This is a genomic window from Curtobacterium sp. MCPF17_018 (assembly GCF_003234135.1).
In the GTDB taxonomy this organism is placed as follows: Bacteria; Actinomycetota; Actinomycetes; order Actinomycetales; family Microbacteriaceae; genus Curtobacterium; species Curtobacterium flaccumfaciens.
In genome coordinates this window covers 113,795-168,588 of the sequence record NZ_QKSJ01000001.1, presented here as the reverse complement: position 1 = coordinate 168,588, position 54,794 = coordinate 113,795, and the positions used below count along the sequence as shown (strand labels likewise).

The window sequence follows — 54,794 nt, the reverse complement described above, 5'->3', positions numbered from 1 at the left end:
GACAGGTCGTCCCCCGTGATCGCGACGCGTTCTGCAGCCGTGTAGGGCGGCAGGTACTTGCTCGAGTTCATCCTCGGAGCCCCCTTCGTCCCGGCGAACGTAACAGCCGATGGCCGATCGTGGCCAGCGGTGCCGATACTGTCCCCCGCGCAGGCTCCGGACGGGGGACGGATGTTCGCCAGCGGCTGACCCCATGCGCACGCATGTGGCCCTGAAGGCGAAGCGCGCGTCAGGTCTCCCGCACGACGTCGTCCGGGTCCTTGTCCACCCGCCACCCCCGCCAGGACGGCTGCCGGAGCCGTCCGTCGCCGGTCCACTCGGCGAACTCGACCTCGCCGACGCGCTTCGGCGTGACCCAGTGCGCAGCCCGAGCGTCAGGTCGTGGGACGTCGACGAACGGCGGGGTCTTCCGTTCCAGCGGTGCGAGGACAGCGGCGATCTCGTCGAGGTCGCGGTCACGGAACCCGGTGCCGACCTTGCCGACGTACTCCAGCCCGTCGGGGCCGGGCACCCCGAGCAACAGCGACCCGATCCCGCCGGCGCGCCGCCCGCTGCCCGGCTTCCAGCCACCGACGACGACCTCCTGCGTGGCGTGGTGCTTGAGCTTGAGCCAGGCCTCGGACCGCCGGCCCTCGGCGTACTTCGACGACCGCTTCTTCGCGACGACGCCCTCGAGGCCCTGCTCGCGCGACGCAGCCAGCACCGCGTCGAGGTCGCCCTGCGCCGCCGGCGGCACGTCGATCGCACCGCCGGGTTCCACGACCGTCTCGAGTGCCTGCCGCCGGGCGTCGTAGCCGAGCCGCGTGAGCTCGTGCCCGTCCGCCTCGAGCACGTCGAACAGCAGGAACCGCACGGGCGTCGTCTCCTGCGCGCTCCGGACCTCGCGCGCCTTCGTCAGGCCCATGCGGTTCTGGAGCAGCTGGAACGAGGGTCGGCCACGATCGTCGACGGCCACGATCTCACCGTCGAACACGCCGTCCACGCCGGCCCGCTCGCCCAGTTCCTGCAGCTCGGGGTACTGGGCCGTCAGGTCGTTGTCGTTGCGGCTGCGCAGGGTCACCGACCCGTCGCGGACCGTCGCCAGCGCCCGCACCCCGTCCCACTTCATCTCGAAGGCCCAGTCCGTCGGGTCCAGCCGGGGCTCGCCCTTGGCCAGGGTCGCCTGCATCGTCCGACGTTCCGACGGCGGGGTCTCGGCGTCCGCGGCCCCGCTGATCCGTCGCTGCCCGGCGCGGTGTGCATCGCCGTGCCCGTCCGACGGCCGGTCCGCCCGTCGCGCCACCGCCGGCCCCGCAGAGCCGCCGGCGTCCGCCAGCCGTTCGGGTTGCTCCTTCGTGCGGTGGATGAGCCAGTTCTTCTCGTCCCCACCGCCACGGCCGCGGGTGTGCAACAGCGCGAGGCGGCGAGCGCCACCCGCCCGGCCGTGCAGCGTGACGATGACCTCCTGCCCCTCGCGCCACTTCTCGAGCTCGTAGGTACCGTCGTCCCAGATGGTGACCGTGCCGCCGCCGTACTCGTCCTTCGGGATCGTGCCCTCGAACGACCCGTACTCGAGCGGGTGGTCCTCGGTCTGCACGGCCAGGTGGTTCTTGCCCGGGTCGGTGGGCTCGCCCTTCGGCAGGGCCCAGCTCACCAGCACCCCGTCGTGCTCGAGCCGGAAGTCGTAGTGGTCGCGGGTGGCGTGGTGCTCCTGGATGACGAAGGTCGGTGTGCCGTCCTTCCGCACGGTGGGTGCGCCCTCGGGCACGGGCTCCGGAGTCTTCGAGGCGTCACGCTTCGCCCGGTAGGCGGCGAGGCGGTCCCGTGCGGGCTGCTCGGCGTCGTTCGCGCGCTCGGTCCGGTCGCTGTCCCAGTGACCGTGGTCGTCGCGCCCGACGGCCAGCGAGGCGGAGGCGACCGGGTGCAGGAAGTCCCCACGGGCCTCCAGGCGTTCGAGGACCTCGTCCAACGTGAGCTGCGCGAGCCCGCGTTCCTCGAGCTCCTTCCAGGTGCGGGGCGCTGCGACCGTCGGCCGCTCGCGGCCGCGCAGCGAGTACGGGGCGATGGTCGTCTTGTTGCCGTTGTTCTGCGACCAGTCGACGAAGACCTTGCCCTTCCGCTCGGCACGGCTCATCGACGACAGCACCAGGTCCGGCAGGTCCGTCTCGAGGGCCTTGGCCAGTTCGTGGGCGACGTCGGAGACCTGCGCCGTCGTCGCTTTACCGTCGAGGGCCGCGTACAGGTGGATGCCCTTGGAGCCGGAGGTCACCGGGTACGGGTCGAGTCCCATGCCGTGCAGGATCTCGCGCGCGGCCACGGCGACCTCGACGCACTCGGGCAGCCCCACACCCTCGCCCGGGTCGAGGTCGAGGACGAGCCGGTCCGGGTTCTGCTGCGCGCCGCGCGGGCCGAACCGCCACTGCGGGACGTGCAGTTCGAGCGCGGCCTGCTGCGCCATCCACACCAGAGTCGGCAGGTCGTCGACGATCGGGTACTCGTTGTCGTGCTCCGAGTGGTGGATGGTGTGGTGCCGCACCCAGTCGGGGGCCGAGTCGGGCAGGTTCTTCTCGAAGAAGACCTTGCCCTCGACACCGTTGGCCCAGCGCTTCCGGGTCACGGGGCGGTCCTTGACGTGCGGGATCATCCACGGCGCGACCCGCTCGTAGTACTCGATCACCCGACCCTTCGTGGTGCCGGTCTCGGGGTAGAGCACCTTGTCGGTGTTGGTGAGCGCGAGCCGCCGGTCCCCGACGAGGACGACGGTCTTGCGCGAGGCGGGACTCACAGCGCCACCCCGGTCGCTCCCGCCACCGTCAGGGTCGTGCCGGACGTGTACGACGACTCGGGCCCGGCCAGGTAGACGTAGGCGCTGCCGAGCTCGACGGGTTGGGCGGGACGGCCGAACGGGGTGTCCTGGCCGTACGCCGCGATCTCGTCGCCCGGGTAGCTGATCGGCTGCAGGGGCGTCCACACCGGCCCGGGCACCACCGTGTTGGCCCGGATGCCCTTGCTCGCGAGCTGCCGCGCGAGCCCGTTCGTGTAGGTGATGATCGCGGCCTTCGTCGCGGCGTAGTCGATCATGCGGTCCTGCGGCTGGTACGCGGACACCGAGCTGGTCGTGACGATCGAGCTCCCCGGCGCCATGTGCGGGACGGCAGCGCGGACGAGCCAGAACAGCGAGTACAGGTTGACCTTCATCGTGCGGTCGAAGTCCTCGGTGCTCTGCACGGTGATGTCCTCGTGCACCTGCTGGTGGCCCGCGACCAGCACGAGCGCGTCCAGGCCGCCGAGCTCGCTGACGGCGTCCTGCACCAGGACGTCGCAGAAGGCCTCGTCCGTCAGGTCGCCGGGCAGCAGCACCGTCTTGCGCCCGAGGTCACCGATGACGTCGCGGACCTGTTCGAGGTCCTCGCGTTCCTCGGGCAGGGCGTTCAGGGCGACGTCGGCGCCCTCCTTCGCCATCGCGATCGCCGCCGCACGTCCGATGCCGGAGTCCGCGCCGGTGACGAGCACCCGGTACCCGCGCATCCGCCCGGTGCCCAGGTAGCTCGTCTCGCCGTGGTCGGGGGCGGGGTCCATCGCACTCGCCAGCCCGGACCCCTGCTGGGTCTGCGCGGGGAACGGCGGACGGGGGAACTGGTCGCGCGGGTCCTGCTTGTCGAGCTGGCTCATGGGCCCATCGTGCTCGCGCCGGCCTCGCGGCGGCCCAGCGAACCGGACATCCGTGGAACGATCCCCCGGACGACGCACCTGTGGAGGAACCGTCGGCTCCGGGCACGCACGCGTGCGGGCGGGCATCATGTGCGCATGAGGTCGATCTGGAAGGGCTCCATCGCGTTCGGGCTCGTCAACGTGCCCGTCAAGGTCTACGCGGCCACCGAGACGCACGACGTGTCCCTGCACCAGGTCCACGACGAGGACAAGGGCCGCATCCGGTACAAACGTGTGTGCGAGTTCGGCCACGAGGTCGAGTACGCCGACATCCAGCGCGCCTACGACGACGGCGACAAGACCGTGGTGCTCACAGCGGACGACTTCAAACAGCTCCCCGAGGAGCAGTCGCACGAGGTCGAGGTGCTCGAGTTCGTGCCCGTCGAGCAGGTCGACCCGATGATGTTCGAGAAGACCTACTACCTCGAGCCCGACTCGCGCTCGCCGAAGGCGTACGTGTTGTTGCGCGAGACCCTGGCGAAGACCGACCGCCTGGCGATCGTGCAGTTCACCCTGCGCCAGAAGACCCGGCTCGGGGTGCTCCGGGTGCACGACGAGGTCATCCTGCTGCAGGGGCTGCTCTGGGGCGACGAGGTCCGCGCGGCCGACTTCAAGACGCTCGACACGTCGGTGAAGGTCAGCGCCAACGAGCTGAAGATGTCGTCATCGCTCGTCGAGAGCATGTCCACCGACTTCGACCCCGATCGCTACACCGACTCCTACCAGGAGGAACTGCAGCAGCTGATCGACGCCAAGCTCGAGGCGGGCGACGACATCGACACCGAGAAGACCTTCGGCGCACAGGCCGACGAGGACGACGACGACGAGGGCGGTGACGTGCTCGACCTGATGGCCGCCCTGCGTGCGTCCGTCGACAAGAAGCGGACGGGAGGCTCGGGGTCGCGTTCGTCGTCGACCTCGCGGTCGTCGTCGGGTTCCGGCTCGGGCACGTCCGGCTCGGGCTCCTCCGGCTCCGGCAGGAAGGCGCCGGCGAAGAAGGCGCCGACCAAGAAGGCCGCGGAGAGCACGGCCGAGAAGGCCCCCGCGAAGTCGGCGCCGAAGAAGGCCCCGGCCAAGAAGGCGCCGGCCAAGAAGCCCGCCGCCAAGAAGCAGGCGAGCTGACCGCTCCGGGGGGTGCCCCGTTCCTCGCCTCGGAGGACCCGTTCAGCCGGACGACGAACGCTCGTGCTCCTGGTCGACGTTCCGCTCGCTCCGGCGCAACCCGAACGGCAGGGCCGTCCACAGCGCCGCCGTCGCCACGAACACCGCGACCCCGCCGATCACACCGCCCGGACCACCGAGCACCACGTCGAAGACGAAGTAGACCGTTCCCGAGAAGAGCAGCGCACTCGCGATGAGTGCGGCGAGCAGGATGACGTTGCCGGCGCGGACCAGGTCGTGCTTCTGACGCTGCCGGAACACCAGCCGGTGCGTCGCCACGGCGGACAGCGCCACCACGGTGACGACGACCGCCAGGACGACCAGGACGAGGTAGACCGTCTCCTGCCGGTCGGACAGGTCCGTGAACCGCTGCTGGAACGGCAGCGTCAGCAGGAACCCGGCGAGGATCTGCGTCCCGGTCTGCACGATCCGGAGCTCCTGCTGGATGTCGGCCCAGTTCCGGTCCCACCGTTCCGTCGGCGTCTCGTGCCGGCCGCGTTCGGTCTCGCTCATACCGCGAACCTACCCAACGGGGCGTCGACGACTGACGAGCTGCGACACGAGCCGGTAACACCGATCGGGGACACTGGTCGGATGACTCCACAAGAGCCTGGGAGCCTGCAGTCGTCATCCGAGACCGCAGGCCCACCCGTCACCGTGTCCATCACCCGCCTGGTCGAACCGGACCGGATCCCCGAGGTCACCCGCTGGGTGCAGTCCGGGGTGAACCTGGCGAACCGCTACCCCGGCTTCCTCGGCTCCGGGTGGGTGCGTTCCCGGGCGCAGTCCCGCGAGTGGCACATGCTCTACCGGTTCGCCGACCACGACTCCCTGGCCACGTGGGAGAACTCCGACGACCGGCTGCGCTGGCTCGACCTGGGCCGTGACCTGGTGGTGGAGTCCCGCGTCGAGAAGCGCACCGGCATCGAGGGGTGGTTCGACGTCCCGCAGGACGCCCCGGCCTCGAGCGCTCCCCCACGGTGGAAGCAGTCCGTGAGCATCTGGCTCGGCTTCTTCCCGGTGAACCTCGCGTTCACGTACCTGACGGCCTGGCTCGTCCCCGCGTTCGCGCACGTCGCGATCCTGCCCCGGGTGCTCATCACGACCGTCGTGCTCACGCCGATCATGACGTTCTGGGTACTGCCGTTCGTGACGAAGCTGATCCGTCCGTGGCTGCTCGCACCGCCGAGGCAGCGCGGCTAGATCGACGGGCCGCTACGGGGTCCCGAGGACCGACAGCTGGTCGAGCCGCTCGAGGATGACGCCCTCGCGCAGTGCCCACGGGCAGATCTCGAGGCCCGGCAGGTCGAAGATGTCCAGGCACGCCTCGGCGACGAGCGCCCCGGGCACCACCTGGTGTGCGCGGCTCGCCGAGACGCCCGGCAGCGCAGCGAGTTCGTCGACCGACATCGTGAGCAGCTCCGGCAGGCGCTGCCGCAGCACTGCGCCGTCGAGGGCACGGGGCACGAGCGGTCCGGCGGCGGACGGCGCGGCTCCGCAGATCCGGGCGATCGACCGGAACGTCTTCGAGGTCGCCACGGCCCGGTCCGGGCGGCCCGAGCGGAGCAGCCGTCCGGCGTCCCGGGCGATCTCGACGCGGATCTCGTGTCGGATGCGGCGGACGTCGTCCTCGGTCGGGGTGCCGGCGGCGAAGTAGGAGCGCGCCAGGCGTGCGGCGCCGATCGGCATCGACCACGCGACGTCCGGTGCCTCGTCGGCACCACCGGCGATCTCGAGCGAGCCACCGCCGATGTCGAAGACCGCCAGGCGCCCGGCGGACCAGCCGAACCAGCGGCGCACGGCCAGGAAGGTCAGTCGTGCCTCGTCCGAGCCGGACAGGACGGCCAGCTCGACCCCGGTGGACGACTCGACGTGGGCGAGCACGGCCTCGGAGTTGCCGGCGTCGCGCACCGCCGAGGTGGCGAACGCGAGCATGTCCTCGCAGCCGCGCTCCTCGGCGACGCGGACGGCGTCGGCGACGAACGTGGTCAGTGCGTCGATCCCCTGCTGGGTCACCGCGCCCGAGGCGTCCAGGTGCTCGGCCAGCCGCAGCGGCTGCTTGAACGAGGACGCCGGCAGCGGCGCGGCGCCGCCGTGGGCGTCCACCACGAGCAGGTGGCCGGTGTTGGACCCGATGTCGAGGACTCCGACGCGCATGGGCACAACGCTAGTGGGCCGCGCAGTCAACACACGGCCGGGAGGCAGGGGTCACGCCCGCAGGAACGCCTCCAGCTCGGCGGTGGTCGGGTACGAGGCCTGAGCGCCCGGCTTGGTCGCGGCGTACGCCCCGACCCCCACCGCGAACCGAGCGGCGTCGACGAGGGTGTCCCCCGCGGCCAGACGCAGCGCCACCGCACCCATGAAGGCGTCGCCGCAACCCGTGGTGTCCACCGGCTCGACCCGCACGGCGTCGATCGACACCGGCTCGGCATCCCCGTCGTGCACGACGCAGCCGGCACCGCCGCGGGTGACGATCGACCGTGCGACGCCGTGGTCTCCGAGCGCCGCGGCCTCGTGCTCGTTCACCAGCAGCACGTCGGTCAGCTCGAGGAGCTCGGCCGGCACGGCGCCGAACGGTGACAGGTTCGTGAGCACCGTGACCCCGGCGGCGTGCGCGGCACGGGCGGCGGCGAGGACGACGTCGATCGAGACCTCGAGGCAGAGCCCCAGCACCGTGGCGCCGGCGAAGACGTCGGCCGGCACGTCGTCCGGCGTCAGCGTGCCGTTCGCCCCGGCGGAGATCACGATGGTGTTCTCGCCTGCGGCGTCGACAGTGATGACGGCGGTGCCGGTCGCGACGCCCTCCCGGATCGCGACGTGCGTCGTGTCGACCCCCGCAGCCGCGACGGAGTCGCGGAGCAGCGCACCGTTCCCGTCGTCGCCGACCGCACCGATCATGCGCACCGTGCCCCCGAGCCTCCCGGCAGCCACCGCCTGGTTGGCGGACTTGCCGCCGGGCAGGATCGCGAGGTCGGAGCCCTGCAGGGTCTCACCGGGCTGGGGGAAGCGCTCGGTGCGGACCACCAGGTCCGCGTTGAGCGACCCGACGACGACGATGCTCTCGGTCAACGGACGGTCTCCTTCTGCGGGGCGACGGACGTGGTCTCGGCGCCTTCCGGACGGGGGATGAGGAACGAGATCGCGAGCGCGACGGTCGTGATCGCGGCCCCGAGCAGCATGCCACCGGAGTACCCGGCGGTGCCCGCGGAACCGCCGACGCCGAGCGCGATCTGCAGCGCGGGCAGGACCGCGAAGCTGACCCCGGCGCCGAGGTTGAAGGCACCGGCGTTCAGGCCGGGCAGGAACCCGGGGTTCGACTCCGGCGACAGCACGATGCCCAGGCCGTTCAGGATGATGTTCGCGATGCCGGCGTAGGTGATGCCGATCAGCACGGTCGCGGTGACCAGCACGGGCAGCGAGTGCACGCCGACGAGCGCCATCAGGATGGTCGAGACGATGCTGCCGATGAGGCCGACGCGCAGGACGGCGCGGTACCCGATGGTCGGGGCGAGTCGGCCGGCGAAGGGTCCGACGATCCAGCCGACCAGCGCGTACGGGGTGAGGAACACGAGCGACGCCAGGTCGGGCTCCATCCCGAAGCCCGCGTCACCGTTCTGCGCGAGCGAGGTGACCAGGCCGTTGACGACCGCGAAGACGCCCGTCATGGTGAGGAACGTCGTCGCCAGGAGTGCCCAGGTCGCACGGCGCTTCAGGAACCGGGTCTCGACCAGGGGTTCCCGCACCCGCGACTCGACGGCCCAGAACACGGCGAAGGCGACGAGCGCGACGACGACGCCACCGACCACGAGCACGGGGTTCGCGGCGCCGAGCTTGCCGGCCTCGTTGAACGCCGTGAGCAGCGCACCGACGCTCACCACGAGGGGGACGACACCGATCCAGTCCATCCGGGTACCGGCGGAGGGCTTCGACTCGACCCCCCAGACGGCGACCAGGAGCAGGGCGAGGACGGTGACGACGGCGATGACCCAGAAGATCCCGCGGAACCCGAAGTTCGTCGCGATCCACCCGCCCGCCAGGGCGTCGACGCCCGCGATGCCGCCGTTCACCGCGGTCAGCAGCCCGAGGGCGGCGCCGTAGCGCTTCGGGTCGCTGATCTCGTTGCGCAGGACGAGCAGGCAGATCGGGACGACCGGACCGGTGACGCCCTGGATGATGCGACCGGCGAACAGCATCGGCACGTTCACCGCGAGCGCGGCGACGATGCTGCCGACGAGCATCACGGCGAGCATGCCGATCAGCACGCGCTTGCGGCCCACGATGTCGGACAGCCGCGGCAGGAACAGCGAGAACAGCGCCGCGAGGGTGAAGTACAGGGTCTGCGACAGGCCGATGGTGGCGTCGTCGGTGTTGAGCTCCCGCGCCATCGTGACGAGGGCGGGGCTGAGCATGCTCGCGTTCAGCTGGAACGCGATGCACGCGGCGAGGAGCGCGGCGGTGAGGGCGCCGATCGACTTCTTCGTCGAGGTGGTGGTCATGGGGGTTTCAGCGCTCCGGGGTCGTGGTGATGCCGGCTTCGACGGCGTCGGCGGCGGCACGTGGGGTCCAGCCGGTGTCGGCCGTCTCGCCGATGCGCTCGAGGGCGTCGACGACGAGGTCCCAGAACCGGCCGTGGTCGAGCTCCATCGCGGCGCTCGTGCGGCAGTCCTCGGGTGCGGGGGCGCGGAAGTCGGCGACGGTCATGCCCAGGGTCAGCGCGCCCTGCGTCTCGACGTGGATCGGGACCTTCACGGCGCGGACGATCGTGGGGTCGATGACGTACGCGACGGCGCAGGGGTCGTGGACCGGCGGGGCGTCGAAGCCCTGGGCGTCCTTGTAGGTCTGGCCGAAGAAGTCGAGCAGCTCGCCGACGAACGCGGCGGGGGCGGTGCCGACGCCGGCGATGCGCGCGGCGACCTCGGGGGTGGCGAGGGCCTGGTGCGTCAGGTCGAGGCCGACCATCACGACGTCCCAGCCGGCCTCGAACACGATGGCCGCGGCCTCGGGGTCGATGACGATGTTGAACTCGGCGACCGGGCTCCAGTTGCCGACGTGCACGCCGCCGCCCATGAGCACGACCTGCTTGACGCGCTCGACGATGCGGGGCTCCTTGCGGGCGGCGAGGGCGATGTTCGTCAGGCCGCCGGTCGGCACGAGGGTGACCGTGCCGGGCTCGTGGGCCATCACGGTGTCGATGATCAGGTCGACGGCGTGGCGCTCGTCGAGGTCGAACGACGGCTCGGGGAGCATCGGGCCGTCCAGGCCGCTCTCGCCGTGGATGTCCGGTGCGACCTCGATCTGGCGCAGCAGCGGGCGGGCGGCTCCGGCGGCGAACGGCACCCCGGTGATGCCGGCGATGCGGGCGACGGCCAGGGCGTTGCGGGTGACCTTCGGCAGGGTCTGGTTGCCGACGACGGTGGTCACGGCGAGCAGCTCGATGGCCGGGCTGCCGTGGGCGAGCAGGAGCGCCACGGCGTCGTCGTGGCCGGGGTCGCAGTCGAGGATGATCTTCGCGGCGGGCTGGGTCGCATCGGGCACGCTGGGCGCTCCACTTCTTCGGGGAATCGAGGTGAGTGCTCGACGTGGTGGGGATCCACGGGCCGGCAGAGCGCTGGCGTCGTGGCGCGTCAAGCGTTTGACATCGAAACACGTCAAACGCTTGACGTCAAGTTCGACCACCACGCTCGCTAGCATCGACGAGTGCCCTCCCCCGCCGCCCCGAGCCGTCGTGTGACCGCTGCGATGGTGGCCGAGCGTGCGGGCACGAGCATCGCCACGGTCTCCCTCGTCGTGAACGGCAAGGACCGCGGGCGGGTCTCCGCCCCCATCGCCGCGCGGGTCCGCGACGCCGTGGACGACCTCGGCTACGTCGTCGACCACGCCGCCAGTTCACTCGCGCGCGGCAGCGGCGACCTCGTCGTGTTCATCGCCCCCGACCTGTCGAACCCGTTCTTCGCCGAGGTCATCCGTGGCGTCCGCGACACCCTGGGCGACCGGTTCCAGCTCGTGCTCTCCGTCACCGAGCGGGGTGCACAGCCCGTCGCGGCCGACGTCCGGCGGTTCGAACGGCTCCGGCCGGCCGGCATCCTGGTCGACGCCCCGGCGGCCGACGAGCCGATGTCGGCGAGCGTCCCCGTGGTGCTGCTCGACGCCCCCGGTGGGCCCGAGGCAGTCAACTACGACCTCTCCACGGGCGTGCACGACCTCGTCGCCCACCTGCACGACCAGGGACACCGGCACGTGGGCTACCTCGACGGCACCTCACGGGCGGCGACGTTCGGCGTGCGCCGTGGACTGTTCGAGCAGGCCTGTGCGGACGCCGGCATCACGGTCTCCGAGGTCACCGCCCGCGCCGACCTGACCGTGGAGGCCGCGGCCTCGGCCACCGAGCACGTCATCGAGGCTTGGCAGGACGACGACGTCACCGCCGTCGTCGCGGCCGCGGACACCCTGGCCTACGGAGTCCTGCGGGTCGCCGGCGCGCTCGGCATCGCCGTGCCCGGCGCACTCGCGGTCGCGGGCTTCGACGACCTGCCGTCGTCGTCGGTCACCGCGCCGGCCCTGACGAGCGTGGCGCTGCCCGGTGCCGACCTCGGTCGCGCTGCGGCACTGCGACTCCTCGCGACGCTCGACGGCACGGCCGCCGAGCCCGCGGCCCTGCCGACGCGGCTCGTGCCGCGCGCGAGCACCGGCGCGTAGCGCCCCGTGCCGACGCGGCGTTTCGCGTCAGGCGACACTCCACGGGGTCCCGACGGCGAAAGGTGTCGCTGGGCCCGAAATGACGGCGCGCGGTGGCCGCAACCAGACGACGGACGGGAGGCCCGGTGCCAGCTGGCACCGGGCCTCCCGTCCGTCGGTCGGTGGCGTCTACCGGTCGGAGTCCCGCCCCGGTGTGGAACCTTCCGGTGCCGCCGCGTGCTCCGCACGGGCCGCACGCTGCGCACGCTCGAGCTCGTCGGCCTCGTCGCCGCCGACGGCCTCGCCACGGGCGACCATGCCGGCCGTGTCGGACAGCGTGATCTGCGGCAGGAACAGTGCGAGCAGGAACGCCACCGCGATGAAGGGCAGCAGGTACCAGAACACCGGTGCCAGGGAGTCGGCGTAGGCGTTCACGATGCCGTTCTGCACCGCCTCGGGCAGCTTCGCAACCGTCGCGGGGTCGATGCTCCCCGCCGACGACGCCGCATCGGTCGCCGACCCGCCTGCACCGCGGAACACGTCGGTCAGCGACGTCGTGAGCCGCGCGGTGAAGAGCGCACCGAAGACGGCGGTCCCGAGCGAGGCACCGACCTCGCGGAAGTAGTTGTTCGTCGAGGTGGCGGTACCGACCTGCTCGGCGGGCACGGCGTTCTGCGCGACGAGGACGACCACCTGCATGATCAGGCCGAGCCCCGCACCGAAGACGAACAGGTACGCGCAGATCAGCCAGATCGGGGTGTCCGCCGCCAGCTGGGTCATCGCGAGCATCGCGATGGCCACCAGGACCGTGCCGACGATCGGGAACATCCGGTAGCGCCCGGTCTTGGTGATCAGGACACCCGAGGCGATCGAGGTGCCGATCAGGCCGGCCATCATCGGCAGCATCAGCAGGCCGGAGACCGCGGCCGAGGTGCCAGAAGCCATCTGCAGGAAGGTCGGGACGAAGCCGATCGCGGCGAACATGCCGATGCCGAGCACGAGGCCGATACCGGTCGCCAGCAGGAAGGTGCGGTTGCGGAAGAACGACAGCGGGAGCACCGGGTCCTGCGCACGGGACTCGACGAACACCAGGAGCGCTGCCGAGACGACGAGACCGGCGAACCAGGCCCAGGTCTCGGGGGCGTCCCAGCCGTGGTCCTTGCTGCCGCCGAACTCCGAGAAGAACACCAGGCACGTGGTCGCGGCGGACATGAACAGCACGCCGAGGACGTCGATGCGCTTCGTCGCCTTCTTGTTCGGCAGGGTCAGCGCGAACCACGCCACGAAGAACGCCGCGATGCCGACCGGGATGTTGATGTAGAACGCCCAGTTCCAGGTGAGGTGGTCCACGAAGAAGCCACCGAGCAGCGGGCCACCGATGGCGGACAGGCCGAAGATCGCACCGAGCGGGCCGAGGTACTTGCCGCGCTGCGAGGCCGGGACGATGTCCGCGATGATCGCCTGCGACAGGATCATCAGACCGCCGCCGCCGAGCCCCTGCATGGCGCGGAACACCACGAGCTGCGTGAAGTCCGTGGCGAACGCACACCCGGCCGACGCGATGGTGAACAGCGCGATCGCGATGAGGAACAGGTTGCGGCGGCCGAGGACGTCGCCGAACTTGCCGTAGACGGGCATCACGATGGTGGAGGCGAGCAGGTACCCGGTCGTCAGCCAGGCCTGGTGCGCGACGCCGCCGAGCTCGCCGACGATGGTCGGCATCGCGGTGGAGACGATGGTCTGGTCGAGGCTGGAGAGCAGCATCCCCGCGATCAGGGCGGAGAAGATGATCCAGATGCGACGCTGCGTCAGGAGCAGCGGGCCGTCGGAGCCTGGGCGGGCACGCTTGGTGGTGCCCGGCGCGGTGGCGCTCATGTGGTGTGTTCCCGTTCGGTCGTGGTGACCGCCCTGAGCAGGCGGAGGTTCTCGGTGAGCAGCGCGTCGAACGTCGGCCCCGTGGCCTCGTCGAAGGCGTCGTCGAAGTACTCGGTCGCGGTGGCCTTCATCAAGGCGGCCGCGGCCTCGGTGACCAGGCGCGGTCGGCGGTCGGCGGGGTCGTCCCACCCGAACCGTCGCCGCAGGGCCACGGTGATCCGGGCGAGCTGCACGTCGGTCGCCGACAGGAACCGTGCGACGAGTGCCGGCTCTCGCTCGAACACCCGGCGGACCAGGGCCTCGTCGGCGCGGGCGATGCCGACCCGGTGGAACTGGTCGATCGCCAGCGCGACGATCGACCCGAGGGGATCGAGCTCGCCGGGGACGACCCCGCCCGCGGCGTAGGCGTCGATCGCCTCGACGTCGGCGTTGAGCTCGATGCCGAGCACGGCGTCGTCCTTCGACCCGAAGTGGTTGAAGAACGTGCGGCGCGACACCCCGACGGTCTCGCAGAGCTGCTCGATGGTGAAGCCGTGCAGCCCGTGTTCGACCGTCGCCCGACGTGCCTCGACGATCATGCGTCGGCGCAGCGCGCGGGTGCGTTCGGTGGTGCTCACCGAGCAAGAATTGCACTCTCCTGCTGAAAGTGCAATACGGGATGGGGCCGGGCTACAGGGCCTTCTCGAAGCAGAACGACCACGGCATGGTCGCGACGTAGGGTTCGTAGACCGCGATCTGGTCCCACCCGGTCTTGCGGTAGAGCGCGACGGCGTCGGGCTGCTTGTCGCCGGTCTGCAGGATGAGCCGCGGGGCGCCGAGTTCGCGGCCGACGCGCTCGCACTCGTCGAGCAGCGCGGTGGCCGCACCCTTGCCGCGCGCCGAGGCGAGCACGATGAGCCGCTTCAGCTCGACCTCGTCACCCAGACGCCGGACGGCGATGTGCCCGACCGGCTCACCGGACTCGTCGACGGCCAGGATCGACGTGACGACGGTCGACGGGTCGACGCTCAGCGCACGGCCCCGCTCGGCGGTGACCGCCGGGTCCTCGCCGGCGTTCGCCGACCCGTAGCGCTCGTGCATCTCGTCGTCCATGCGGGCGCGGAGCACCACGCTGCGGGGGTCGTCCCAGGACACGCGTTCGATCGTGATCACGAACGTCGATCCTGGCACGGGCGACCGACGACGCGGAAACCGACGGCGCCCGTCAGGCGCGCTGGCCGAGGGCCGCGATCGGGCCCTCGCCGGCGCGGAACGCGGCGAGCACTGCGGCCGCGTCGTCGTACACCTCGGCCGCCCCGGCACCGCGGAGCTCGTCACCGCCGATGCCGCCGGTCATCACACCGACGCACCGGACCCCCACCTTGCCGGCGGACTCGACGTCCCACATGGCGTCCCCGACCATCACGGCGTCGTCGGCGGAGACCCCGGCCTTGCCGAGCGCGACCCGGATGATGCCGGGGTCCGGCTTCGCCTGCTCGACGTCCTCGGAGCTGGTCTCGGCGGTGACCCACTCACCCGCGTCGAGCAGTTCGCGCAGGCGGGCGAGTTCGTGCTCGGGCGCACTGGTCGCCAGGACCACGGCGTGCCCCGCTTCGGCGACGGCCTGCAGGAGCTCGCGCGCACCCGGCAGCAGCCGGAGCCGCGGCGTCTGCTCGGCGTAGTAGGCGGTGTGGAACTGCTTCGCGGTGTCGCGGGTCTCCTGGGACGCGTCCGGCAGCAGCGTCTCGAGCAGCTTCGCCGAGTCCATCCCGATCGCGCGGTGGATCCGCCAGGCGTCGACGGACTCCCCCGCCGCCAGGAACGCCCGCCACCACGCGTCGATGTGCGCGTAGTTCGAGTCGGCGAGGGTGCCGTCGATGTCGAAGAGGACTGCTGTCGTGGGTGCGTCGGCCATCCCACCATGCTGCTCGGGAGGCCCGGATCGGCTCCCAGGGGCGGCCCGCGTCCGTCAGACGGTGATCGTCTCCCCCGCCGGCAGGATCAGGACGGGTACCGGCCCGAGACCGTCCGGTCCGAGGAAGCGCGCGGCGGACTGCTGGCCGAGTTCGCTCAACATCGCCTCGTGGATCTGCACGGCCCGCTCCGGCGCCACGGCTCGCACGTAGTCGACGGCATGGGCGGTGTTCGTCCACGGCCCGCTCGTCGGCAGGAGCAGGGTCGGCACCGGGACACCGGGCTCGAGGTACGCGTCGCCCGGGTGGAACACCGCGTCGTCCACCAGGTAGCCGACGTTCGCGGTGGACGGGATGTCGGGGTGGATGACCGCGTGCTGCTCGCCGAAGACCCGGACGGAGAACGGTCCGACGGTGATCGTGTCGCCGTCGCGCACCGCTGCGACCCGGCCGTGGTGTTCACCGAGCTGCTCGACGACGGTCTCCGGACCGCGGACGACGAGGTCCGGGTTCCCGGCGAGCCCCGCACGCAGGGCGTCGATGTCGAAGTGGTCGGGGTGGTCGTGCGTGACGAGGACGCCCGCGGCCCCGCGGACGAGGTCGACGGCCTCGGGCGTGAACACCCCGGGGTCGATGACGAGGGTGACGCCGTCCTGCTCGAGGACGACGGTGGCGTGGTTGTACTTCGTCAACTCCATGCGCACAACTGTACAGCGGTGTTGTACTTCTGCGGCTGCCGGGAAGGTGAAGGGTCGTTCAGTCGGCCCGGCGGGCGACCCGCTCGAACAGCTCGGGCAGGCGGCGCAGCAGCGCACGCTCCTCGGCGTCGGTCTCCTCGCGGATCGCGGCGGCCAGCCAGTCCGTGCGGGCGTCCGTGTCCCGCTGCAGTGCGGCCCGACCGGCGTCCGTGATCCGGATGACCGACGCTCGGCGGTCGGTGTCCGACGCCGTCCGGTCGACGTAGCCGAGCTCGGCCAGTTCGCCGACCGTGCGGGACTGCCCCTGGTGCTTCACCCCGCGGCGGCGCGCGAGTTCCGCGATCGTCATCGGGCCCTCGCGGTGCAGGAACCCGAGGGTGGTGGTGTGCGTGGCCGGCAGCGCGTCCGCCTCGCGTCGTGCGGCACGCACGACCCGGCCGATGGACTGTCGGAGCTCCGCAGCGAGCTCGTCGATCGGGTCCATGCCCGGAACGCTACCGCTTCACGGACGGGAGGCACGGTGCCAGCTGGCACCGTGCCTCCCGTCCGTCATCGGGTTCCGCTCAGCTGCTGCGGACGTCGTCCGCCGCACCCTGCGCGTTGTCCTTGACGTCGGACGCGGCCCCCTGCGCCTCGCCCTTGACCGTCTGCGCGGCTTCCTGCGCGGTGCCCGCGAGGTCCTGCGCGTGCCCCTTCGCCACGTCGCCGAGCTGCGAACCGGCGTCCTTCGCCTGCTCCTTGACCTCGTCGACGAGCGGTGCAGCCTTGTCCTTCAGCTCACCGGCGAGTTCTTCTTCCTTCTCGGTGGTCGGCAGGAGCGACGACACGAGCCAACCGGCGCCGAACGCGATGAGGCCGACGGCCAAGGGATTGCCCTTCGCCTTCTCGACGCCCTTCTGGGCGACGTCCTTCGCCTGGCCGGTCGCGCCCGAGGCGGAACCGGAGGCGCTCGAGCGGGCTGACTGGGCCGCGCCCATCACGGACTCGCGGACGTCCTGGAACCGGCCCTTCACCTTCTCGCTCTGGCGGTGGGCGATGGACGACGGGCTGACCTTGTCGGCGAGGGCGTCGACGTCGGAGCCGAGTTCGCCGCGGGTGCGCTCGATGTCGGCGCGGATCTCGTCTGGGGTGCTCATGGCTTCCTCCCGGTGTTGGGCTTGAGTGTCTCGGGGACTTCCTTGGCGGTCTCGACCGTCTGCGGGGCGCCCTTGATCTCCTTGATCTCCTTGCGCCCGCGGACGGCCAGGATCGCGGCGACGATCGCGTAGACGACGGCGATGATCAGGGCGGACCAGGCGTTGCCGATCAGGTAACCGAGGCCCCACCACGCGGCGATCGACAGGAACAGCAGGGCGAACACGGCGGTGAGTCCGGCGCCGCCGAACATCCCGCCCGCCTTGCCGGCCTTCTTCGCAGAGTCGGTCAGCTCGGCCTTCGCGAGGGCGACCTCCTGCCGGAACAGGCTGGAGAGGTCGCGCGACACGTCGGACAGCAGCTCACCGAGCGGTGTGGTCGCAGCGCGCTCCTCGGGAGTCGGTTCGCCCAGGGGTGTCGCGCCGGGGACGGACTGGCTCATACGCCACTCCCCGATCCGGTGGTGCCGTCGCCGGCCTCCTTCTCGTGCTTGACCTCGGTCGCGAGCGCCTTGGTCAGGCGGCCGGCCAGCAGGCCCGCGCCCGCGGCGATCGCGATGAAGGTGCCGGGGCGCTTCGCGGCGAAGGTCTTCACCTCGTCGAGCAGCGAGCCCGGGTCGCGGTTCTCGAGGAACCCGGCGGCCGAGGTCGCGCGGCCCGACAGGTCGCGGACGACCTTCGAGGCGACGCCCTGCTCGTCGTCGTTCTCGGCCATGCGCCCGAGCTGCTCGCCGAGGGAGCGGAGTCCGCCGGCAGCGCGCTGCTGCTGCTCGCCGGCCTGCTGCTTGAGGTTCTCGGACGCCTGGCCGTAGAGCTGCTTGGCGTGGTCGGTCGCCTCGGAGGCGACCTTCGACGCCTGCTCCTTGGCGGTGCCCGCGACGTTCGCGGCCTTCTCCTTGGCGTCGCCGGCGACGTCCTGCGCGGCGCCCTTCGCCGCGTCGGCCTTGCCGGAGCCGCTGCCCGAGTCACTGCCGGAGCCGCTGGCGCTGCCAGCGCCGCCGGCGGAAGCGGCGGACGGGACGGCGGGGAGCTGCTCGTCGGCCGGGACGGCGTCGAGGGGTGCGTCGAACGGCACCTCGGCGGCGCTGTCGCCGTACGGGTCGTAGGTCTGGGGCGCACCGGGGTCGGTGGGTCGCGCGGCGGGGGTGCCGCTGGCGTACGACGGCACCGTCACGCCGGGGGCGACCTCGTGCCCCTCGGAGGCTGCGGTGCGGTCGTGGATGGGCGTCCCGGAGTCGTTCCCGGGTGGGTTCGTGGTCATGGTCGGCCTTCCGGTTGTCGTCGTCCCCGGCGTGCACCGGGGGCGTTTCGCCATCGAACGTGCGCGCTGCCCTCTGGGTCAGGACCCAGGAATGCCGGGAAACGCGGTCCGGCAATCCGCACAGGCGACAGCCGGTTGGATCGACGGATGCCCCGTGTCTCGGTCGTGATTCCCGTGCGGGACGATGCCGTGCACCTGCGCCGGTGCCTCGCCGCCCTCGCGGCCCAGACCCGGCCGGCCGACGAGGTCGTCGTGGTCGACAACGGCAGCACCGACGACAGCGCGGCGATCGCCCGGGACGCCGGTGCGGTCGTGCTGACGGAGCCGGTGCGCGGGATCGCCCGGGCCTCGGCGCGCGGCTACGACCGGGCGACCGGCGACGTCGTCGTGCGGCTCGACGCCGACTCCGTCCCACCGCCGTCCTGGATCGCCGACGCCGTCCGCCTGCTCGCCGACCCCGAGGTCGTCGCGGTCACCGGTCCGGGCCGGCCCCGGGGCGGTGGCCCCGTGGTGCGCCGACTGTGGGACGCCGTGTACATGGGCCCGTACTTCGTGCTGATGCGGGGTGCGCTCGGACACCCACCGTTGTTCGGGTCCGCCATGGCGATGCGCCGGTCGACCTGGGCCGCGGTCGGCGGGCGAGCGCACCGGGACGACGCCGAGGTGCACGACGACGTCGACCTGAGTATGCAGCTCGACCCGGCCTGGCGGGTGGTGGCCGACCCCGTGCTCACGGTGCAGGTGTCCGCGCGACCGTTGTCGGGCCTCCCGTCCGTCTGGGTGCGGACGCGACGCGCCTTCCACACGTTCCGCGTGAACGGCCGGCGGGCGAACCCGGTGCGCCGGTGGGCACGACGGCTGCGGTCGCGGTCGCGGCGGTGGTGGCGCGGCCGCTGACGACGCCCTCGGTCAGCCGCTCACCGAGCGGCGGGTCGGGACCGCACGTGCGCCCGCTCGCCCTGCGGCCCGTACAGGCACAGCACCTCGGTGACCGAGTCGGTCACGTTGCCCATCCAGTGCGGTGTGTGGGTGTCGAACTCGGCGACCTCACCGGGACCCAGGTCGAGGTCGTGCTCCCCCAGCACCAGCCGGAGCCGCCCGGACAGCACGTAGAGCCACTCGTAGCCCTCGTGCGTCTTGAGCGACGGGTCCCCGCCCGGGGTGTTCGGCGGGAACAGCTGCTTGAACGAGCGCACCCCGCCGGTCCGCTTGGTCAGCGGCACGACCACGTGGCCGCCGTGCACCTCGGGCTTCATGTGCACGCGCGGGTCGCCGGTCTGCGGTGCGCCGACCAGGTCGTCGAGGGGCACCTGGTACGCCCGGGCGAGGGGCAGCAGCAGTTCCAGCGTGGGCTTCCGCTGCCCGGACTCGAGCCGCGACAGGGTGCTCACCGAGATCCCCGTCTGCTCGGACAGTGCCGCGAGTGTGACGTCGCGGTGGGCGCGCAGCGCGCGCAGTCGGGGGCCGACCCCGTCGACGACGTCGGCCGTCGTGCGCGTGGCGGCCGCATCCCGGGTGCTGTGTCCCATGCCGGCCATGTTGCCACACCGGCAAAGTTCGTTGCTGTCCGCTCATGACCGGCCGCATGATCAGCGCATGCCTGAACACTTCGACGTCATCGTCATCGGCGGCTCGGCCGCCGGCCTCTCCGCCGCCCTCATCCTCGGCCGTTCGCGGCGCTCGGTGCTCGTCGTCGACTCCGGCGAGCCGCGCAACGCTCCGGCGGCCGGTGCGCACAACTACCTCGGGCACGAGGGTGTCGCGCCCGCCGAGTTGATCCGCATCGGTCGCGACGAGGTCGCCGCCTACGGCGTCCAGGTCACGGCCGGGAGGATCGTGGCCACGTCCGCCACGACCGGTGACGGCCACGACCCGGTCGGTTTCTCGGTCACGCTGGACTCCGGCTCGGTCGTCACCGCACGCAGACTGGTCGTCGCCTCCGGCGCCGTGGACGTCCTGCCCGAGGTCCCGGGCCTGGCCGAACAGTGGGGGCGCGGGGTCGTGCACTGCCCGTTCTGCCACGGGTGGGAGATCCGCGACCAGCGGATCGGGGTGCTCGTCACGACGCCGAACGCCGCACACCACGCGCTCATGTTCCGGGCGCTGAGTGATCGGGTCACCGCGTTCCTGACGGACCCGGCACTGATGGACAACACGACCCTGGCCGGTTTGGCCGCACGCGGCATCGCAGTCGTCGAGGGACCGGTCGCCGCCGTGGTCTCCGAGGGTGACCGGCTGACCGGGGTCCGGCTCGGCGACGGTTCCTTCGTCGAGCTCGATGCCCTGGCTACGGCGAGCCGGCCCGAGGCGCGGGTGGACTTCCTGTCCGGGCTCGGCCTCGCCGCCACCGACCAGTTCATGGGCGACCACCGCTTCGCGACCGCGCTGACCGTGGACGCCGCCGGGCAGACCGCGGTGCGCGGGGTCTACGCGGCCGGCAACGTGACGGCCCCGATGGCGACGGTCATCGCGTCGGCGGCTGCCGGCACCCAGACGGGCGCTGCGGTGCACGGCGACCTGGTGCAGGCCGACCTGGCCGCGGCGCTGGCCGGGGTCGGCGCTGTTTCAGGCACTGTTTCGGGCTGAGCGACAGTTCGCGGGGCCGGTCGCGCGTGCAGTGTCGGTGAGCGCGAACTCGGCGTGGGTCAGTCGACGCGGTAGCCGGCCTGTGCAGCCAGCAGCGGCGCGAGCGTGTACAGCTGGTCGGCGCCGATCGTGGCCCCGCGGAACCCCTCGAGCCGCTCGACCCGATCGAGGTCCGCTCCACGCAGGTCCACGTGGTCGATGCGGGTGTTCGACCCCTCGGCGGCGCGGATGCTGCTGCCGTCGAACGACACCCGCAGCAGCTTCGCGTCGGCGATGTCGAGCTCGTCGATGACGCAGTCGCGGAACACCACGTCGGTGATCGTCGAGCCGCGCAGGTTCACGAACCCGAACTTCATGCCGACGAACTCGACGCCGTTCAACCCGGAGTCGTACAGTTCGGCCGAGCCGACCCGACCGCCGGAGACCCGGACCTCGCGCCACGCGCTGCTCGACGCCCGCAGGATCGGGGCGTCGAGCGAGTCGATGACCGAGTCACGGACCCGGAGCCCACGGAAGTCCGCGTCGTCGCCCCGGAACGTGTCGATGACGCACTCCTCGATCTCCAGGTCGGGAAGTCGCTCGTCGGCCAGATCGAGGACGTCGATGCGCTTGCCCTCGATGCGGTCACCCGTCAGGACGTCACCGGGAGCTGGCGCCCAGTCCTCGAGGTTCGTCGGTTCGGTCAGGGTGATGCGCGGGGCGTCGGTGCCGGTGCCGGAGGAGCGTGCCATGCCCCCAGTCTGGCGGTGACCGCCGACCCCGCGGGTCACGGCCGGGGTCGGGTGAGGACGCTGTCCAGCCGGTAGTCCTTCGCGGGGCCCCGCGCTTCCCACCGCACCGTCCAGCGGTCTTCGTCGCCGTCGAAGGCACCCGTGTAGTCGTCCGGAGCGCAGGCGTGGGCGACGCTCGTGCCCCAGACCCAGTCGTGGAAGACCCGACCGTCGGAGAAGTGCATGGTCCAGCCACCGTCGGGACCGCGCCGGAGGAGGAGAGTCCGGGACACCGGGGTGGACCGGCCGTCGAAGGTCATCACGCCGGACTCGTCCCAGCGAACCTCGTCGTCGCCGACCAGAGTCAAGGTGGTGGTCCCGGTGACGGTCCCCGCGGCCCCGGCACGGTGGTCGTGCACGGTGCGGTCGAGGTCCCACACCCCGAGCAGGTCCGTCGGCAGCAGCACCCGCCCACTCTACGTCCGGGTCAGCGAACCCCGCGGGGTGGCGGGTTCACGTCGTCCTCGTGCTGGACACTCCTGGGGATCAGGGCCCGGAGCCCCACGACGGCGGCACCGCCGACCGACGCTGCGAGGATGCCGAGCGCGATGCCGCCGGTCGAACCCTGGCCGTAGTTGGACCACGGCAGACCGGCTGCCCACTGCACCGCCGGTCCGACCACCAGCAGGGTGCCCGTCGGCGCCACCACGACGACGAACTTCCGCGCGCTGCTCCACTGGGGTCGCAACAGGGTGATCGCTCCCGTCAACGCCGCGATCGACGCCGCCCCGTAGACCCAGGACGAGCCGGACAGGCGCCAACCGTCGAACGCGAGCCAGTCCTGGACACCCTGCACGGTTCGCTCCCACGCGTGCGCCCGCTCCGTGCGCCCGGAGACGATGGGCAGCGGCCACCCGATGACGGCGAGTACCCCGGTCACCGCAGAGACGACGCCCAGGACCCGCGGCCAGAAGCGCGGTCCGACAGCGGGCTCGACGTCGAAGTCGGGGATGCTCAACCGCGCAGGGCCTCGGCCCGCGCGGCTCTGCGCTCGTCGTCGGTGATGACACCGCGGGCGTGCAGCTCGTCGAGTTCGAGGAGCCGCTGCTCCGGCGAGGTCCGCCGGGCACCGTGGGGGCGCCGACTGCGGACCACCGCGATGCACACGGCGGCGATGACCGCGACGACGACGAGCGCCATCAGCAGGGTCCAGACGAGGTCGTAGACCGGCGGGATCAGGGGGTTGTGCACTTCTTCGGAGGTGATCATCGTCCGCGCAGGGCCTCGGCTCGGGCGCTGCGGTGCTCCTCGTCGGAGATCACGCCGCGCGCGTGCAGGTCGTCGAGTTCGGCGAGGCGCTGTTCGAGCGGCTTGTCCGGTGCGAACGTACGGCTCTGCATCGCCTGGTACGCGATGTCCTCCTGCATGGTGAGGGGGTTCTGACCACGGTCGGCCATCCGCTTGCCCCGGTAGAGCGTCAGGATGACGATCGACAGGGTCGTGAGGATCGTCAGCGCCGCGACGACCCCGAACGCGATGCCGAACCAGCCGTCGAACAGGTCGGGCATCCCCGACTCCCCCGGCCCCTCGAGCTCACTGAACGCGGACCAATTGAGCACCATCGCACTCCCCCTTCTCACAACGACGAGCGAAGCGTAGCGCGAGACGGGGAACACGAGCGGGCGTTCCTTCCCAGAACGCCCGCAATGGAATGTGGAACCGGGCGTACCTGGTCAGAACTTCCGACCCGCTACGCCCGGAACCACCCGGTACGCCCGAAACCACCCGGTACGCCCGAAAGCACCCTGTACGCCCGGAACCACCCGGTACGCCCGAAAGCACCCGGTACACCCGGGACGACCAGGCAGCGCCCCCCGCCCCCGGCCAGCCCGAGCCCGCTCAACCGCGGAGCGGCCCCGACCCCGGAACGTTCGCACCGTCCGCGAACCCGGCCACGAGTGCACGCAACGCTTCTTCGGAGGTGTGTCGGGCCTCCCATCCGAGCACCGACCGGGCACGGTCGGTCCGCATGATCGGCACGCCGGCGGCGATGTCGATCCACCCGGCGTCCGTCGGCTGCAACCGCAGCCGCCACGTCACCGTCACGATCCCGCGCAGCAACCGCAGCGGGATCCGCACGGCACCGAGCATGCCGAAGGCCCGGGCCAGTCTCGGCGGGTTGAGCACGGGCGAGGCCGCGATGTTGAACGCCCCCGCTGCCCGTCGGTCGACCGCGCGCCAGTAGGCGTCGGCGACGTCGTCGGCGTGCACGGCCTGGAACACGAACGGGTACGGCAGCGGCAGCACGAGCCAGCGGATCCACCGCACGATCGACATGGGCACGAGGTGTCCGAGGAACAGCCCCCGGATCTCGGCGGCGGCGTCCCGCTGGAAGATCAGCCCCGGACGCAGCCGCGTGAGGGTCACGGAGGGGTGGTCGGCCTCGAACGCGTCCATCGCCGCTTCGTTGGCTGCCTTGTGGATCGAGTACGTCGCCGTCGGGATCCCGTCGGCGGGCCAGCTCTCGTCCACGGGGGTGTGCTTGCCGTCGACGTCCACCCCGCGGTACGCGCCGACCGAGGACGCCACGACGACCTGGGGCACCTCGGCGCGCGCGACGGCTGCCAGGACGTTCGCCGTCCCGGTCACGTTCGTGCGGTGCTGCGCCGGGATGTCGTGCGTCGGTTGGAGGGCCCACGCCAGGTGGACGACGGCATCGGCGCCCTGGAACACGGCCGTGAGCTGGTCCACGGCGTCCGCGGCCCCGACGTCGACGGCGTGCCAGACGGCAGCGGCGTACGGCTCGGCGCGCAGGTCCGGCAGCCGCCGGGCGACGCCGACGATCCGGACGCCAGCGGCGTCACCGTCGCCGTCGGCGCGCACGGCTGCGAGCCGACGGAGCACCGCCGTCCCGACGTTGCCGGTCGCGCCGACGACGACGATCCGCATCAGGCCGCGGCCATCGCGGGGTCGAGCACGACCTTGACGCAGTCGTCCTGCTTCTTCTGGAAGACCTCGTACATGTGCGGGGCCTCCTCGAGCGAGACGCGGTGGGTGGTCAGGTCGAGCGTGCCGAGCGGGTCCGACGGGTCGGAGACGAGCGGCATGATGTCGTCGATCCAGCGCTTCACGTTGCACTGGCCCTCGCGGATGGTGATCTGCTTGTCGAACAGCGTCATCATCGGCATCGGGTCGGCCATGCCGCCGTAGACACCGCTCAGCGAGACGGTGCCACCGCGGCGGACCAGGTCGATCGCCGCGTGCACGGCGGCCAGCCGGTCGACGCCGGCGGTCTCGATCGCCTTCTGCGCGAGCTTGTCGGGCAGCAGGCCGGCGGCGCGCTGTGCGAAGCCCGCCATCGGGTTGCCGTGGGCCTCCATGCCGACGGCGTCGACGACCCCGTCCGGGCCGCGGCCGTCGGTCAGGTCGACGAGCTCGGGCACCAGGTCCTTCGTCAGGTCGAACACCTCGGCGCCGTGCTTCGCCCCCAGGTCACGGCGGACCTGCTCGGGGTCGACGGCGAGCACGCGGTAGCCGAGGTGCTTGCCGATGCGGGCGGCGAACTGGCCGACCGGGCCGAGGCCGAGCACGGCGAGCGTGCCGCCCTCGGGGACCTGGGCGTACTGCACGGCCTGCCACGCGGTCGGCAGGATGTCGCTCAGGAACAGCCAGCGGTCGTCGGGGGTGCCGTCGTCCGGCACGACGATGGGGCCGTAGTCGGCGTGCGGCACACGCAGGTACTCGGCCTGGCCACCGGGGACCTGGCCGTACATCTTCGTGTAGCCGAACAGCGACGCACCGGTGCCGTACTCGGTGACCTGGGTGGTCTCGCACTGCGACTGCAGGCCGTGCTGGCACATCCAGCAGTGGCCGCAGGAGATGTTGAAGGGGATGACGACGCGGTCACCGACCTTCAGGTTCGTGACGCCGGACCCGACCTCTTCCACGATGCCCATCGGCTCGTGGCCGAGGACGTCGCCGCGGTCGATGTACGGGCCGAGCACGCGGTACAGGTGCAGGTCGGACCCGCAGATCGCCGTGGAGGTGATCCGCACGATCGCGTCGGTCGGCTCCTGGATGGTCGGGTCGGGGACGGTCTCGACGGACACCTTCTCGGTGCCCTGCCAGGTCAGTGCGCGCACGTCGCGTTCCTCTCGTGGTCGCTTCGAGCCGGCCTGGAGGCACGACTCGCGTTCCCCTCCTCGGTACGCGCCCGCCCCGTGGACGCTCCCAGCCCCGCGTCCCCCTCGCGCACGTCGGCGCGGGCGGGCGGCGGTGCGCTCGACGTCAGCCGAGGACGGCTGCGAGGACCCGCTCGTGCTCGTCGCGGTCACCAGGTCCGGCACTGCCCGCGAGCATGATGAGTGCCTTCCACAGCGCCCATCCCCGTGCGCGCGCCCACGTGTCGTCGTCCAGGTCGACCGACTGCCGGAACACCCGTCGCGCCGGGCCGTCCAGCATCGTCCACGCGAGCACGAGGTCGCACGCCGGGTCCCCCACGCCGCACGTGCCGAAGTCGATCACCGCGCACAGCCGCCCGGTGTCGTCGACCAGCAGGTTGCCCGGGGCGACGTCACCGTGGAACCAGACGGCCGGCGCGTCCCACCGGCTGGCGAGGGCCTCGGCCCAGACCGCTTCGCACGCGCCGCGGTCGACGACGGAGCGGCCGGCCCTGCCGCTGCCGAGCGTGTCGAGCGCCGCCCGCACCTCGGCGTCGTACACGGACGGGTGCTCCCCGCGGTGGAACGAGTGCGCACCGGCGGTGGGGCCGCCCGTCGCCGGGACGCTCCGGAGCTGCCGGAGCACGGCACCGACCTCGGCCGCGAAGCGCTCGTGGTCGAGGTCGTCGACCTGCACGGCCGGCACCCCGTCGAGCCACCGCCGCACCGACCACGGGAACGGGTACCCCTGGCCCGGTTCCCCGAGCGCCACGGGTTCCGGCACGGCGACGTCGAGCCGCCGGGCGAGGTACGGCAGGACGTCCTGCTCCTTCTCGACCGCGGGCACGTAGCCGGCCGCGCTCGGAAGTCGCACCGACAGGGCGTCTCCGAGCCGGTAGGTGCGGTTGTCCCAGCCCTGGTGGTCGACCTCGCGCACGGGCAGGTCGGCCCAGTCGGGGAACTGCTCCGCGACGAGTCGTTCGACGAGTCCGGCGTCGATCCGGGGCACCTCGGTGTGCATGCCCGCAGCATAGGCGTCGGACCCGACACGGCGGTGGGGCCGGTACACGACGGCGGCCTCCGGCGGGGCGGACCCGCACCGGGCCTCCCGGCCGTCGCCTCAGGCGGGTTCTGCCAGGGCGAGCAACGCGTCCCGCGCGACCGCGAGCGCCGTCAGCCCCGCAGCCGGTCGCGCTCCCCCGGCGGCAGGTGCTCGGTGGCCGTCCGGCGGGCGGCCGGGCTGAGGAACCGGCCGCTCTGCTCGAGGAACGCCACGAGCGCCGCCTCGGACGCTCGCTTCCCCGTCTCGCGCAGGACCAGCCCGAGTGCCGACTGCACCGTCTCGCTGCGCTCCCGCACCAGGCGCCCGGCGATCCCGAGTGGCAGCTCGGCGTCGCCCTGCTTCACGAACGCCAGGGTCGCCACGACCGCGATGCGGCGGACCATCGCGACGTCGGACTTCGCGAGCGCGAACAGCGGGCCGGTCGAAGCGCCCACCAACGGGGCGCCGACGAGTTCCTCGGCGGCCAGGTCGACGAGCACCGGGTCCTCGAACCGCTCGGCCTTCGCCGCGGACAGGTACTCGTCGGTGAGCTCCGGATCCGGGTGCGCCCGCATCGCCTGCACGAGCAGCAGGACGGCGACGAGCTTCGCGCCGTCGTCCTCGCTCCAGAGCAGCGCCGAACGCTCCCCCTCGTCGAGGTCGTGGAACTGTCGGGCGACCCGTCGGGCCGCGGCGACGTCGCCGGTGGTGCGGGCGAACGCCGCCAGCACGGCTTCCGCGTCGCGCCCTGCCGGCAGGCCCGTCACGCGACCTCCCCGTCGCTCGCGTCGTTCTGTGGTGCCCTCCGACGCCCGCGGCTGAGCACGATGACCGCGACGACCACCAGGAACGCCGCGAACAGCCAGGTGCCGGCCTGCGGGTCGACCAGGCGCGCCAGCAGGGCACCACCCGGCGAGCAGACGGCGGCGGTGATGCCGACCGTCAGCCCGACCCGCAGGTCGGCCGCGCGACGCCGCAGGTTCGCGACCGTCCCGGACACCGACGTCGGCACCATCGTGAGGAGCGACGTGCCCTTCGCCAGCAGGTCGCCGGCGCCGAGCACGACCTCGAGTCCCGGCACGATGACGACCCCGCCACCGACGCCGACGAGCCCGGACAGCACCCCCGACAACAGCCCGAGCAACAGCAGGACGATCGCCTCGACGACCCCGAAGTGCACCTCGCCGCCGCGGGTCGGCACCGTGGTGAACAGCGAGACGAGCACGACGGCGATGAACCCGACGAAGATCCACGGCAGCACGCGGAGCGGCAGGGCACGGAGCAGCCGGGCACCGATCGGCGCGCCGATGACGCTGCCGACCGCCAGGGTCAGGGCCGCGAGCCAGTGCACCTCGCCCTGCACGGCGTAGGTGACCGCACCGACGACGGCCGCGGGGGCGATCGCCACGAGCGAGGTGGCCGAGGCCCGACGCTGGTCCATCTGCGCGAAGGCCATGAGCGCCGGCACCACGACGACCCCGCCGCCGACGCCGAACAGCCCGGACAGGACCCCAGCCAGGACCCCGATCGCCACCAACACGAGCACCGTTCCGCCGCGTTTCCTCATCACCGCAAGGCTAGACGCGCTCGACGCCGCTCCCTCGCACGGTGCGGGGTCGCCCGCGCTCGGAGTGCAGGAACGGTCGGCTTCCCGAGGGCGATCCGACCATTCCTGCTCACGAAGCGAACGTCAGCTCGCGAAGCGCTGCGTGGCCTCGCGGATGGTCTCGGCGTGCGGACGGACACGGTGCTCCGGCGTGGCGTCAGGAGCAGTAGTCGGCCACCGGCTCGCTCGTGCCGGCCACGAAGACGGTCACCACGCGGTCGCTCCCCTCGCCGAACTGGAAGACGATGTACCGCTCGCCGGACCGAGCTGCCCAGAACGTGTCACGGGTACCACCCGCCGCGTCCGTCCGTGTCTGGACCAGGTCCGGGTAGGCGCTCCTGACCTCGGCGAGGGTGCTGCCCAGACCGACCCCCTCGAGCGTCTTCGGGCCGACCTGCTGTCCTGGTGCGGCATCTTGCCCCTGCTGGATGACGACCGTACCGACCGTGCCGCCGGCGACGACCTCGACGACGCGCTCGCCGCCGGGTCCGTCCCAGATCCGGGAGTTCGTGTTCGGGCAACCGAACGGGTAGATCACGGTCCCCGTGTCGTCGATCAGGGGCGGCGCAGGCGAGAACGCCGCCCGCAGTGCGGCGTCGTCGGACCCGGCGGGGCTGCCGAGCGTCGCCGGCCCGACGGCATCCACAGAGATCGTCCACGTCGACCAGTCCGTCGCCGAGTACGGCGGGGCGGTCGGCGTGGGCGTGGGCGTGGGCGTCGGTTCACCGACGACCGGCGCCGACGACGGCGTGACGGTCTGGCTCGGCTGGCTGGTGGCGCTCGGCGTGGGCTCGGGCTCGGTGGACGACGTCGGGATGAGCCCGAGCGCGACGCCACCACCCGCCGTACCCACGGCGAGCAGGGCGATGACGGTGATGACGATGCCGGTGCGACGTCCACGGCGCTTCCGCGGTTCGGCCCGCTCGAGCACGTTCTGCTTCATCGAGACGAGCATGCGCTGCAGGTCGTCTCCGATCGGGGGCTCGGAGTTCATCGCTGCACCTCCTTCGTCGCTCGGGACCCACGCCGTGGCGTGGGTCCTTGCGGGCGGAGTCCGAGGTGCTGTGCGGCTTCCGACCACGTCCGCCCCTCGACGAGACAGAGCTCGACGAGTCGTCGGTCGGTCTCGGGCAGGGCGAGCAGGTCGTCCTCGACCCAGCGCAACGGCGAAGCGCCGCCGCTGTCGACGGCACCACTCGTCCGGGCGTGTGACCGGCAGACGGCCAGGAGCCACGGCAGTAGCAGACCGGTGGGCAGGTACAGGCCGTCGGCGTGCTGCCAGAGCGACAGGAACGACTCCTGCACGACGCGTTCGACGTCGGTCGGCGTCGCGGAGACCGCCCACGCGTAGCGCGTCAGCACCGGGGCGAACCGGTCGAACGCGGTCGCCAGTGCGGTACGGTCCCCGGCGACCATCTGGCGCACGAGGCGTGAGTCGTCGATCGTCACAACACTCCCTTCACTTCAGGAGTGTCGCGAGATCGGCCATCCTGACAGCCGAAGCGCCCGGTTCGGCCGCATCACCGGAAGTGCAACACCGAGAGCGGGTCGATGAGCGAGCCGGCCTGGCGCACCTCGACGTGCACGTGGGGCCCGGTGGACTGCCCGGTGTTGCCGGACTTGCCCACCTCGTTGCCCTTCGACACGATCTGCCCCTTCTTCACTCCGATCTTGCTGAGGTGCGCGGTGAGGACGGTGGTGTTGCCGTACGTGACGACGACGTAGTTGCCGTAGGACGCGTGGTTCGCGACGGTGGTGGTGACCGTCCCGGTACCCGAGGCGTACACGGGCGTACCGATCCCCACGGACGAGTCGGTGCCCTGGTGGTAGCGCGGGACGTGTCCGACGCCACGGTCGTCACCGTACCGGCCGGAGATCTTGGTGCTGGCGACCGGCCACAGCAGCCCGGTCACGGGCCGGGTCGACCACGCCCGGGTGTCGGACTTGCCGTAGAGCACGACGTTGCCGTCGACCTGCACGAGGAGCCGTCCGCCGCCGGCACGGCTCGTGGCGCTCGACCAGAGCCACTTGTTCGCGGCCGAGTAGACGGCGAAGTTGCCGTCGGCCTGCACCGAGGCGTAGGCCCCGACGTTCCCGGCGGTCTTCGTCGCCCAGACCTGCTTGCCGTTGACGACCTGCGCGAGCACGCCGTCGGCGCGCATGGTGAGGGTCCGGGCGTTCGTGGAGTCGGACCGCAGGACCGTCCCCGGCAGGATGAGGTTCCCCGCGGCGACGCTGTCCTGGTACGTGGGGAACTCGACGACGCTCTTGTTGGCGGTGTTGATCATGCGCATCGTGCCGTCCGGCCGGACCCCGAAGTTCCGGCCGACGTGCCCGGCGCCGCCCCACAGCGCGATCCGCACGTTGTTGTGCACGATGGCGAGCGTGCCGTTCGCCCGGATCTGCGCGAAGGCCCCGGACTTGCCGGACGTGTTCGACGCCCAGAGCACCTTGCGACCGATGCCGTACTCGACGAGGTTGCCGTCGCCCTGCATGACGAGCTGGAACTGCCCGTTGTTCGAGGTCACCGAGTCGCCCGGCCAGAGCGTCTTGCCCGCGGCGACGGTGCCCGTGTAGACGATCGGGGCGGCGGCGGCCGGGGTGGCGGTGCTCACGAGCCCCGTCGCGACGGCGGCGAGCGCGACGAGCGCTGCGACGACCCGAGCGCGGACTGGGCGGAGGCGAGCCGAAGACGACGAAGTGCGGCGCATGAGTTCCCTGAGCTGGGACCGCAGGGAGGCGGTCCGGGTGGCGGACGCGCCCCTGCGCGACCGTTCGGCGGCACGTCGGTTACGCGCCGCCGAACGATGGTCACCTTTTCCGGGGGGAGAAACAACCCCCTTGACGCGGTGGGGCAACCCCAGTTCCGGGGGTACGCGACGGGGCACGAGCAGGAGGGCGGCAGGCTGCGGCAGCTGTCATCCGGTGCCGGGACGCCCGGAGCGCGCAAGATGGTGTCATGCCGACGCTCAACCCCGCCTTCGTCCCGCCCGCAGCGCAGACCACCCGTCCGGACCTGCAGGGGACGTTCGGGATGGCGGCCTCGACGCACTGGATCGCGACGGCGACCGCCCAGTCGGTGCTCGAGCGCGGCGGCAACGCCTTCGACGCGGCCGTTGCCGGGGCCTTCGTCCTGCAGGTCGTGGAGCCCCACCTGAACGGCCCCGGCGGTGACCTGACAGCGGTCTTCGCGACGGCCGCGAACCCCGTGCCGACGGTGCTGGTCGGTCAGGGCCCCGCGCCCGAGGGCGCGACCCCGGAGCACTACCGCGCCGAGGGCCTCGACCTGGTCCCCGGCTCCGGCGCGCTGGCCGCCACCGTCCCCGGCGCGGTGGACGCCTGGCTGCTCCTGCTCCGAGACCACGGCACCTGGGAACTGGCCGACGTCCTCGCCCCCGCGGTCGGGTACGCCCGCGACGGCCACCCGGTCGCACCCGCGGTGATCCGGACGATCACCGCCGTGCGCGAGCTGTTCGAGCAGCACTGGCCCACCTCCGCCACCCAGTGGCTGCCGGGAGGCACGGTGCCGGTCCCGGGGGACCTGGTGCGCAACGAGGCACTCGCTGCGGTGCTCGACCGGCTGGTCGAGGCCGGTGCCGGTGCCGGCAGCCGGACCGGCCGCATCGATGCGGCCCGGTCCGAGTGGGCGGAGGGGTTCGTCGCCGAGGCGATCGACCGGTTCGTCCGCGAACCGCACCGGCACGCCTCGGGCACCGACCACGCCGGTGTCATCCGGGCGTCCGACCTGGCGGCGTTCCGCGCGACGTACGAACCCGCGACGACCGCCGAGTTCCGCGGTTGCACGATCGCCAAGACCGGGCCGTGGGGCCAGGGGCCGGCGCTGCTCCAGACCCTGCGGCTGCTGGAACCGCTCGACGACGCCCTGCTCGACCCGTCGACCGAGCTCGGTGCGCACACGATCGTCGAGGCGCAGAAGCTCGCCCTCGCCGACCGTGAGGCGTTCTACGGCGACGGCGAGGTCCCGATGGACGTCCTGCTCTCCGACGCCTACGCCGACGAGCGCCGTGCGCTGATCGGCGAGCGGGCCTCGGCGGAGCTCCGACCCGGCACGATCGCCGGGGTCGAGCACACGCTGCCGCCGGTCCGGACCTCGTACGACTCCGCCGGTTCGGTCGGGGTGGGCGAACCGACCGTGCAGGTCGCCCGCGACACCGAAGCCGACACCGAGGTCCCGCCGGCCGCTCCGCTCGAGGACCGCGGTGAGCCGTTCGTGACCGCCGACGGCGAGACCCGCGGCGACACGTGCCACATCGACGTCGTGGACCGCTGGGGCAACATCGTCAGCGCGACCCCTTCCGGCGGATGGCTGCAGTCGTCGCCGACGATCCCCGAGCTCGGGTTCTGTCTCGGCACCCGCCTGCAGATGACGTGGCTCGAACCGGGCACGGCCTCGACCCTGCGCCCCGGCGAGCGCCCCCGCACCACGCTGACCCCGACCCTGGTGCTCCGCGACGGTCAGCCGGTCGCCGCGCTCGGTTCCCCCGGTGGTGACCAGCAGGACCAGTGGCAGCTGCTGTTCCTGCTGCGCTGGATCGTGGGCGGGTACTCGCCGCAGCAGGCCATCGACGCACCCGCGCTGCACACCACGTCGTTCCCGGGGTCGTTCTGGCCGCGCACGTGGGAGCCCGCGGGCCTGGTCGTCGAGGACCGCCTGGGAGACGAGGTCATCGCGGCACTCGCGGCCCGCGGACACGTCGTGACCCGCGGCGGTGACTGGAGCCTGGGCCGACTGTCGTGCGTCACCCGCGACCCGGACACCGGGATCCTCGGTGCCGCCGCGAACCCGCGGGGCGCGCAGGGTTACGCCGCGGGACGCTGACCGCGCGCGTTCCTTCCCAGAACGCCCGCGCTACAAAGTGGAATCGGGCGTACCTGGTCAGAACTCCCGACCAGGTACGCCCGATTCGACCAGGTACTCCCGCGCCTCAGAGCGTCGGGACGACCACCGCGCGACCCGAGAGCTCCCCGGCCTCGAGCTTCCGGTACGCCTCCAGTGCGTCGGACAGCGCGTACCGCTCGACGTCGGGGACGATCTGCCCGGCGCGGTACATCGCGACGACCTCGTGCAGGTCCTCGATCGTGCCCCAGTAGGTGTTCGTGATGGTCGACTCGTACGGCGTCGCGAAGAAGTTCCACTCGGTGGTGCCACCGGCGATCCCGACGACGGTGAACCGCCCGCCGACCGCCATCGATGCCTGCGCGACCTTGATCGTGGGGGTGGCACCGACGAAGTCGAAGGCCGCGTCGACGCCGCGTCCGCCGGTGATCTCGCGGATGCGCTCGGCCTGGTCCGGGCCGCCGGGGACGGTGATCGCGCCGCGGGCGGCAGCGCGGTCCATCGCGTCCTGCTTCATGTCGGTCGCGATGACCGTGGCACCGGTGAGCGCCGTCAGGATCTGCACGGCGATCTGCCCGAGGCCACCGAGCCCGACGACGAGCGCGAAGCGACCGCCCCCGGCCAGGTTCGGCAGGGAGTTCTTGATCGCGTGGTACGGCGTGAGCGCGGCGTCGCTGAGCGGTGCGGCGGCGATCGGGTCGGCGTCACCGAGCGGCACGAGGTTCCGCGCCGGGACGCTGACGTACTCCGCCATGCCGCCGTCACGGCCGAGGCCGATGCCCATGTACGGGTTCGTCGCGGCGTTCTCGCAGTAGGTGTCCTGCCCCTTCGAGCAGTACGAGCAGTGCCCGCAGCCGACCGGCCCGTACACCAGGTAGGCATCACCCTCGGCGAAGCCGGTGACCCCGTCGCCGACGGCCTCGACCCAGCCGGAGTTCTCGTGGCCGAGCACGAACGCGGGGGCCTGGGCTCCCGGCTGCCCCTGCTGGAACTCGCGGTACACGGCGACGTCGGAGTGGCAGGCACCGGCGCCGGCGACCTTGAGCAGGACCTCACCCGGCCCGGGTGCGGGCTTCGGGACCTCGGTCAGGGACGGGAAGGTCTGGTACTGCTCGAACACGACGGCGCGCATGGGTTCTCCTTGTTGTGGACGACGGGTCTACGGGGATCCGTCGGGCGTCAGGAGGGGTGCGGCGTCGCGGCGGATCGAACGATCCGGTTCCGCTATCGTACACCTGTTGTTTTGCGCAACGCATGTCGCTCGGCTCGCGTCCGGCCGAACCCTGCGTCTTCCCCGTGAGCCCGTTGCGAGAACGGTCGTTCTCCGATTGACTCGGGAACAGCGGTCCCGTTCGGGGCCGCTCCCCCACACGAAAGGAGCGGGCATGCCCACTCGCACCGCACGCACCGCCTGGAACGGCGGCCTCGAGGACGGTTCCGGCCAGGTCGAACTCTCGAGCTCGAAGGTCGGCACGTACGACGTCTCGTTCCCGAAGCGCACCGCCGAGGACGCCGGCGGCACCACGAGCCCCGAGGAGCTCATCGCCGCCGCCCACTCGGCCTGCTACGCCATGCAGTTCTCCGCGGTCCTCGGCGAGGCCGGCGGCACGGTCGAGGCCCTCGACGTCAAGGCCGACGTCTCGCTCGGTCCGGACCCGGCCGGCGGCTTCCGTCTCACCGGCATCGTCCTGACCGTCAGCGGCGAGGTCTCCGGCATCGACGAGGCGGCCTTCCTCAAGGCCGCCGAGGACGCCAAGGCGACCTGCCCCGTCAGCAAGGCGCTGACCGGGGTCGAGATCACGCTGCACGCGACCTTCGAGCAGTAGGCGCGGAACGCAGGAACCGTCACCACCTGACGGACTGGAGGCCCGTGGCGGGGTCGCCACGGGCCTCCAGTCCGTCGCCCACCTACGCTGGGTGCCGTGCCCCGATTCCTCGCCACCCCGACCCTCGTCGCCCTCTGGCTCGGCCTGCTGGCCGTCGTCGTCGGGATCGTGTTCGCGCTGACGGCTCCGCCGTCGTCGTCCGGCTGGTTCGCGTACGCGCCCCTGTCCGACTACGCGTTCGTCGCGGGCGTCCGCCCCTGGCAGCTGACCGCCGGACCGGTCCTCGTGCTGGTGGGCGCGGTCGTCGCGGCCTTCGCCCTCGGTCGTCTGAGCACGCGCCGCCGGAGCTGATCCGGACGCGTCCAGGGGACGCCCGGACTCGGCCGCCGTCGACGGACACCATGGCGTGATGGCCGAGCAGCACCCCCCGGGCGCGCACAAGCCGGGCCGCCCGCCCCGGCCACGCCGCCGCAGTCTCGCGCAGCACGACCTGCGCGACGCACGAGCCCGCCTGCGCGGGACGATCTACGAGCACGTCGAGCCCGACGCCAAGAGGCGCGACCAGTACACGGCGACCCAGATCGTCGACTTCTGCCTCGACCTGGCCGAGGTCATGCTCGCCTCCGGTGCCGACACCCGTAGCGTCGAGACGGCCGTCGTCGCGGTCTCGACGAAGTGGAACCTCGCGCCGCTCGACCTCGACTTCTCCGGCAGCTCGGTGACGATCCAGTACGCCCCGGCCGACGTCCCGCCGCTCGTCAAGGTCCGCACCGTGCGGTCGGACGGCTCCGACCTCGACAAACTCGCCCGCGCGAACCAGATCGTCGACGACCTGATCCACGACGACCGCGACATGACCTCGGCGGTGAACGCCCTGGTCGCCGTGCTGCGACTCCCACCGCGCTGGCCGATGTGGCTGTCCGACGTCGGCCTGTCGATCCTCGGCATCTCGATCGCCGTGCAGGCCGGAGGCGGCTGGCGGGCCGGCCTCGGGGCGTTCGTGCTGATGCTCGGGATCATCGTCTCCGGGCGCTGGCTCACCGACCGGGGCTACCCGCAGTTCTTCGTGTCCGGGGCGCAGGGCGCGGTGGCGTCGGCGATCGGCACGCTGGCCATCTGGGCCGGGGTGCTGAACGCGAACGGTGCGGCCACGATGGTCGCGGCGCTCGTGGTGCTCCTGCTGCCGCACCCGTCCCTGGTGACCTGGGCACAGGACGCCATCTCGGGGTTCCGGGCGATGGCCGTGGCCCGGGCGTTCTACATCGGGCTGGTCATCGCGGCGATCGTGGTCGGGGTGCCGGCCGGGATCGCGATGACGCACTGGCTGCAGATCGAGGTCGACCCGTCCGGCATCGTGACGCAGACCCTGCCGCTCTGGGCGTCGCTGTCACTGACCGTGGTGTCGGCCGGCGCCAACTGCTTCGTGCAGCAGGCCAGCGCCCGGGTGATCCCGGTCGCCGTGGTGTTCTCCGTCGCCGCCGGTGCGTCACTGTGGGCGCTGCGGCAGGCCGGGCTGCCGCTCCTCGGGGCGACGTTCCTGGCGGCGGTGCTGCTCGGGGTGCTCTCGACCTACGCGGCCGTCCGGATGCGCACGGCCGTCGCGGCGATCGCGGTGCCGGCCTTCTGCGGGGCACTGCTGCCCGGTGTCGCCGTCTCGAACGCCCTGCTGAACTTCATGTCCGGGTCGTCGAGCGCCGCGCTCGACTTCGTGGCGGCGGTGTCCGTGGCACTGGGGATCGGTGCGGGCCTGGTGCTCGGCGGGCTCTTCGCGACACCGGGTGCCCGTCGAGCGCTCCGCCGGACGCGTCGGGTCGTCGTGCACTCGGTCCACAACGACACCACGGCGCTGCGGGTCATCCGTGACACCGGGTACGACCCCGGCGACGGCTCGGTGCCGCGCGGATCGCGCTCCGGCGGCGCTTCGTGAGCAGGGCTTGCGCTTCGTGAGCTGCGCTTCGTGAGCAGAAGAGGTCGGGTGCGGCGCACGCACCCGACCGCTCCTGCTCACCGAGTGGGTGTGCCGCGCTCAGCCGGCGTCGGACACCGCGCTCGACACCGCGGTCGGGGCGTCGTACTCGCCGTCCGGGATCGCGCGGAGCGCCTCGAGGACGTCGTCGGGGGCGCCCTCCTGCTCGGCCGTCGAGACCACGTCGTCCTTGGACGCCGGGTAGTCGATGCCGCTCAGGTACTTCTGGACCTGGATGGGGTTCGGTGCTGCCATGTCGGTTCCTTCCGTCAGGTTGCGACTCCCGGAGTACCCGCGGGGCGCTGCACGACGGCGCAAGGAACGCGCTCCGCGGACGAACCGCCGGTCAGATCTCCCAGCTGCCCGAGTCGTCGTCGTCCCACATCGCCAGACGGCGGGCGGCCTGCGGCTCGTACCGCTCCATCCAGCCACGCTCGAGCCGGGCGACCGCGCGGTCGAACGCCGCCACCAGGTCGAGCTCGGCGCGCAGCAGGGCCTGCAGCTGCAGCCCCTCGTACAGGGCGATGAGCTGCTCGGCGCCGCGGCGGGGGTCCATCGTGTGCGGGGCACGGCCGATCGCGACGTCGTGCTCCAGGCCGCGCTTGATCTGCGCGAAGAAGAGCTGGTACCGCGACCGCAGGTAGGTCGCCATCGGGTGCGCCGGGTTGCCCGCGACGGACAGCAGGGCGACGAGCAGGCGCATCAGGGCCGGGTCCTCGGCGTTCGAGGCGACGATGGCACGGAGCAGGTCCACGGTCGAGCCATCGCCGACCTCGTGCGTGACCTCGTCCATCCGGGCGCCGTTCCAGCGGTCCAGCGCGGCGAGGACCAGGCCGTCCCACGACGGGAAGTGCTGCTCCAGCTCGGCGACGCTGATGCCCATCCGCTCGGCGACCTGCACGGGCCGGGCTTCGTGGAAGGGGACGTCCCGGAGCAGGTCGACGGTGGCACCCACGATCGTGATCCGCAGGTGCAGCGTGGCCGCCGCGGCCGCCGCGGCCTGCGTGTCGGCGCTGGTGTGTTCGAGCATCGTGCCCTCCGTCGTCCCCGGACGTCCTGTCCGTGTCACCCCTGGTCCGGGGCACCTCCATCCAAACGCAGAACGGGGGACACCAGAATCCCCGGTACGGGTGTCGGCACAAGGGGGGACAGACCACGACGTCGAGCCCGTTCGCGGCCGTCCGTGCGACCATGCCGACATGACCCCGAACGACCCCACTGCCCAGGGACTCGCGACCATGGCCTCGACCGGCTTCGAGTTCGGCGGCGACCCCGATCAGGTGGCGCACGACGTCCGGGCCATGTGGGAACAGCTCGGACGTCCCGCCGGTGCGTTCGAGGCGGCGGCGCGAGCCATCGCCGTGCTGCCCCAGCGCCCCGAGGTGCCGATCGCCGACCAGGCCCGCCGTCGCGCGTTCGAGCAGGCGATCGGCATCAACCCCGTCGAGGTCGAGCTGGCCGCCGCGATGTCCGCGCGCGAGCTCCTCGAGCGGATGGCTCGCTCCGTCAGCTGCTGAGCCGGCGCCCGCACGAAGAGAACCAGGTTCCGGACACCGCACCGCGCCACTGCACGGTGCTGTGTCCAGAACCTGGTTCCGCCGGACTCCCGCCGGACTCCCGCCGGACTCCCGCCGCGGTCGCTACGGCGTCGGCATCCCGCCGTCGACGTGCAGCGTCTCGCCCACGACGTACGACGACTCCCCGCTCGCCAGGAACACGTAGGCCGGCGCGAGCTCGGCCGGCTGCCCCCAGCGGCCCAGGTAGGTCTGCTCGCCCGCGCTCGGCAGCGCCTCCGGCGGCTGGCCACCGGCCGGCTGCAGCGGCGTCCAGATCGGCCCCGGGGCGACCGCGTTGACACGGATCCCCTTCGGCGCGAGCTGCGCCGCCAGGCCCTTCGCCATGTTGTTCACGGTCGCCTTCGTGGCCGCGTAGTGCACCAGGTGCGGCGACGGGGCGTACGCCTGGATCGACGTCGTGTTGATGATCGTGGAGCCGGGCTGCAGGTGCGGCACGGCGGCCTTCGTGATGCGGAACGTCGCGTAGGCGTTCGTCTTGAAGGTCTCGTCGAACTCCTCGTCGGAGATCTTGGTGATGTCGTCGACGTTCTGCTGCTTGCCGGCGTTGTTCACCAGGATGTCGAGGCCACCGAGCTGCTCGACCGCGTCGGCGACGAGCTGCTCGCAGACCTCGAGCGAGGTGATGTCACCCGGCAGCGCGACGGCCTTGCGCCCGGCGGCCTCGATGAGCCCGACGATGCGGTCGGCGTCCTCCTGCTCCTCGGGCAGGTACGAGATCGCGACGTCCGCACCCTCGCGGGCGTAGGCGATGGCCACGGCGGCACCGATGCCGGAGTCGCCACCGGTGACGAGCGCCTTGCGGCCGGTCAGACGACCCGAGCCGCGGTAGGTGTCCTCACCGTGGTCGGCGGGGACGTTCTGCGCCATCTCCGCGTCGGTGCCGGCACCCTCGAGGTACTGCTCGTCGGGCTTCTTGTCGGCGTACATCTTCGTGGGGTCCTGCATCACGTACTGGTCAGGCCCGGTCTGGTCGTTCTGCTGGTCCGTCATGCCGCCGACGGTACGCAGGGGGTCGCTGCGGGCCGTCCAGGAGGCTGTCCCCCGCCGCGCGGAGCGGCCTGCGCCCGCCTGCCGCACCGCTCCAGGGCCGGCAGGTGCGTGATGCTCGTTTGTCACGGTCCGGTGACGGGCAGGCTCCGATTCGGTAACACCTGTCGTTCTGTCCCGGTGGAGGCCCTACCGTCGAACGGTGACTCCTCGGACCCTGCTGGCGCTCGGCGCCGCCGTGCTGGCCTTCTCGGCCGGTGCGCTCGCGTTCGACGGCACGCCAGGGGTGGGCGCGGACGCAGCCGTGGCGGCGGAGACATCCCACGATGCCGCACCGGTCCGGGTGTCGGACGCGAAGCTCCGACGGGTCGACTCGATCGAGCTCGACGCCGAGGCCCTCGTGCTCCGGAACGGCGGCAAGACGGTCCTCGAGTCGTCGATGCGCGACTCCCGGCTCACCGTGACCGTGCTCGACCGCTTGCTCGGCACGCCGTCGCGGACACAGACGGCCGAGGGCGACGGTGGCGCGTGCTTCCCCGCCGGCACGACCTACACCTGGGGTGGCGCCATCCGCGTGGCCGCCCTGCGCTCCGACGCCCGAGCGGGCAACGCCGTCGAGGTCCGGATCCTGCGTGACTCGGTGCGGAGCCGCTCGGGTGCCCGGATCGAGCTGACCGGCCCTGACGGCATCCAGGTGGGCGACGACCTGGACGAGCAGATCGCCGACGCGCCCCGGTCGCACCGGGTGTCCTACGGCTCCGACGACTCCCGCGCCTGGCAGCTCCTGCTGCAGGAGGGCTGGGACGAGGCTCCCGCGACGGACGACGATGCCCAGGACGCCACAGACGTCGGCACGAACGGGGTGTCCGCGCTGACGAACGAGACGACGGTCACGGTGCTCGGTTCCCCGATGCCCGTCCACGCACGCCGGAGCTGCTGACGCGGGTCAGATGCGCAGGGTCGCCACCACCGGGAAGTGGTCGCTGGCGAACCAGGTCTCCGGGCCGTCGTGGTCGATCACGACGCGGTCCACGCCGCTGACACCGCGGGTGAGCACCCAGTCGATCCGTTCCCCGGAGTCGACCGGCGGCTGCCAGTCGTTGAACGTCGCGGTCCGGTCGGACGGATCCCCCGCGGTCAGCCAGGCATCGGCGAACCCGGCCTCCGAGAACACCCTCGACGCGGTGCCGCTCCCCGCGGGCTCGTTGCAGTCGCCCGCGAAGACGACCGGACCGGTCTCCCCGGCGAGCCGTTCCGCGATCAGGGCGGCGCTCCGACCCCGGACCTCGTCACCGTGGGGTCCGGGCTCGTGGTCGAGGTGGGTGGTGAGCAGGGTGAACGCGGGTCCCTCGGTGTCGAGGAACCGGGCGTGGTTCGCGATCCGCGGGTACAGGCTGCCCCAGGTGTTCGAGACCGGCTCGTCCGGGGTGTCCGACAGCCAGAACGATCCCTCGTCCGACGGGCGGAACCGGTCGCGGCGGTAGAAGACGGCCGCGTGTTCCCCGGCGTCGCCGCCCTCGCGCCCCTGCCCGACGTCGGCGTGGTCCGGCAGCCCGGCGCGCAGGTCGTCCATCTGGTGCGCGAACGCCTCCTGCACGCAGAGCAGGTCGGGGTCGTGCCGGCGGATCACCTCGAGCACGATCGGCAGGCGGGCCGGCCAGTCGTGCGCGGGGTCCGGGTTCTTGATGTTGTAGGTCATCAGGACGATCGGGCGTGCGGCGCTGGTCACTCCACGAACCTACCGACGCCTCGCCTGGCCGGTTCCCATCAGTTGATGCAGGTGCCCTCGGTGCCGTAGTTGTGCACGTCGGTCGACTTCGGCGACGGTTCCTTCGCGGGCTGCTCCGCCGGCTTCGAGCCCGAGCCCGAGCCGCTGTCCGCCGGCGTCGAGGGCGCGGCGCTCGGCTCGGTCGCGACCGGCTTCGCGGTCTTGCCGTCGGTGCCGAGCACCAGCGTGACGCCGGTGACCGCGTTGGTCCGGACGGCGACGGCGCCCGGCACGACGGCCGCGACGGCCTTCGCCTGCGACTCCTGGCCGGCCGGGTACTGCACCTGCGTGACCTTCGTGGTGGACGAGGACCCGGCCGGTGCGACCTGGAACCCGCGAGCCGTCAGGACCTGCCCCGCGGCGGTGGCCGCACCCTGCGCACCACTGCCGTTCAGCACGGTGACGGACGTGTTCGCCGGTTGCGCCGGACCGGCGGCGGTGTAGGCCTCGGGCTCGCCGACCAGGCCCTGCACGAAGGCCGGCAGCCCGACGGTGTCCACCTCGACGATGGAGAGCGCCGATCCGTTGACGTAGATCGTCGGGGTCCCGAGGGTCGGGATGGTGGCCGACTGGATGTTCGCGGGCCGGAGGTTCCGCATCTGCGAGGCGAGGTCGATCAGGTTGGTGTCGGTCTGGATCGATCCCCCGACGGCCTTGAGGATGTTGCCCATCTTCACCGGGTTGAGCAGCGTGCCCGCCGAGGTGACCTTCCGTGCCTCCTGGGACAGGAAGTACTGCTGACGGATGTTGCGGTCCAGGTCGCCATTCGGCAGGCCGTGGCGCTGTCGCACGAAGGACAGCGCCTCCTTCGCGTCCAGCGAGGACTTGCCCGCTGGCAGGTTCACCCCGGAGAACGGGTCGTTGGTGGCCTGGTTGAGGCACACCTCCACCGGCCCGAGTTCCTTCACGACCTGGTAGAAGCCGAGCAGCGAGACCCGGACGTAGTGGTCGATCTGCAGCCCGCTCAGGTTCTCGATGGTCTTGATGAGCATCTTCGCACCGCCGGTGTCCCCACCGCCGTTGAGCGTGCCGTAGTAGAACGCGCTGTTGAGCTTGCCCTTGCCGACGTCCGGGATGTCGACGTACGAGTCGCGGGGGAACGAGATCATCGTCGCCTGGCTGCCGTCGGCGTTGATGTGCAGCACGATCATCGTGTCGGTGTTCGTCGCGCCGCCGTCGTCCTCGGTGCTGAGCTCGGCGAGCTGCTCCGGGGTGGCGTTGTCCGGTCGGTGGTCGTCGCCGACGAGCAGGATGTTCTGCGCCTTGCCGTCGACGTCGTTCTTCTCGTCCTTGTCGCCGGTGATCGCGTTGACGATCGTGACGCCGTCGGACAGCTGGTTGTACGCGTACGCCGCGTACCCGCCGCTCAGCAGGAGGACCATGGTGAGCACCCCCGCCACCGCCGGGAACACGACGCCAGCGCGTCGCTTCTGGCGCCCGTGGCGCGGCGTCGCGGCACCGCGGCGCGCGGGCTCGGTCGTCTGCTCGGGTTCGTTGCTCACCGGGAAACCATAACCGGCGCGCGCACGACGGACATGGGATGCGCCTGGCAGGTCACCCCATGCCCGCTGTCGCGTCCCTCACCGGACGGCGAGGCCCTGCTTGTTCGTCTCACGGGCCCGCAGCACGGTGATCCCCGTGATCGCCGCAGCCGCCATGACGTAGAAGGCGGGCGCGAACGTGTTGCCCGTGGCACTGATGAGCCACGTGGCGAAGTACGGCGTGATGCCGCCGAAGAGCGCGACGCTGATGTTGTAGGCGATGCCCATCGACCCGTAACGGATCGCGGTCGGGAAGAGTTCGGCCATCGCCGCGCTGACGGCACCGTCGAACGCCGCCATGAACAGGCCGAGCAGCACCATCGCGCCCGCGGCCGCCCAGAAGTTGCCGGCGTCCATGAGCATCAGCGTCGGGTAGGTCAGCACCAGGAAGCCGGTGCAGCCGGCGAGCATGACGGGCTTCCGGCCGATCCGGTCCGACAGCAGACCGAAGAACGGCACGAGTCCCGCGATCACGAGGAAGCCGATCACGACGACCCCGTACGACACCAGCGGCGAGTACCCGAGGTCGGCCTGCAGGTACGACGGCATGAAGGTCTGCAGGATCCAGTGGCCGACCGCCTTGAGGACGACGAAGCCGATGCAGAACAGCAGGGCCTTCCACCCGGTGCGGAGCGAGCGACGCAACGGGTTCGCCGCGACCTCGCCCTTCGCCTTGAGTGCCCGGAACTCGGGGGTGTCCTCGAGCCGGCTCCGGAGGTACAGGCCGACCAGTCCGAGCGGGACCGCGATGAGGAACAGGACGCGCCACCCCCACGTCTCGAGCGCGTCGTCGCCCGCGAGCGCGGTGAACAGGAACACCAGCCCGCCACCGACGATGAAGGCCGCGAACCCGAAGACGTCGATGAAGCTCGTCACGAAGCCCCGTCGGTTCGAGGGCGCGAACTCGGCCAGGAGCGTCGTCGCGCCGGCACCTTCGCCACCGGCGGCGAAGCCCTGCACGAGCCGGACCAGCACGAGCAGGATCGGTGCGAGCAGGCCGACGCTCTGGTAGGTCGGCAGGATGCCCATCACGGCCGTCGCTCCGCTCGTGATGAGGATGACCGTCGCGAGCGTGGTCTTCCGGCCGACCCGGTCGCCGAGCGAGCCCCAGAACAGACCACCGAGCGGGCGCATCACGAAGCCGGCACCGAACACGGCGAACGCGGAGAGCAACGCCACCTGGGGGTCGCCCTGCTTGAAGAAGTACAGCGAGATGACCGTGGCCAGGGTGCCGTAGAGGCCGAAGTCGAACCACTCGACGAAGTGGCCGACGCCCGCGGCGACGATCACCTTCCGCATGCCCTGTCGGCGCGCGTCGTCGCCCAGTGCTGCCTGGGCGTCCGGGGGGCCGGCGGCGTCCGCGCTCGTGCGCGTTCGGGTTCCGTCGCTCATGGGGTGACCTCACACTTCGTTGTCGAGAGTTCGTTGACGATAGCACTTGCTGGGCACACTTTGCCACACAGTGGGAAGGAAGCGCCAGAGAGTGATACCGTCACCGCCATGCAGTCCCGTGAACAGCACCACGACGTCGTGGTCGTCGGAGGCGGTCTCGCCGGCGTGTGCGCCGCGGTCGCCGCCGCACGCCTCGGCTCCAGCGTCGCCCTCGTCACCAACCGCCCCGTCCTCGGTGGGAACTCCTCGAGCGAGATCCGGGTGTGGGTGGTCGGGGCGACCGCGCACGGAACCCATCGGTTCGCCCGCGAGACCGGGATCATGGGTGAGCTCTTCCTCGAGAACCAGTACCGGAACCCGCAGGGCAACGCGATCTACTGGGACCAGGTCGTGCTCGACCTCGTGCGCGCCGAACCGAACGTGCACCTGCACCTCAACACCGACGTCCGGATCGTCACGACCGCCGACGACGACGGCGCCACCCGGATCACCTCCGTCACGGGGTGGACGATGGGGTCCGAGATCGAGACGACCTTCACCGCGCCGGTGTTCCTGGACTGCACGGGCGACGGCCTCGTCGGCGCACTCGCCGGGGCGTCGTTCCGGACCGGCCGCGAGGGACGCGCCGAACACGGTGAGGCGTGGGCGCCGGAACAGCCCGACGACGAACTGCTCGGCAGCTCGATCTTCTTCTCGACGCACGACACCGGTCGGCCCGAGAAGTTCGTGCCACCGTCGATCGCCGTCGACCTGACGACGACACCGATCCTGGCCAACCGGGCCATCAAGACCGGGGACAACGGCTGCAACTACTGGTGGATCGAGTGGGGCGGTGCGCTCGACACCGTCGCCGAGAACGAGCGGATCCGCGATGAGCTCTGGGGCGTCGTCTACGGGATCTGGGACCACATCAAGAACTCCGGCGCCTTCGACGCCGAGACCCTCACGCTCGACTGGGTGGGTGCGATCCCCGGCAAACGGGAGTACCGCCGGTTCATCGGCGACCACACGCTCACCCAGCAGGACCTGCTGTCGCAGCGGACCTTCCCCGACGCGGTGGCGTTCGGCGGCTGGTCGATCGACCTGCACCCCGTCGAGGGCGTGTACGCCGAGACCGCAGGCGCGCAGCAGCGGTACACGGACGGCACCTACGACATCCCCTTCCGTTCCCTCTACTCCGCGGACGTCGCGAACCTGCTCTTCGCCGGCCGGAACATCTCCGCGTCACACGTGGCGTTCGGCTCCACGCGGGTGATGGCCACGTGCGCCACCCAGGGCCAGGCCGCCGGCACCGCCGCACACCTCGTCGCCCGGCACGGCACGACGCCCCGCACGCTCGGCGCCGACCACGTCGAGATGCTCCAGCAGACACTGCTCCGCGAGGACGCCCCGCTCATCGGGGTCCGGGCCGTCGACGGTGCCGACCTGGCCCGCCGGGCGACGATCACCGCGAGCAGTGAACTCACCTCGATCGACACCACCCCGTGGGCGACCGCCGACACCTTCGCACTCGATCGCGACGTCGCGATCGTCCTGCCGGCCGACCCGGCGCTCGGCTCCTTCGCGCTCCGGACCGTCGCCGACGACGACGGCACCGCGGCCGAGCTCACGATCGAGCTCTGGACGACCGGCAAGCCGCAGAACTACGCCCCGATCGAGCACGTCGCCACCCACACCGCTGCGGTGGCTGCCGGATCCGGGGAGGCGGTGGTGGACCTCGCGTTCCGACCCGGAGAGCCGTGCAACGCGGTCGTCGTCGTCCGTCGTGCCCCCGGCGTCCGTCTGGTCCTGACCGACGGGCACCCGTACGGGGTGCTGGCCCTCCGTGCCCGCACGGCCGACGACGAGCAGTTCGACGACCACATCCCCGAGGAGTCCGACCAGCCCGTGACCGACTGGGAAGCGCGCGCCCTGCGCGGACGGTCCTTCGCGTTCACCGCAGCCGGCGCATCGGACGCGTGGCGGGCCTCCAGGGTGGTCGACGGGTACCAGCGTCCCTTCGGCGGCCCGCACCTGTGGTCGTCCGAGGCCGGCGACGGCCGAGCCGCCCTGACACTCGACTGGACGGAGCCGATCGACGTGCGCCAGGTGCGGATCGTGTGGAACGACGACGTCGACGCCGACCTCATCAACCTGCACCACCACCGCACCCACTGGGACGCCGTCCCGACGCTCGCCCGTGACTACCGCATCGAGGTGTCCGTCGACGGCTCGTGGCGGCAGCTCGAGACCGTCACGGACAACCGGCACCGGCATCGCGTCCACGACCTCGCCCCGGTGCGGACCGACTCGCTCCGCGTCGTCGTGACCGCCACGAACGGGTCGCCGTTCGTCACGGCGAGCGCCGTGAAGGTCTACTGACCCACCTGCAGCACCCACAACGATCAAGGGAGATCGCCATGCGCCTGCGCGCACACACCATCGCGACGGTCGTCGCGCTGTCACTCGCCGCCGTCGGCACGTCCGGGCCGGGAGGCGCGGCTGCGGTCGCGGACACCGCCGCCAGTCCGTCAGCGGTCACCGCCGGCACCGCCACGATCCAGCCCAACCCGGGGAACCCCACCTCGCCCACCGCGACCGCGCACACCGTCTCGGCGAACGGGACGGCCGTGCCGGTCAGGGCCGAGTCGGTCAGCGGCACCTCGCACGACGTCGCGATGTTCGCCAAGGGGGCCGGTACGGCGACCGTCAGCGTCACCATGCCCGGCCTCGCCGCGTCGGCCACACCGGTCGTCACACCACGGACGCTGTCGATCGCGACGACCCGCTCCGGTTCCACGATCACGTTCACGATCCGCGACGCACACCCGCTCGTGATCGAGACGCCCGGCGTTCGCGCACTGTTCCTCTTCGTCACACCGGCCGAGACGACCGTGCCGTCCGCCGCTGACCCCTCGGTCCGGTACTTCGGCCCGGGCGAGCACGACGCCGGAGTCATCCGCCCGACGTCCGGGCAGACGATCTACCTGGCTCCCGGTGCACTGGTGCACGGTCGCATCGACGGTGACGGCGTCACCGGCGTGCGGGTGCTCGGCCGTGGGATCCTCGACGCCGGCGACGACACCTCGCGCACCGCGAAGACGATGGCGATCCGGTTCCGCGACAGCTCCGACGTCACGGTCTCCGGCATCGGCGTCCGGAACGCACAGTGGTGGCAGACGCTGTACATCCGGTCGTCGGGCATCCACGTGTCGTGGACGAACCTGATGGGCACGCTCATCAACAACGACGGCATCGACACCGACGGCGTGCAGGACATGGCGGTCGAGCACAACTTCGTGATGAGCGGCGACGACGGCTTCGGCTGGCACGCCCTCGACGCCGCCACGAACGGCGAGCCGGAGACCCGCGGGCTGCACGCCCTCGACACCACCTTCTGGAACGTCACCGGCGGCAACCCCGTCCGGTTCGGCTCCTCGATGGAGACGTCGCTGTTCACCGACATCTCGATCACGCAGTCGTACGTGCTCCGCGCCAAGGAGGTCGCCCTGAAGTTCGACGTGCAGGACTGGGCGACGGTCTCCGACGTCACGGTCGACGGCTTCCACGTGGAGTCGCAGCCGGTCGGGAAGCGAGCGATCGTGCTGCAGGTCCTCAAGGGGCAGTACTCGAACGACACCGGCTACCGCGACGAACGCGGTCGGATCACGGGCATCACGATCCGCCACTTCACCGACGTCACGGCGGACTCCGTGACGCTGTCGGGCTGGGACGCCGCCCACGGGATCTCGGGCGTCGCGTTCCAGGACGTCGTGCTCGGCGGGGTGCCGCTGACAGCTGCGCAGGTGCGCTCGAACGCGTTCGTCAGCGGCGTCACGGTGTCCTGATCGCCGTCGCAGACCAGAATGAGGGGATGACGACCACCCCTCCGAACCAGAGCGTCGAGCGCGCCGCGGCGGTCCTCGGCGCGCTCGGTGCTGCTGACGGGCCGATGCGTGCCTCCGACATCGCGCGGGCGATCGGCCTCGGGACATCGACGACGGGTCGGCTCCTCGCGACGCTCGAGTCGCTCGAGTACGTGCGCCGCGATCCCGATTCGCAGGGGTACTCGGTCGGTCGCGCCGTGCTCGAACTCGCCAGCCAGGGGCTCAACCACAACCCGGTGCACCGGGAGAGCCGGGCCGCGGCGCAGGAACTCGCGCACCGGATCGGCCTCACCGCGAACGTCGGGGTGCGCGACGCCGCCTCGTGCATCTACCTCTGCCACTTCGAGGGGTCACTGGCCCCGAAGTCGCACACCATGATCGGCATGCGACAGCCGCTGCACGCGTCGGCACTCGGCAAGGCCCTCATGCTCGACCTGTCACAGGTGGACCGGGAGCGGCTCCTCGGTGCGGACCTGGCGCGGTACACCGACCACACCATCACGTCGCACGACGCCCTGACGGCCGACCTGGCCGTCTCGGCGAAGCGCGGCTGGACCGAGGAGAACCAGGAACTCGCGCTCGGCCGGTTCTGCATCGCAGCGCCGATCAGGAACGCCTCGGGGGACACCGCGGCCGCGCTCTCGATCTCCGGACGCCTCACGCAGCTCCGCGACCGTGACCTCGGATCCCTGGCCGAGGACCTCATCGAGGTCGCCGACCGCATCAGCGTCGGTCTCGGGATGATCAGCGCCGTCGCGCACTGACGGCTCGCCTGGTCGCGTGGTGACGCGGTGACGGCCTGGAGGCGTGTGGCGGGGCGGCCACGCGCCTCCAGGCCGTCGCCTGGTCGCGTCCGGAAGGCTAGTCGCGCGACGGGAGCAGGTGGATCGCCTCCATGGCGAGCTCGGCGGCGATGGGGTCCTTCGCGACGACGGCGTCCTTGAGCTTGGTCAGCTCGGGCAGGATCACCTCGGCCGGCAGGAGCTCGGCGAGCTCCGGCACGCGGAGCTTGAAGGAGAGCCCGTCCGTCGTCGAGTTGCAGAGCTGCACGAGCGACGGGTTGCCGCACGCGTCGGCCCACATCGAGTAGATGCCGGCGCCGTCGCGGGCGACCTGGTCCTGCTCGTCGGCGCCCACCCGCGCGTGCACGTCGTCGAGCATCTTCACGATCTTCTTGCGCTGCGCGTCGGTGAACCGGGGCACCGCGAGCCGCACGACGCCACCGTAGATCACGCCGAGGGTGCGGTACGCGTCGAGGAGTTCGTCCTTCGTCGGCGCCGCGACCCGGGTGTAGCGGTTCGGCGCCATCTCGATGAGTCCGGCCCGGGCGAGTTCGGCGAGGGCCTCGCGGATCGGCGTCCGGGAGACCCCGAGCCAGGCGATCAGGTCGTCGTCGTTGAGCCGTTCCCCGGGCTCGAGCGTGCCGTCCATGATGGCGTCGCGGATCTTGTCCTGCACCGTGTCACGGAGGAGCTTGCGCTCGGCAGCGGGCTGCGTCGAGGGAACTGGCATGGGTCCAGCGTGTCACATGTCAGGGTTCGTGCGCGAGAGGCGCGACGGCCACCAGGCCCGGTGCCCGAGGTCGTAGGCCAGCGCCGGCACGAGCAGCGAGCGGACCACGATCGTGTCGAGCAGGACGCCGAACGCGACGACGAACGCGATCTGCACGAGGAACAGGATCGGGATCACGCCGAGGGCGGCGAACGTGGCGGCGAGCACGACGCCCGCCGACGTGATCACCCCGCCGGTCACCCCGAGTCCGCGCAGGACGCCCTCGCGTGGACCGTGCCGCAGTGCTTCCTCGCGCACTCGTGTCATGAGGAAGATGTTGTAGTCGACGCCGAGGGCCACCAGGAACACGAACGAGTACAGCGGCACGCTCGGGTCCGCGCCCGGGAAGTGGAACACGTGGTCGAAGACGAGCGCTCCGACACCGAGGGCCGCCGCGAAGGACACGATCACGCTGCCGATCAGGACGAGCGGCGCGACGACGCTGCGGAGCAGGAGCATCAGGATCAGCAGGATGACGACGAGCACCACGGGGATGATGAGCGTGCGGTCGCGGATCCCGGTGTCGTTCGTGTCGACCGCCGTCGCGGTGACGCCTCCGACGATCGCTCCCGGGTCGACCCGTTCGACGGCGGTGCGGAGGTCGCGGACGGTCTGCTCGGCGGCGTCCGAGTCGGCGGCGTCGGACAGCGTCGCCTCGAGCAGGACGTCACCGCGGGAGACGGTCGGCGTGCCGCTGCCGGCGGCGTCCCCGGTCACCGGGACGGTACCGGCGGGACTGTCCTTCGCTGCGGCGACCACACCGTCGACCCCGTCCACCGCGGTGATCGCGTCGACGAGCTGGTCGAGGTCGCGCTCCGCACCGATGACCTGCGCCGGGCTGCCGGAACCGCCCGGGAAGTGGTCGGCCAGCACGTCCTGACCGTCACGGGCCTCGGACGACCCGATGATCAGGTCGCTCTGCGGCACCCCGTCCGCCTTGAGTCCGAACAGGCCGGCGCCCATCGCGAGCAGGCCGACCGTGCAGACGATCCACACCACCCGGGACCGCCGAGCGACGAGCCGGCCGACGCGCGCCCAGATGCCGCGGGCGTCCGGACCGGTGAGCTCGGGGTGGGCGCTGCCGAACGCCGGACGCAGCGGCCAGAACGCCGCGCGGCGGAACGCGAGCAGCAGCGCGGGCAGGAGCGTCAGGGCAGCGAGCAGGCTGAACGCGATGCCGATGGCCGCGACGGGGCCGAGCGCCTTGTTCGAGTTGAGGTCGGAGAGCAGCAGGCAGAGCACCCCGACGATCACCGTGCCGCCCGAGGCCAGGATCGGCTCGAGGCTCCCCCGCAGGGCGGCCTTCGTCGCGTCCCAACCGGTGCGGTGGTCGCGCAGCGCCTCCCGGAAGCGCGAGGTGTACAGGAGCGCGTAGTCCGTCGCCGCGCCGATCACCAGGATCGACAGGATGCCCTGCACCTGCCCGTTGACCGTCACGATGTCGGCCTCGGCGAGCCACCAGACCACGAGGATCGAGGCGCACAGGGCGAAGGTGGCGGTCCCGAGCACGAGGACGGGCAGCAGGGGTGATCGGTAGACGATGATCAGGATCACGAACACCGCGGCGAGCGCCACCCCGAGCAGCAGTCCGTCGATGCCGGCGAAGGCCTCGGTCAGGTCCGCGGTGAACCCTGCGGGACCGGTGACGTAGCCGCTCACACCGGACGGGAGCGCATCGTCGACGTCGGCCCGGATGGCCTCGACCGCGTCCCCGGTCTCGGCGTCCTGCGTGAGCGTGGCGACGATCTCGACCGCGTCGCCGTCCTCGCTCGGGATCACCGGGCTGACGGCCTCGACGTCGGCGCGGTCGGACAGCGTCGTGACCAACGCCTTCGCGTCGGCGAGGTCCGTCGACGTCAGGCCACCCTCACGCTCGAGGACGATGATCGCGGGAGCCCCCGACTCGTCGCGGAACTCCGAGGACCGTTCCTGCACCTTGGTGGCGTCGGCCGAGGCCGGTAGGAACGAGGTCTGGTCGTTGGTGGAGACCTCGGAGATCTTGCCGAAGAACGGACCGCCGACGGAGGCGATGCCGAGCCAGACCACGATGACGAGCGCGGGGAGGACGATGCGGAGGAAGCGGGACACGTCGGTGAGCGTACACCGATCATCAGCATGCTGATTACTTGACGGTCGAGCGCACCTGCCGACCGTAGAATCACGACATGCAGGACATGACCGAGCAGTGGCCCCTCGGACGCCTGCTGTCCGCGGCCGCACGGTCCGTCGAACGGGACTGGGACGAACGCCTCCGCGCCATCGGGCTCTCGCACGCCGCGGTCGTCGCGATCGACATCCTCATCCGGACCGGACCGACCGGCGCCGACACCATCGCCCGCACGGCCCGGGTCCAGCCGCAGACGATGTCCCGCACCCTCGAGCGGATGGAGCGGGACGGTCTCGTCGAGCGGACCCCGCACCCCGCCGACCGTCGGCGCCGCGTGGTCAGCGTGACGCCCGCCGGCCGGTCCGCGTGGGAGACCGCGCGGCACATCGAGCGCGAGGTCCTGCCGGAGGACCCGGCACTCCGGACGGCACTTGGCGAGCTGCTCGCCAAGCCACAGCCCGAGTGAAACACTGTTCGTGAAATACCACATGCGGTAAGATCCCGTGGTCGGTCCGTGCCGACCTGACCACAGGAGCCCCGCATGTCCGAACGCCGAGCCGCCCGGGCGGCCGCAGCACACACTCTCCGCGCACCCGGTCGCAGCACGCGGCGACGGCGACCGTTCCTGGTCGCCCTGATCGCGACGCTCGGCTCGCTCGTCGGTGTCGCCCTGGTCATCGCCGTCGTGGCGAGCGTGTTCGTCGGCGGACTCGCGCGGAGCTTCGATGCCGGTCGCGACACCATCGCCGACCCGTTCCCGAGCGGTGCGCGACCGAGCACGTCCGGCGGTGAGAACATCCTGCTCATCGGGTCCGACACTCGCGCGCAGGGCGGCCCCGAGGGTGCGCGGCCCGAGCTCGGCGGGCGCTCCGACACCCTGATGCTGGCGCACGTCCCCGCCGACCGACAGCACGTGTACCTCATGTCGATCATGCGCGACTCCTGGGTCGAGGTCCCCGGACACGGGCGCGCGAAGATCAACGCGGCCTACTCCTGGGGTGGGGTCGCCCTCACCACGGAGACCGTCGAACAGCTCCTGGACATCCGGATCGACCACGTGGCGGAGATCGACTTCGCCGGGTTCGAGGACATGACCGATGCCCTCGGCGGCGTCACGGTCGAATCCCCCCGGGCGTTCTCAGCACGCGGCCACGACTTCACGGCCGGGGCGAACCGGCTCGACGGGGCCGCAGCACTCGCCTTCGTCCGGGAGCGCTACGCCTTCGTCGACGCCGACCACACCCGCGTCCGCAACCAGCAGGCGTTCATGCGCGGCGTCGTGAACGGGCTGCTGTCCCGCGGCACCGTCACGAACCCCGGTCGCATCCAGGACTTCGTCGCGGCGACGAGTGCGCACCTGTCGGTCGACGCAGGGTTCTCGTTCGCACGGATGGCGGAACTCGGGTGGTCGCTCCGAGCGGTCCGGGCAGACGACCTCGTGACCTTCACCGTGCCGACCGCGGGCTCAGGGACGGCACCGGACGGGCAGTCGATCGTGAACCTGAACGAGCTCGCCGTCGGCTCCCTGTCCCAGGCGCTCCGGTCCGACGACGTCGCCGGCTGGCTCGCCGACAACCCGCAGTAGTCCAGTACCGCGAGGCCGCACGCACGACGACGCCCCACGACTCGAGATCGTGGGGCGTCGTCGTGTCCGGTCTGCGGAGAGATCAGGCGGGGAGCTGGAGCTCCTGGCCGGCGTAGATCAGGTTCGCGTCGTCGATGGTCGACGTGTTCGCGGCCCAGAGCTGCTTCCAACCGCCGTCGACCCCGAGCTTCGTCGCGATCGTGTCGAGCGTGTCGCCCGAGGCGATCGTGTACGTCTTGCCGCTCGTCTCGACCGGGGCCGGCTTGCTCGGCGTCGTCGCTGCCGGGGCGGGCGTCGACTCGGTCGTGCTCGGCTGCGGGGCGGCCTGCTCGGCAGGAGCCGGTGCCGGAGCGGCAGGCTGCGGGGCAGCCTGCTCTGCGGGCGCCGGAGCCGGTGCGGGGGCCGGGGCGGCCGCGGCGGGGGCTGCACCGCTGGTGCCGCTCAGCCCGAGCTGGGCGGAGCAGGCGGGCCATGCACCCCAGCCCTGCGAGGCGAGGACACGCTCGGCGACGGCGATCTGGGCCTCGCGGCTGGCGGAGGCGGGGTTGCCCGCGCCACCGTTCGCCTGCCAGGTACCGAGGTTGAACTGCAGGCCGCCGTAGTAGCCGTTGCCGGTGTTGATGGCCCAGTTGCCGCCGGACTCGCACTGCGCGAGCTGGTCCCAGGTCGAACCGGACGCTGCGTTCGCGGGGGCTGCCGCGAGGCCGACACCGGTCGCTGCGATGCCGGCGAACGCCAGGCCACCGACGATGGTGCGGGTACGGGAAAGCTTCTTCATGTGATTGCTCCACCGGGGTCACGAGCCGCATCTGCTGCGGAATCCACTGCCCACCCCGACCGATCGCGGTCGATTGTGGGGGTGCGCCACCGGGGGCAGTGGTCATCGGGCCGGCGGCACCTCGGTCGGCAACCATAGGAAACTCTTGACCGTTATCAAACCGAGACAAACGGTTCTACCCGTAGATGCTATGTACCCCTACCCCGAACCTGAACGGGCACATCCCCATGGGCATGGTGATCGAGCCGTACCCGGGTACGTGTCCTTGGCAATTCCCTGGCAATGCCGATCGGCGCTCGGGATCAACCCCGTGTGAGCAGGGTCACGGCCTCGAGGTGACCGGTCTGCGGGAACATGTCGAGCACCCTGGCCCGACGCAGCCGGAACGACGGCATGCGCGCCAGGTCCTTCGCCAGGGTCACGGGGTTGCAGCTCGAGTACACGACGTGCTGCACGTCCGACTCCTCGAGCCAGGTCGACAGCCGCTCGCCGATCCCGCGACG

At 71.7% G+C, this 54,794-nt stretch carries 58 protein-coding genes (2 of these 58 running past the window's edge); 16 read left to right on the top strand and 42 right to left on the bottom strand.

Features of this window, described 5'->3' with window-relative positions; all coding sequences use genetic code 11:
* The 3 genes from DEJ27_RS17600 to DEJ27_RS00815 all read right to left on the bottom strand — a co-directional run.
* Positions 1-71, bottom strand: the 5' portion of a protein-coding gene (locus DEJ27_RS17600) for a hypothetical protein (protein ID WP_155896954.1). The gene continues 85 nt to the left of window position 1, outside the view; the window shows 71 of its 156 coding nt (coding positions 1-71); it begins with the start codon at positions 69-71; the stop codon falls past the left edge of the window.
* A gap of 158 nt (positions 72-229) precedes the next feature.
* On the bottom strand, positions 230-2,764 hold the full coding sequence (locus DEJ27_RS00820; RefSeq protein WP_111090137.1) for an ATP-dependent DNA ligase: 2,535 nt from the start codon (positions 2,762-2,764) through the stop codon (positions 230-232).
* The gene (locus DEJ27_RS00815; RefSeq protein WP_111090136.1) at positions 2,761-3,651 is read right to left on the bottom strand and encodes an SDR family oxidoreductase; all 891 of its coding nucleotides are present in this window, start codon (positions 3,649-3,651) and stop codon (positions 2,761-2,763) included. The genes DEJ27_RS00820 and DEJ27_RS00815 overlap by 4 nt, the downstream gene beginning before the upstream one ends.
* A 135-nt stretch (positions 3,652-3,786) precedes the next feature.
* Between DEJ27_RS00815 and DEJ27_RS00810 the strand changes: the two genes are divergently transcribed.
* Positions 3,787-4,812, top strand: coding sequence for a Ku protein (locus tag DEJ27_RS00810; protein ID WP_111090135.1), 1,026 nt, complete (start codon positions 3,787-3,789; stop codon positions 4,810-4,812).
* Between the two features lie 42 nt (positions 4,813-4,854).
* Here the strand turns inward: DEJ27_RS00810 and DEJ27_RS00805 are convergent, their stop codons facing one another.
* Positions 4,855-5,364 (bottom strand): DUF6328 family protein, encoded by a 510-nt coding sequence (locus DEJ27_RS00805; protein ID WP_111090134.1) that lies wholly within the window; start codon positions 5,362-5,364, stop codon positions 4,855-4,857.
* 81 nt (positions 5,365-5,445) lie between these two features.
* On the opposite strand from DEJ27_RS00805, the gene DEJ27_RS00800 reads away from it, so the two are divergent.
* Positions 5,446-6,054: an antibiotic biosynthesis monooxygenase gene (locus DEJ27_RS00800; protein ID WP_111090133.1), complete on the top strand. Its 609-nt coding sequence runs from the start codon at positions 5,446-5,448 to the stop codon at positions 6,052-6,054.
* 12 nt (positions 6,055-6,066) lie between these two features.
* On the opposite strand, the gene DEJ27_RS00795 is transcribed toward DEJ27_RS00800, so the two are convergent.
* The 4 genes from DEJ27_RS00795 to DEJ27_RS00780 are packed head-to-tail and all read right to left on the bottom strand — an operon-like array spanning position 6,067 to position 10,386.
* Entirely contained in the window at positions 6,067-7,008 is a 942-nt protein-coding gene (locus tag DEJ27_RS00795) for a Ppx/GppA phosphatase family protein (protein WP_110858632.1), read from the bottom strand.
* A 51-nt stretch (positions 7,009-7,059) separates the two neighbouring features.
* Positions 7,060-7,920, bottom strand: a complete 861-nt coding sequence (locus DEJ27_RS00790; RefSeq protein WP_111090132.1) for a ribokinase — start codon at positions 7,918-7,920, stop codon at positions 7,060-7,062.
* On the bottom strand, positions 7,917-9,347 hold the full coding sequence (locus DEJ27_RS00785; RefSeq protein WP_111090131.1) for an MFS transporter: 1,431 nt from the start codon (positions 9,345-9,347) through the stop codon (positions 7,917-7,919). The genes DEJ27_RS00790 and DEJ27_RS00785 overlap by 4 nt, the downstream gene beginning before the upstream one ends.
* Before the next feature lie 7 nt (positions 9,348-9,354).
* Positions 9,355-10,386, bottom strand: a complete 1,032-nt coding sequence (locus DEJ27_RS00780; protein ID WP_111090130.1) for a nucleoside hydrolase — start codon at positions 10,384-10,386, stop codon at positions 9,355-9,357.
* A gap of 162 nt (positions 10,387-10,548) precedes the next feature.
* Between DEJ27_RS00780 and DEJ27_RS00775 the strand changes: the two genes are divergently transcribed.
* Positions 10,549-11,547: a LacI family DNA-binding transcriptional regulator gene (locus DEJ27_RS00775; protein ID WP_258369759.1), complete on the top strand. Its 999-nt coding sequence runs from the start codon at positions 10,549-10,551 to the stop codon at positions 11,545-11,547.
* Positions 11,548-11,715: 168 nt separating this feature from the next.
* Here the strand turns inward: DEJ27_RS00775 and DEJ27_RS00770 are convergent, their stop codons facing one another.
* The 9 genes from DEJ27_RS00770 to DEJ27_RS00730 all read right to left on the bottom strand — a co-directional run bounded on the left by DEJ27_RS00770 (position 11,716) and on the right by DEJ27_RS00730 (position 18,385).
* The gene (locus DEJ27_RS00770) at positions 11,716-13,401 is read right to left on the bottom strand and encodes an MDR family MFS transporter (protein ID WP_111090129.1); all 1,686 of its coding nucleotides are present in this window, start codon (positions 13,399-13,401) and stop codon (positions 11,716-11,718) included.
* Positions 13,398-14,018, bottom strand: coding sequence for a TetR/AcrR family transcriptional regulator (locus tag DEJ27_RS00765; protein ID WP_258369758.1), 621 nt, complete (start codon positions 14,016-14,018; stop codon positions 13,398-13,400). Before DEJ27_RS00765 ends, DEJ27_RS00770 begins: the two co-directional genes overlap by 4 nt.
* Before the next feature lie 52 nt (positions 14,019-14,070).
* Positions 14,071-14,553 carry a GNAT family N-acetyltransferase gene (locus DEJ27_RS00760; RefSeq protein WP_110858627.1) on the bottom strand — a complete coding sequence of 161 codons (483 nt, stop codon included), beginning with the start codon at positions 14,551-14,553 and terminating at the stop codon, positions 14,071-14,073.
* Positions 14,554-14,605: 52 nt separating this feature from the next.
* Entirely contained in the window at positions 14,606-15,295 is a 690-nt protein-coding gene (locus DEJ27_RS00755; RefSeq protein ID WP_110858626.1) for an HAD family hydrolase, read from the bottom strand.
* Positions 15,296-15,349: 54 nt separating this feature from the next.
* Positions 15,350-15,991, bottom strand: a complete 642-nt coding sequence (locus tag DEJ27_RS00750) for an MBL fold metallo-hydrolase (RefSeq protein WP_111090128.1) — start codon at positions 15,989-15,991, stop codon at positions 15,350-15,352.
* A 58-nt stretch (positions 15,992-16,049) separates the two neighbouring features.
* Complete coding sequence (locus DEJ27_RS00745; RefSeq protein WP_110858624.1) at positions 16,050-16,475, bottom strand: MarR family winged helix-turn-helix transcriptional regulator; 426 nt, start codon at positions 16,473-16,475, stop codon at positions 16,050-16,052.
* 79 nt (positions 16,476-16,554) lie between these two features.
* Positions 16,555-17,127 (bottom strand): DUF3618 domain-containing protein, encoded by a 573-nt coding sequence (locus DEJ27_RS00740; RefSeq protein WP_110858623.1) that lies wholly within the window; start codon positions 17,125-17,127, stop codon positions 16,555-16,557.
* Entirely contained in the window at positions 17,124-17,567 is a 444-nt protein-coding gene (locus tag DEJ27_RS00735; protein ID WP_051597109.1) for a phage holin family protein, read from the bottom strand. The genes DEJ27_RS00740 and DEJ27_RS00735 overlap by 4 nt, the downstream gene beginning before the upstream one ends.
* A complete protein-coding gene (locus tag DEJ27_RS00730) occupies positions 17,564-18,385 on the bottom strand; it encodes a hypothetical protein (RefSeq protein WP_110858621.1) in 822 nt (273 codons plus the stop codon). The genes DEJ27_RS00735 and DEJ27_RS00730 overlap by 4 nt, the downstream gene beginning before the upstream one ends.
* A gap of 147 nt (positions 18,386-18,532) precedes the next feature.
* Here DEJ27_RS00730 and DEJ27_RS00725 point away from each other — a divergent pair, with 147 nt between their 5' ends.
* Positions 18,533-19,282: a glycosyltransferase family 2 protein gene (locus DEJ27_RS00725; protein WP_111090127.1), complete on the top strand. Its 750-nt coding sequence runs from the start codon at positions 18,533-18,535 to the stop codon at positions 19,280-19,282.
* Positions 19,283-19,302: 20 nt separating this feature from the next.
* Here DEJ27_RS00725 and DEJ27_RS00720 read toward each other — a convergent pair whose 3' ends face one another.
* Positions 19,303-19,923, bottom strand: a complete 621-nt coding sequence (locus DEJ27_RS00720) for a helix-turn-helix domain-containing protein (RefSeq protein ID WP_111090126.1) — start codon at positions 19,921-19,923, stop codon at positions 19,303-19,305.
* A gap of 58 nt (positions 19,924-19,981) precedes the next feature.
* Here DEJ27_RS00720 and DEJ27_RS00715 point away from each other — a divergent pair, with 58 nt between their 5' ends.
* Positions 19,982-20,971: an NAD(P)/FAD-dependent oxidoreductase gene (locus DEJ27_RS00715; protein ID WP_111090125.1), complete on the top strand. Its 990-nt coding sequence runs from the start codon at positions 19,982-19,984 to the stop codon at positions 20,969-20,971.
* 59 nt (positions 20,972-21,030) lie between these two features.
* On the opposite strand, the gene DEJ27_RS00710 is transcribed toward DEJ27_RS00715, so the two are convergent.
* The 13 genes from DEJ27_RS00710 to DEJ27_RS00650 all read right to left on the bottom strand — a co-directional run bounded on the left by DEJ27_RS00710 (position 21,031) and on the right by DEJ27_RS00650 (position 31,200).
* Complete coding sequence (locus DEJ27_RS00710; RefSeq protein WP_111090124.1) at positions 21,031-21,702, bottom strand: pentapeptide repeat-containing protein; 672 nt, start codon at positions 21,700-21,702, stop codon at positions 21,031-21,033.
* Between the two features lie 35 nt (positions 21,703-21,737).
* Positions 21,738-22,148: a DUF6314 family protein gene (locus DEJ27_RS00705; protein ID WP_111090123.1), complete on the bottom strand. Its 411-nt coding sequence runs from the start codon at positions 22,146-22,148 to the stop codon at positions 21,738-21,740.
* 20 nt (positions 22,149-22,168) lie between these two features.
* Positions 22,169-22,699: a hypothetical protein gene (locus tag DEJ27_RS00700; protein WP_110858615.1), complete on the bottom strand. Its 531-nt coding sequence runs from the start codon at positions 22,697-22,699 to the stop codon at positions 22,169-22,171.
* A complete protein-coding gene (locus DEJ27_RS00695) occupies positions 22,696-22,950 on the bottom strand; it encodes a hypothetical protein (RefSeq protein ID WP_110858614.1) in 255 nt (84 codons plus the stop codon). The genes DEJ27_RS00700 and DEJ27_RS00695 overlap by 4 nt, the downstream gene beginning before the upstream one ends.
* A complete protein-coding gene (locus DEJ27_RS00690; RefSeq protein WP_110858613.1) occupies positions 22,947-23,303 on the bottom strand; it encodes an SHOCT domain-containing protein in 357 nt (118 codons plus the stop codon). Before DEJ27_RS00690 ends, DEJ27_RS00695 begins: the two co-directional genes overlap by 4 nt.
* 277 nt (positions 23,304-23,580) lie before the next feature.
* Positions 23,581-24,630 carry an NAD-dependent epimerase/dehydratase family protein gene (locus tag DEJ27_RS00685; protein WP_111090122.1) on the bottom strand — a complete coding sequence of 350 codons (1,050 nt, stop codon included), beginning with the start codon at positions 24,628-24,630 and terminating at the stop codon, positions 23,581-23,583.
* A complete protein-coding gene (locus DEJ27_RS00680) occupies positions 24,630-25,823 on the bottom strand; it encodes a zinc-dependent alcohol dehydrogenase (protein ID WP_110858611.1) in 1,194 nt (397 codons plus the stop codon). The genes DEJ27_RS00685 and DEJ27_RS00680 overlap by 1 nt, the downstream gene beginning before the upstream one ends.
* Before the next feature lie 145 nt (positions 25,824-25,968).
* The gene (locus DEJ27_RS00675) at positions 25,969-26,862 is read right to left on the bottom strand and encodes an aminoglycoside phosphotransferase family protein (protein ID WP_110858610.1); all 894 of its coding nucleotides are present in this window, start codon (positions 26,860-26,862) and stop codon (positions 25,969-25,971) included.
* Positions 26,863-27,014: 152 nt separating this feature from the next.
* A complete protein-coding gene (locus DEJ27_RS17595; RefSeq protein ID WP_181419933.1) occupies positions 27,015-27,650 on the bottom strand; it encodes a DNA alkylation repair protein in 636 nt (211 codons plus the stop codon).
* Positions 27,647-28,450, bottom strand: a complete 804-nt coding sequence (locus DEJ27_RS00665) for a sulfite exporter TauE/SafE family protein (protein WP_110858609.1) — start codon at positions 28,448-28,450, stop codon at positions 27,647-27,649. The genes DEJ27_RS17595 and DEJ27_RS00665 overlap by 4 nt, the downstream gene beginning before the upstream one ends.
* 196 nt (positions 28,451-28,646) lie before the next feature.
* Positions 28,647-29,483 (bottom strand): hypothetical protein, encoded by an 837-nt coding sequence (locus tag DEJ27_RS00660; protein WP_110858608.1) that lies wholly within the window; start codon positions 29,481-29,483, stop codon positions 28,647-28,649.
* On the bottom strand, positions 29,480-29,938 hold the full coding sequence (locus DEJ27_RS00655) for an RNA polymerase sigma factor (protein ID WP_110858607.1): 459 nt from the start codon (positions 29,936-29,938) through the stop codon (positions 29,480-29,482). Before DEJ27_RS00655 ends, DEJ27_RS00660 begins: the two co-directional genes overlap by 4 nt.
* Before the next feature lie 71 nt (positions 29,939-30,009).
* A complete protein-coding gene (locus tag DEJ27_RS00650) occupies positions 30,010-31,200 on the bottom strand; it encodes a peptidoglycan DD-metalloendopeptidase family protein (RefSeq protein ID WP_110858606.1) in 1,191 nt (396 codons plus the stop codon).
* 248 nt (positions 31,201-31,448) lie between these two features.
* Between DEJ27_RS00650 and DEJ27_RS00645 the strand changes: the two genes are divergently transcribed.
* Entirely contained in the window at positions 31,449-33,329 is a 1,881-nt protein-coding gene (locus DEJ27_RS00645) for a gamma-glutamyltransferase family protein (RefSeq protein ID WP_110858605.1), read from the top strand.
* A gap of 106 nt (positions 33,330-33,435) precedes the next feature.
* Here the strand turns inward: DEJ27_RS00645 and DEJ27_RS00640 are convergent, their stop codons facing one another.
* On the bottom strand, positions 33,436-34,479 hold the full coding sequence (locus tag DEJ27_RS00640; protein ID WP_071245854.1) for an NAD(P)-dependent alcohol dehydrogenase: 1,044 nt from the start codon (positions 34,477-34,479) through the stop codon (positions 33,436-33,438).
* A 253-nt stretch (positions 34,480-34,732) separates the two neighbouring features.
* On the opposite strand from DEJ27_RS00640, the gene DEJ27_RS00635 reads away from it, so the two are divergent.
* The 3 genes from DEJ27_RS00635 (at position 34,733) to DEJ27_RS00625 (ending at position 37,100) form a co-directional block, all read left to right on the top strand.
* Positions 34,733-35,173: an OsmC family peroxiredoxin gene (locus DEJ27_RS00635; RefSeq protein WP_027467170.1), complete on the top strand. Its 441-nt coding sequence runs from the start codon at positions 34,733-34,735 to the stop codon at positions 35,171-35,173.
* Between the two features lie 96 nt (positions 35,174-35,269).
* Entirely contained in the window at positions 35,270-35,524 is a 255-nt protein-coding gene (locus DEJ27_RS00630; RefSeq protein ID WP_110858604.1) for a hypothetical protein, read from the top strand.
* A gap of 58 nt (positions 35,525-35,582) precedes the next feature.
* Complete coding sequence (locus tag DEJ27_RS00625) at positions 35,583-37,100, top strand: threonine/serine exporter ThrE family protein (protein WP_111090121.1); 1,518 nt, start codon at positions 35,583-35,585, stop codon at positions 37,098-37,100.
* A 99-nt stretch (positions 37,101-37,199) separates the two neighbouring features.
* Here the strand turns inward: DEJ27_RS00625 and DEJ27_RS00620 are convergent, their stop codons facing one another.
* Both DEJ27_RS00620 and DEJ27_RS00615 read right to left on the bottom strand, forming a co-directional pair.
* Complete coding sequence (locus DEJ27_RS00620; protein WP_027467172.1) at positions 37,200-37,394, bottom strand: DUF2795 domain-containing protein; 195 nt, start codon at positions 37,392-37,394, stop codon at positions 37,200-37,202.
* Positions 37,395-37,485: 91 nt separating this feature from the next.
* The gene (locus tag DEJ27_RS00615; RefSeq protein ID WP_027467173.1) at positions 37,486-38,169 is read right to left on the bottom strand and encodes a TetR/AcrR family transcriptional regulator; all 684 of its coding nucleotides are present in this window, start codon (positions 38,167-38,169) and stop codon (positions 37,486-37,488) included.
* Positions 38,170-38,338: 169 nt separating this feature from the next.
* Here DEJ27_RS00615 and DEJ27_RS00610 point away from each other — a divergent pair, with 169 nt between their 5' ends.
* Positions 38,339-38,656 (top strand): hypothetical protein, encoded by a 318-nt coding sequence (locus DEJ27_RS00610; RefSeq protein ID WP_027467174.1) that lies wholly within the window; start codon positions 38,339-38,341, stop codon positions 38,654-38,656.
* Positions 38,657-38,779: 123 nt separating this feature from the next.
* On the opposite strand, the gene DEJ27_RS00605 is transcribed toward DEJ27_RS00610, so the two are convergent.
* On the bottom strand, positions 38,780-39,706 hold the full coding sequence (locus tag DEJ27_RS00605; protein WP_110858602.1) for an SDR family oxidoreductase: 927 nt from the start codon (positions 39,704-39,706) through the stop codon (positions 38,780-38,782).
* A 199-nt stretch (positions 39,707-39,905) separates the two neighbouring features.
* On the opposite strand from DEJ27_RS00605, the gene DEJ27_RS00600 reads away from it, so the two are divergent.
* The gene (locus DEJ27_RS00600) at positions 39,906-40,643 is read left to right on the top strand and encodes a hypothetical protein (protein ID WP_110858601.1); all 738 of its coding nucleotides are present in this window, start codon (positions 39,906-39,908) and stop codon (positions 40,641-40,643) included.
* Between the two features lie 6 nt (positions 40,644-40,649).
* Here DEJ27_RS00600 and DEJ27_RS00595 read toward each other — a convergent pair whose 3' ends face one another.
* The 3 genes from DEJ27_RS00595 to DEJ27_RS00585 all read right to left on the bottom strand — a co-directional run bounded on the left by DEJ27_RS00595 (position 40,650) and on the right by DEJ27_RS00585 (position 44,404).
* Positions 40,650-41,432, bottom strand: a complete 783-nt coding sequence (locus DEJ27_RS00595) for an endonuclease/exonuclease/phosphatase family protein (RefSeq protein WP_110858600.1) — start codon at positions 41,430-41,432, stop codon at positions 40,650-40,652.
* A 38-nt stretch (positions 41,433-41,470) separates the two neighbouring features.
* Positions 41,471-42,973, bottom strand: coding sequence for an LCP family protein (locus DEJ27_RS00590; RefSeq protein ID WP_111090120.1), 1,503 nt, complete (start codon positions 42,971-42,973; stop codon positions 41,471-41,473).
* Between the two features lie 78 nt (positions 42,974-43,051).
* Positions 43,052-44,404: an MFS transporter gene (locus DEJ27_RS00585; protein ID WP_110858598.1), complete on the bottom strand. Its 1,353-nt coding sequence runs from the start codon at positions 44,402-44,404 to the stop codon at positions 43,052-43,054.
* 108 nt (positions 44,405-44,512) lie between these two features.
* Here DEJ27_RS00585 and DEJ27_RS00580 point away from each other — a divergent pair, with 108 nt between their 5' ends.
* The 3 genes from DEJ27_RS00580 to DEJ27_RS00570 are packed head-to-tail and all read left to right on the top strand — an operon-like array spanning position 44,513 to position 49,034.
* A complete protein-coding gene (locus DEJ27_RS00580) occupies positions 44,513-46,765 on the top strand; it encodes an FAD-dependent oxidoreductase (RefSeq protein WP_110858597.1) in 2,253 nt (750 codons plus the stop codon).
* A gap of 38 nt (positions 46,766-46,803) precedes the next feature.
* Positions 46,804-48,231, top strand: coding sequence for a hypothetical protein (locus tag DEJ27_RS00575; protein ID WP_111090119.1), 1,428 nt, complete (start codon positions 46,804-46,806; stop codon positions 48,229-48,231).
* Between the two features lie 26 nt (positions 48,232-48,257).
* Positions 48,258-49,034 carry an IclR family transcriptional regulator gene (locus DEJ27_RS00570; protein ID WP_027467181.1) on the top strand — a complete coding sequence of 259 codons (777 nt, stop codon included), beginning with the start codon at positions 48,258-48,260 and terminating at the stop codon, positions 49,032-49,034.
* 97 nt (positions 49,035-49,131) lie between these two features.
* Here the strand turns inward: DEJ27_RS00570 and DEJ27_RS00565 are convergent, their stop codons facing one another.
* Together DEJ27_RS00565 and DEJ27_RS00560 are read right to left on the bottom strand one after the other, a co-directional pair.
* Positions 49,132-49,782, bottom strand: coding sequence for a GntR family transcriptional regulator (locus DEJ27_RS00565; protein WP_110858595.1), 651 nt, complete (start codon positions 49,780-49,782; stop codon positions 49,132-49,134).
* Between the two features lie 12 nt (positions 49,783-49,794).
* The gene (locus DEJ27_RS00560; protein ID WP_110858594.1) at positions 49,795-51,909 is read right to left on the bottom strand and encodes an efflux RND transporter permease subunit; all 2,115 of its coding nucleotides are present in this window, start codon (positions 51,907-51,909) and stop codon (positions 49,795-49,797) included.
* 77 nt (positions 51,910-51,986) lie between these two features.
* Between DEJ27_RS00560 and DEJ27_RS00555 the strand changes: the two genes are divergently transcribed.
* Together DEJ27_RS00555 and DEJ27_RS00550 are read left to right on the top strand one after the other, a co-directional pair.
* Complete coding sequence (locus DEJ27_RS00555) at positions 51,987-52,394, top strand: MarR family winged helix-turn-helix transcriptional regulator (protein WP_110858593.1); 408 nt, start codon at positions 51,987-51,989, stop codon at positions 52,392-52,394.
* Between the two features lie 75 nt (positions 52,395-52,469).
* On the top strand, positions 52,470-53,513 hold the full coding sequence (locus DEJ27_RS00550; protein WP_111090118.1) for an LCP family protein: 1,044 nt from the start codon (positions 52,470-52,472) through the stop codon (positions 53,511-53,513).
* Between the two features lie 82 nt (positions 53,514-53,595).
* Here the strand turns inward: DEJ27_RS00550 and DEJ27_RS18095 are convergent, their stop codons facing one another.
* Positions 53,596-54,291 (bottom strand): transglycosylase family protein, encoded by a 696-nt coding sequence (locus DEJ27_RS18095; RefSeq protein ID WP_110858591.1) that lies wholly within the window; start codon positions 54,289-54,291, stop codon positions 53,596-53,598.
* 302 nt (positions 54,292-54,593) lie between these two features.
* Positions 54,594-54,794 carry the final stretch of a 23S rRNA (uracil(747)-C(5))-methyltransferase RlmC gene (rlmC, locus tag DEJ27_RS00540; protein WP_110858590.1) on the bottom strand. The gene runs 951 nt beyond the window's last position, so 201 of the gene's 1,152 nt are visible here — the last part of the coding sequence; its start codon lies off the right edge, out of view; it ends in the stop codon at positions 54,594-54,596.

What these genes read in the sequence shown, in the direction of transcription:
- DEJ27_RS00815 (WP_111090136.1), bottom strand. Translation starts at nt 3,651, where the DNA reads ATGAGCCAGCTCGACAAGCAGGACCCGCGCGACCAGTTCCCCCGTCCG.
- DEJ27_RS00810 (WP_111090135.1), top strand. Translation starts at nt 3,787, where the DNA reads ATGAGGTCGATCTGGAAGGGCTCCATCGCGTTCGGGCTCGTCAACGTG.
- DEJ27_RS00805 (WP_111090134.1), bottom strand. Translation starts at nt 5,364, where the DNA reads ATGAGCGAGACCGAACGCGGCCGGCACGAGACGCCGACGGAACGGTGG.
- DEJ27_RS00800 (WP_111090133.1), top strand. Translation starts at nt 5,446, where the DNA reads ATGACTCCACAAGAGCCTGGGAGCCTGCAGTCGTCATCCGAGACCGCA.
- DEJ27_RS00795 (WP_110858632.1), bottom strand. Translation starts at nt 7,008, where the DNA reads ATGCGCGTCGGAGTCCTCGACATCGGGTCCAACACCGGCCACCTGCTC.
- DEJ27_RS00785 (WP_111090131.1), bottom strand. Translation starts at nt 9,347, where the DNA reads ATGACCACCACCTCGACGAAGAAGTCGATCGGCGCCCTCACCGCCGCG.
- DEJ27_RS00770 (WP_111090129.1), bottom strand. Translation starts at nt 13,401, where the DNA reads ATGAGCGCCACCGCGCCGGGCACCACCAAGCGTGCCCGCCCAGGCTCC.
- DEJ27_RS00755 (WP_110858626.1), bottom strand. Translation starts at nt 15,295, where the DNA reads ATGGCCGACGCACCCACGACAGCAGTCCTCTTCGACATCGACGGCACC.
- DEJ27_RS00750 (WP_111090128.1), bottom strand. Translation starts at nt 15,991, where the DNA reads ATGGAGTTGACGAAGTACAACCACGCCACCGTCGTCCTCGAGCAGGAC.
- DEJ27_RS00745 (WP_110858624.1), bottom strand. Translation starts at nt 16,475, where the DNA reads ATGGACCCGATCGACGAGCTCGCTGCGGAGCTCCGACAGTCCATCGGC.
- DEJ27_RS00740 (WP_110858623.1), bottom strand. Translation starts at nt 17,127, where the DNA reads ATGAGCACCCCAGACGAGATCCGCGCCGACATCGAGCGCACCCGCGGC.
- DEJ27_RS00735 (WP_051597109.1), bottom strand. Translation starts at nt 17,567, where the DNA reads ATGAGCCAGTCCGTCCCCGGCGCGACACCCCTGGGCGAACCGACTCCC.
- DEJ27_RS00730 (WP_110858621.1), bottom strand. Translation starts at nt 18,385, where the DNA reads ATGACCACGAACCCACCCGGGAACGACTCCGGGACGCCCATCCACGAC.
- DEJ27_RS00725 (WP_111090127.1), top strand. Translation starts at nt 18,533, where the DNA reads ATGCCCCGTGTCTCGGTCGTGATTCCCGTGCGGGACGATGCCGTGCAC.
- DEJ27_RS00720 (WP_111090126.1), bottom strand. Translation starts at nt 19,923, where the DNA reads ATGGCCGGCATGGGACACAGCACCCGGGATGCGGCCGCCACGCGCACG.
- DEJ27_RS00715 (WP_111090125.1), top strand. Translation starts at nt 19,982, where the DNA reads ATGCCTGAACACTTCGACGTCATCGTCATCGGCGGCTCGGCCGCCGGC.
- DEJ27_RS00710 (WP_111090124.1), bottom strand. Translation starts at nt 21,702, where the DNA reads ATGGCACGCTCCTCCGGCACCGGCACCGACGCCCCGCGCATCACCCTG.
- DEJ27_RS00695 (WP_110858614.1), bottom strand. Translation starts at nt 22,950, where the DNA reads ATGATCACCTCCGAAGAAGTGCACAACCCCCTGATCCCGCCGGTCTAC.
- DEJ27_RS00690 (WP_110858613.1), bottom strand. Translation starts at nt 23,303, where the DNA reads ATGGTGCTCAATTGGTCCGCGTTCAGTGAGCTCGAGGGGCCGGGGGAG.
- DEJ27_RS00685 (WP_111090122.1), bottom strand. Translation starts at nt 24,630, where the DNA reads ATGCGGATCGTCGTCGTCGGCGCGACCGGCAACGTCGGGACGGCGGTG.
- DEJ27_RS00675 (WP_110858610.1), bottom strand. Translation starts at nt 26,862, where the DNA reads ATGCACACCGAGGTGCCCCGGATCGACGCCGGACTCGTCGAACGACTC.
- DEJ27_RS00665 (WP_110858609.1), bottom strand. Translation starts at nt 28,450, where the DNA reads ATGAGGAAACGCGGCGGAACGGTGCTCGTGTTGGTGGCGATCGGGGTC.
- DEJ27_RS00660 (WP_110858608.1), bottom strand. Translation starts at nt 29,483, where the DNA reads ATGAACTCCGAGCCCCCGATCGGAGACGACCTGCAGCGCATGCTCGTC.
- DEJ27_RS00650 (WP_110858606.1), bottom strand. Translation starts at nt 31,200, where the DNA reads ATGCGCCGCACTTCGTCGTCTTCGGCTCGCCTCCGCCCAGTCCGCGCT.
- DEJ27_RS00645 (WP_110858605.1), top strand. Translation starts at nt 31,449, where the DNA reads ATGCCGACGCTCAACCCCGCCTTCGTCCCGCCCGCAGCGCAGACCACC.
- DEJ27_RS00640 (WP_071245854.1), bottom strand. Translation starts at nt 34,479, where the DNA reads ATGCGCGCCGTCGTGTTCGAGCAGTACCAGACCTTCCCGTCCCTGACC.
- DEJ27_RS00635 (WP_027467170.1), top strand. Translation starts at nt 34,733, where the DNA reads ATGCCCACTCGCACCGCACGCACCGCCTGGAACGGCGGCCTCGAGGAC.
- DEJ27_RS00625 (WP_111090121.1), top strand. Translation starts at nt 35,583, where the DNA reads ATGGCCGAGCAGCACCCCCCGGGCGCGCACAAGCCGGGCCGCCCGCCC.
- DEJ27_RS00620 (WP_027467172.1), bottom strand. Translation starts at nt 37,394, where the DNA reads ATGGCAGCACCGAACCCCATCCAGGTCCAGAAGTACCTGAGCGGCATC.
- DEJ27_RS00615 (WP_027467173.1), bottom strand. Translation starts at nt 38,169, where the DNA reads ATGCTCGAACACACCAGCGCCGACACGCAGGCCGCGGCGGCCGCGGCG.
- DEJ27_RS00610 (WP_027467174.1), top strand. Translation starts at nt 38,339, where the DNA reads ATGACCCCGAACGACCCCACTGCCCAGGGACTCGCGACCATGGCCTCG.
- DEJ27_RS00605 (WP_110858602.1), bottom strand. Translation starts at nt 39,706, where the DNA reads ATGACGGACCAGCAGAACGACCAGACCGGGCCTGACCAGTACGTGATG.
- DEJ27_RS00585 (WP_110858598.1), bottom strand. Translation starts at nt 44,404, where the DNA reads ATGAGCGACGGAACCCGAACGCGCACGAGCGCGGACGCCGCCGGCCCC.
- DEJ27_RS00580 (WP_110858597.1), top strand. Translation starts at nt 44,513, where the DNA reads ATGCAGTCCCGTGAACAGCACCACGACGTCGTGGTCGTCGGAGGCGGT.
- DEJ27_RS00575 (WP_111090119.1), top strand. Translation starts at nt 46,804, where the DNA reads ATGCGCCTGCGCGCACACACCATCGCGACGGTCGTCGCGCTGTCACTC.
- DEJ27_RS00570 (WP_027467181.1), top strand. Translation starts at nt 48,258, where the DNA reads ATGACGACCACCCCTCCGAACCAGAGCGTCGAGCGCGCCGCGGCGGTC.
- DEJ27_RS00565 (WP_110858595.1), bottom strand. Translation starts at nt 49,782, where the DNA reads ATGCCAGTTCCCTCGACGCAGCCCGCTGCCGAGCGCAAGCTCCTCCGT.
- DEJ27_RS00555 (WP_110858593.1), top strand. Translation starts at nt 51,987, where the DNA reads ATGCAGGACATGACCGAGCAGTGGCCCCTCGGACGCCTGCTGTCCGCG.
- DEJ27_RS00550 (WP_111090118.1), top strand. Translation starts at nt 52,470, where the DNA reads ATGTCCGAACGCCGAGCCGCCCGGGCGGCCGCAGCACACACTCTCCGC.
- DEJ27_RS18095 (WP_110858591.1), bottom strand. Translation starts at nt 54,291, where the DNA reads ATGAAGAAGCTTTCCCGTACCCGCACCATCGTCGGTGGCCTGGCGTTC.